Annotated in this window: 57 protein-coding genes (2 of these 57 cut by a window edge); 28 read left to right on the top strand and 29 right to left on the bottom strand. The window is 66.5% G+C overall.

Going from position 1 to position 55,847, the window contains the following annotated elements:
• Both trpS and J7500_RS06600 read left to right on the top strand, forming a co-directional pair.
• Nucleotides 1–536 carry the 3' portion of a tryptophan--tRNA ligase gene (gene trpS, locus J7500_RS06595; RefSeq protein WP_294060821.1) on the top strand. Its footprint begins 463 nt before the window's first position, so only the last 536 of its 999 coding nucleotides appear in the window; its start codon lies beyond the left edge, outside the window; it ends in the stop codon at nt 534–536.
• Between the two features lie 138 nt (nt 537–674).
• Complete coding sequence (locus J7500_RS06600; protein WP_294060823.1) at nt 675–1,715, top strand: CAP domain-containing protein; 1,041 nt, start codon at nt 675–677, stop codon at nt 1,713–1,715.
• Between the two features lie 104 nt (nt 1,716–1,819).
• Here J7500_RS06600 and dnaA read toward each other — a convergent pair whose 3' ends face one another.
• From dnaA to mutM, 3 genes are all read right to left on the bottom strand, one after another.
• The gene (gene dnaA / locus J7500_RS06605) at nt 1,820–3,160 is read right to left on the bottom strand and encodes a chromosomal replication initiator protein DnaA (RefSeq protein WP_294060824.1); all 1,341 of its coding nucleotides are present in this window, start codon (nt 3,158–3,160) and stop codon (nt 1,820–1,822) included.
• A gap of 460 nt (nt 3,161–3,620) precedes the next feature.
• On the bottom strand, nt 3,621–3,884 hold the full coding sequence (gene rpsT, locus J7500_RS06610; protein ID WP_294060825.1) for a 30S ribosomal protein S20: 264 nt from the start codon (nt 3,882–3,884) through the stop codon (nt 3,621–3,623).
• A 97-nt stretch (nt 3,885–3,981) separates the two neighbouring features.
• Nucleotides 3,982–4,791: a bifunctional DNA-formamidopyrimidine glycosylase/DNA-(apurinic or apyrimidinic site) lyase gene (mutM, locus tag J7500_RS06615; protein WP_294060826.1), complete on the bottom strand. Its 810-nt coding sequence runs from the start codon at nt 4,789–4,791 to the stop codon at nt 3,982–3,984.
• Nucleotides 4,792–4,837: 46 nt separating this feature from the next.
• Between mutM and J7500_RS06620 the strand changes: the two genes are divergently transcribed.
• The 3 genes from J7500_RS06620 (at nt 4,838) to J7500_RS06630 (ending at nt 7,727) form a co-directional block, all read left to right on the top strand.
• Nucleotides 4,838–5,569, top strand: coding sequence for a class I SAM-dependent methyltransferase (locus tag J7500_RS06620; RefSeq protein ID WP_294060827.1), 732 nt, complete (start codon nt 4,838–4,840; stop codon nt 5,567–5,569).
• 6 nt (nt 5,570–5,575) lie between these two features.
• Nucleotides 5,576–7,108, top strand: a complete 1,533-nt coding sequence (gene ubiB / locus J7500_RS06625) for a 2-polyprenylphenol 6-hydroxylase (RefSeq protein WP_294060828.1) — start codon at nt 5,576–5,578, stop codon at nt 7,106–7,108.
• Between the two features lie 292 nt (nt 7,109–7,400).
• The gene (locus tag J7500_RS06630) at nt 7,401–7,727 is read left to right on the top strand and encodes a hypothetical protein (RefSeq protein WP_294060829.1); all 327 of its coding nucleotides are present in this window, start codon (nt 7,401–7,403) and stop codon (nt 7,725–7,727) included.
• 43 nt (nt 7,728–7,770) lie between these two features.
• On the opposite strand, the gene J7500_RS06635 is transcribed toward J7500_RS06630, so the two are convergent.
• The 11 genes from J7500_RS06635 to J7500_RS06685 all read right to left on the bottom strand — a co-directional run bounded on the left by J7500_RS06635 (nt 7,771) and on the right by J7500_RS06685 (nt 18,421).
• A complete protein-coding gene (locus tag J7500_RS06635) occupies nt 7,771–8,268 on the bottom strand; it encodes a PH domain-containing protein (RefSeq protein ID WP_294060830.1) in 498 nt (165 codons plus the stop codon).
• 93 nt (nt 8,269–8,361) lie between these two features.
• Nucleotides 8,362–9,357 carry a P-type DNA transfer ATPase VirB11 gene (gene virB11, locus J7500_RS06640; RefSeq protein WP_294060831.1) on the bottom strand — a complete coding sequence of 332 codons (996 nt, stop codon included), beginning with the start codon at nt 9,355–9,357 and terminating at the stop codon, nt 8,362–8,364.
• Complete coding sequence (locus J7500_RS06645; RefSeq protein ID WP_294060832.1) at nt 9,354–10,433, bottom strand: TrbI/VirB10 family protein; 1,080 nt, start codon at nt 10,431–10,433, stop codon at nt 9,354–9,356. The genes virB11 and J7500_RS06645 overlap by 4 nt, the downstream gene beginning before the upstream one ends.
• Nucleotides 10,433–11,119 (bottom strand): TrbG/VirB9 family P-type conjugative transfer protein, encoded by a 687-nt coding sequence (locus J7500_RS06650; RefSeq protein WP_294060834.1) that lies wholly within the window; start codon nt 11,117–11,119, stop codon nt 10,433–10,435. Before J7500_RS06650 ends, J7500_RS06645 begins: the two co-directional genes overlap by 1 nt.
• Nucleotides 11,116–11,937, bottom strand: a complete 822-nt coding sequence (locus J7500_RS06655; RefSeq protein ID WP_294060835.1) for a virB8 family protein — start codon at nt 11,935–11,937, stop codon at nt 11,116–11,118. The genes J7500_RS06650 and J7500_RS06655 overlap by 4 nt, the downstream gene beginning before the upstream one ends.
• Nucleotides 11,934–13,142 carry a type IV secretion system protein gene (locus tag J7500_RS06660; RefSeq protein WP_294060836.1) on the bottom strand — a complete coding sequence of 403 codons (1,209 nt, stop codon included), beginning with the start codon at nt 13,140–13,142 and terminating at the stop codon, nt 11,934–11,936. Before J7500_RS06660 ends, J7500_RS06655 begins: the two co-directional genes overlap by 4 nt.
• Nucleotides 13,142–15,514, bottom strand: coding sequence for a VirB4 family type IV secretion/conjugal transfer ATPase (locus tag J7500_RS06665; protein ID WP_294060837.1), 2,373 nt, complete (start codon nt 15,512–15,514; stop codon nt 13,142–13,144). Before J7500_RS06665 ends, J7500_RS06660 begins: the two co-directional genes overlap by 1 nt.
• The gene (locus J7500_RS06670) at nt 15,493–15,777 is read right to left on the bottom strand and encodes a type IV secretion system protein VirB3 (protein ID WP_294060838.1); all 285 of its coding nucleotides are present in this window, start codon (nt 15,775–15,777) and stop codon (nt 15,493–15,495) included. Before J7500_RS06670 ends, J7500_RS06665 begins: the two co-directional genes overlap by 22 nt.
• Before the next feature lie 3 nt (nt 15,778–15,780).
• On the bottom strand, nt 15,781–16,104 hold the full coding sequence (locus J7500_RS06675; RefSeq protein WP_294060840.1) for a TrbC/VirB2 family protein: 324 nt from the start codon (nt 16,102–16,104) through the stop codon (nt 15,781–15,783).
• Nucleotides 16,105–16,268: 164 nt separating this feature from the next.
• Entirely contained in the window at nt 16,269–18,059 is a 1,791-nt protein-coding gene (locus tag J7500_RS06680) for a tail fiber domain-containing protein (RefSeq protein ID WP_294060841.1), read from the bottom strand.
• A gap of 56 nt (nt 18,060–18,115) precedes the next feature.
• Nucleotides 18,116–18,421 carry a hypothetical protein gene (locus J7500_RS06685; protein ID WP_294060842.1) on the bottom strand — a complete coding sequence of 102 codons (306 nt, stop codon included), beginning with the start codon at nt 18,419–18,421 and terminating at the stop codon, nt 18,116–18,118.
• 558 nt (nt 18,422–18,979) lie between these two features.
• Here J7500_RS06685 and J7500_RS06690 point away from each other — a divergent pair.
• The 8 genes from J7500_RS06690 (at nt 18,980) to J7500_RS06725 (ending at nt 25,937) form a co-directional block, all read left to right on the top strand.
• Nucleotides 18,980–19,957 carry a hypothetical protein gene (locus tag J7500_RS06690; RefSeq protein ID WP_294060843.1) on the top strand — a complete coding sequence of 326 codons (978 nt, stop codon included), beginning with the start codon at nt 18,980–18,982 and terminating at the stop codon, nt 19,955–19,957.
• A 146-nt stretch (nt 19,958–20,103) separates the two neighbouring features.
• Nucleotides 20,104–21,219 carry a hypothetical protein gene (locus J7500_RS06695; protein WP_294060844.1) on the top strand — a complete coding sequence of 372 codons (1,116 nt, stop codon included), beginning with the start codon at nt 20,104–20,106 and terminating at the stop codon, nt 21,217–21,219.
• On the top strand, nt 21,216–22,430 hold the full coding sequence (coaBC, locus tag J7500_RS06700) for a bifunctional phosphopantothenoylcysteine decarboxylase/phosphopantothenate--cysteine ligase CoaBC (protein WP_294060846.1): 1,215 nt from the start codon (nt 21,216–21,218) through the stop codon (nt 22,428–22,430). The genes J7500_RS06695 and coaBC overlap by 4 nt, the downstream gene beginning before the upstream one ends.
• 86 nt (nt 22,431–22,516) lie before the next feature.
• Nucleotides 22,517–23,269, top strand: a complete 753-nt coding sequence (locus J7500_RS06705) for a hypothetical protein (RefSeq protein WP_294060848.1) — start codon at nt 22,517–22,519, stop codon at nt 23,267–23,269.
• Nucleotides 23,269–23,715: a dUTP diphosphatase gene (gene dut, locus J7500_RS06710; protein ID WP_294060849.1), complete on the top strand. Its 447-nt coding sequence runs from the start codon at nt 23,269–23,271 to the stop codon at nt 23,713–23,715. The genes J7500_RS06705 and dut overlap by 1 nt, the downstream gene beginning before the upstream one ends.
• Entirely contained in the window at nt 23,712–24,101 is a 390-nt protein-coding gene (locus tag J7500_RS06715) for a hypothetical protein (protein ID WP_294060850.1), read from the top strand. The genes dut and J7500_RS06715 overlap by 4 nt, the downstream gene beginning before the upstream one ends.
• On the top strand, nt 24,098–24,871 hold the full coding sequence (locus J7500_RS06720; protein WP_294061120.1) for a molybdopterin-synthase adenylyltransferase MoeB: 774 nt from the start codon (nt 24,098–24,100) through the stop codon (nt 24,869–24,871). Before J7500_RS06715 ends, J7500_RS06720 begins: the two co-directional genes overlap by 4 nt.
• Before the next feature lie 55 nt (nt 24,872–24,926).
• On the top strand, nt 24,927–25,937 hold the full coding sequence (locus J7500_RS06725; protein ID WP_294060851.1) for an NAD-dependent epimerase/dehydratase family protein: 1,011 nt from the start codon (nt 24,927–24,929) through the stop codon (nt 25,935–25,937).
• Nucleotides 25,938–25,944: 7 nt separating this feature from the next.
• Here the strand turns inward: J7500_RS06725 and J7500_RS06730 are convergent, their stop codons facing one another.
• Together J7500_RS06730 and galU are read right to left on the bottom strand one after the other, a co-directional pair.
• Nucleotides 25,945–26,100: a hypothetical protein gene (locus tag J7500_RS06730; RefSeq protein WP_294060852.1), complete on the bottom strand. Its 156-nt coding sequence runs from the start codon at nt 26,098–26,100 to the stop codon at nt 25,945–25,947.
• 85 nt (nt 26,101–26,185) lie between these two features.
• Entirely contained in the window at nt 26,186–27,046 is an 861-nt protein-coding gene (galU, locus tag J7500_RS06735) for a UTP--glucose-1-phosphate uridylyltransferase GalU (protein ID WP_294060853.1), read from the bottom strand.
• 136 nt (nt 27,047–27,182) lie between these two features.
• Between galU and J7500_RS06740 the strand changes: the two genes are divergently transcribed.
• Genes J7500_RS06740 through wecC form a run of 3 tightly spaced genes read left to right on the top strand, consistent with a single transcriptional unit; the run spans nt 27,183 to nt 30,622 of the window.
• Entirely contained in the window at nt 27,183–28,175 is a 993-nt protein-coding gene (locus J7500_RS06740; protein ID WP_294060854.1) for a UDP-glucuronic acid decarboxylase family protein, read from the top strand.
• Between the two features lie 37 nt (nt 28,176–28,212).
• Nucleotides 28,213–29,343 carry a non-hydrolyzing UDP-N-acetylglucosamine 2-epimerase gene (gene wecB / locus J7500_RS06745; RefSeq protein WP_294060855.1) on the top strand — a complete coding sequence of 377 codons (1,131 nt, stop codon included), beginning with the start codon at nt 28,213–28,215 and terminating at the stop codon, nt 29,341–29,343.
• Complete coding sequence (wecC, locus tag J7500_RS06750; protein ID WP_294060856.1) at nt 29,327–30,622, top strand: UDP-N-acetyl-D-mannosamine dehydrogenase; 1,296 nt, start codon at nt 29,327–29,329, stop codon at nt 30,620–30,622. Before wecB ends, wecC begins: the two co-directional genes overlap by 17 nt.
• Here wecC and J7500_RS06755 read toward each other — a convergent pair.
• Complete coding sequence (locus J7500_RS06755; RefSeq protein WP_294060857.1) at nt 30,619–31,575, bottom strand: M48 family metallopeptidase; 957 nt, start codon at nt 31,573–31,575, stop codon at nt 30,619–30,621. The two genes, wecC and J7500_RS06755, sit on opposite strands and share 4 nt — an antisense overlap.
• A 433-nt stretch (nt 31,576–32,008) precedes the next feature.
• Between J7500_RS06755 and J7500_RS06760 the strand changes: the two genes are divergently transcribed.
• A complete protein-coding gene (locus tag J7500_RS06760) occupies nt 32,009–32,230 on the top strand; it encodes a hypothetical protein (protein WP_294060859.1) in 222 nt (73 codons plus the stop codon).
• Nucleotides 32,231–32,341: 111 nt separating this feature from the next.
• Nucleotides 32,342–33,106 (top strand): metallophosphoesterase, encoded by a 765-nt coding sequence (locus tag J7500_RS06765; RefSeq protein WP_294060860.1) that lies wholly within the window; start codon nt 32,342–32,344, stop codon nt 33,104–33,106.
• Nucleotides 33,107–33,112: 6 nt separating this feature from the next.
• Here the strand turns inward: J7500_RS06765 and J7500_RS06770 are convergent, their stop codons facing one another.
• Both J7500_RS06770 and rpsU read right to left on the bottom strand, forming a co-directional pair.
• The gene (locus J7500_RS06770) at nt 33,113–33,733 is read right to left on the bottom strand and encodes an FKBP-type peptidyl-prolyl cis-trans isomerase (RefSeq protein WP_294060861.1); all 621 of its coding nucleotides are present in this window, start codon (nt 33,731–33,733) and stop codon (nt 33,113–33,115) included.
• Between the two features lie 89 nt (nt 33,734–33,822).
• The gene (gene rpsU / locus J7500_RS06775; protein ID WP_010545388.1) at nt 33,823–34,029 is read right to left on the bottom strand and encodes a 30S ribosomal protein S21; all 207 of its coding nucleotides are present in this window, start codon (nt 34,027–34,029) and stop codon (nt 33,823–33,825) included.
• Nucleotides 34,030–34,361: 332 nt separating this feature from the next.
• On the opposite strand from rpsU, the gene J7500_RS06780 reads away from it, so the two are divergent.
• From J7500_RS06780 to J7500_RS06800, 5 genes are read left to right on the top strand one after another with little or no spacing between them, the layout of a single operon-like run.
• Nucleotides 34,362–35,771 carry an O-antigen ligase gene (locus J7500_RS06780; RefSeq protein ID WP_294060863.1) on the top strand — a complete coding sequence of 470 codons (1,410 nt, stop codon included), beginning with the start codon at nt 34,362–34,364 and terminating at the stop codon, nt 35,769–35,771.
• Nucleotides 35,772–35,778: 7 nt separating this feature from the next.
• Nucleotides 35,779–36,483 carry a polysaccharide biosynthesis/export family protein gene (locus tag J7500_RS06785; protein WP_294060864.1) on the top strand — a complete coding sequence of 235 codons (705 nt, stop codon included), beginning with the start codon at nt 35,779–35,781 and terminating at the stop codon, nt 36,481–36,483.
• Nucleotides 36,484–36,504: 21 nt separating this feature from the next.
• Nucleotides 36,505–38,742, top strand: a complete 2,238-nt coding sequence (locus J7500_RS06790; protein ID WP_294060866.1) for a GumC family protein — start codon at nt 36,505–36,507, stop codon at nt 38,740–38,742.
• A 4-nt stretch (nt 38,743–38,746) separates the two neighbouring features.
• On the top strand, nt 38,747–39,997 hold the full coding sequence (locus J7500_RS06795; protein WP_294060867.1) for a hypothetical protein: 1,251 nt from the start codon (nt 38,747–38,749) through the stop codon (nt 39,995–39,997).
• Nucleotides 39,998–40,037: 40 nt separating this feature from the next.
• A complete protein-coding gene (locus J7500_RS06800; RefSeq protein ID WP_294060868.1) occupies nt 40,038–40,925 on the top strand; it encodes a hypothetical protein in 888 nt (295 codons plus the stop codon).
• A gap of 18 nt (nt 40,926–40,943) precedes the next feature.
• Here the strand turns inward: J7500_RS06800 and J7500_RS06805 are convergent, their stop codons facing one another.
• The 4 genes from J7500_RS06805 to J7500_RS06820 form a co-directional block, all read right to left on the bottom strand.
• Nucleotides 40,944–42,068, bottom strand: coding sequence for a hypothetical protein (locus J7500_RS06805; RefSeq protein ID WP_294060869.1), 1,125 nt, complete (start codon nt 42,066–42,068; stop codon nt 40,944–40,946).
• Nucleotides 42,068–42,736: a hypothetical protein gene (locus J7500_RS06810; protein ID WP_294060870.1), complete on the bottom strand. Its 669-nt coding sequence runs from the start codon at nt 42,734–42,736 to the stop codon at nt 42,068–42,070. Before J7500_RS06810 ends, J7500_RS06805 begins: the two co-directional genes overlap by 1 nt.
• 276 nt (nt 42,737–43,012) lie before the next feature.
• Nucleotides 43,013–43,696: a class I SAM-dependent methyltransferase gene (locus J7500_RS06815; RefSeq protein ID WP_294060871.1), complete on the bottom strand. Its 684-nt coding sequence runs from the start codon at nt 43,694–43,696 to the stop codon at nt 43,013–43,015.
• On the bottom strand, nt 43,686–45,170 hold the full coding sequence (locus J7500_RS06820) for an oligosaccharide flippase family protein (protein ID WP_294060872.1): 1,485 nt from the start codon (nt 45,168–45,170) through the stop codon (nt 43,686–43,688). Before J7500_RS06820 ends, J7500_RS06815 begins: the two co-directional genes overlap by 11 nt.
• Before the next feature lie 172 nt (nt 45,171–45,342).
• Between J7500_RS06820 and J7500_RS06825 the strand changes: the two genes are divergently transcribed.
• Genes J7500_RS06825 through J7500_RS06845 form a run of 5 tightly spaced genes read left to right on the top strand, consistent with a single transcriptional unit; the run spans nt 45,343 to nt 51,163 of the window.
• Complete coding sequence (locus J7500_RS06825) at nt 45,343–46,404, top strand: EpsG family protein (RefSeq protein ID WP_294060874.1); 1,062 nt, start codon at nt 45,343–45,345, stop codon at nt 46,402–46,404.
• Nucleotides 46,404–47,372, top strand: a complete 969-nt coding sequence (locus J7500_RS06830) for a glycosyltransferase family 2 protein (protein WP_294060876.1) — start codon at nt 46,404–46,406, stop codon at nt 47,370–47,372. Before J7500_RS06825 ends, J7500_RS06830 begins: the two co-directional genes overlap by 1 nt.
• 13 nt (nt 47,373–47,385) lie before the next feature.
• The gene (locus tag J7500_RS06835; RefSeq protein WP_294060877.1) at nt 47,386–48,459 is read left to right on the top strand and encodes a glycosyltransferase family 4 protein; all 1,074 of its coding nucleotides are present in this window, start codon (nt 47,386–47,388) and stop codon (nt 48,457–48,459) included.
• Nucleotides 48,460–48,487: 28 nt separating this feature from the next.
• Nucleotides 48,488–50,497: an asparagine synthase (glutamine-hydrolyzing) gene (gene asnB / locus J7500_RS06840; protein WP_294060878.1), complete on the top strand. Its 2,010-nt coding sequence runs from the start codon at nt 48,488–48,490 to the stop codon at nt 50,495–50,497.
• A gap of 6 nt (nt 50,498–50,503) precedes the next feature.
• Nucleotides 50,504–51,163, top strand: coding sequence for a VTT domain-containing protein (locus J7500_RS06845; RefSeq protein WP_294060880.1), 660 nt, complete (start codon nt 50,504–50,506; stop codon nt 51,161–51,163).
• Here J7500_RS06845 and J7500_RS06850 read toward each other — a convergent pair.
• The 6 genes in view from J7500_RS06850 to J7500_RS06875 are tightly spaced (at most 10 nt apart) and all read right to left on the bottom strand, a layout consistent with a single transcriptional unit that may run on beyond the window.
• Nucleotides 51,160–51,897 (bottom strand): SDR family oxidoreductase, encoded by a 738-nt coding sequence (locus J7500_RS06850; RefSeq protein ID WP_294060881.1) that lies wholly within the window; start codon nt 51,895–51,897, stop codon nt 51,160–51,162. The genes J7500_RS06845 and J7500_RS06850 overlap by 4 nt on opposite strands.
• Entirely contained in the window at nt 51,897–53,243 is a 1,347-nt protein-coding gene (locus J7500_RS06855) for an FAD-binding oxidoreductase (protein ID WP_294060882.1), read from the bottom strand. The genes J7500_RS06850 and J7500_RS06855 overlap by 1 nt, the downstream gene beginning before the upstream one ends.
• Nucleotides 53,240–54,688 (bottom strand): UbiA family prenyltransferase, encoded by a 1,449-nt coding sequence (locus tag J7500_RS06860; RefSeq protein ID WP_294060883.1) that lies wholly within the window; start codon nt 54,686–54,688, stop codon nt 53,240–53,242. Before J7500_RS06860 ends, J7500_RS06855 begins: the two co-directional genes overlap by 4 nt.
• Nucleotides 54,685–55,092: a GtrA family protein gene (locus J7500_RS06865; RefSeq protein ID WP_294060884.1), complete on the bottom strand. Its 408-nt coding sequence runs from the start codon at nt 55,090–55,092 to the stop codon at nt 54,685–54,687. The genes J7500_RS06860 and J7500_RS06865 overlap by 4 nt, the downstream gene beginning before the upstream one ends.
• Nucleotides 55,093–55,100: 8 nt before the next feature.
• Nucleotides 55,101–55,760 (bottom strand): bifunctional 2-polyprenyl-6-hydroxyphenol methylase/3-demethylubiquinol 3-O-methyltransferase UbiG, encoded by a 660-nt coding sequence (locus J7500_RS06870; RefSeq protein WP_294060886.1) that lies wholly within the window; start codon nt 55,758–55,760, stop codon nt 55,101–55,103.
• Nucleotides 55,761–55,770: 10 nt separating this feature from the next.
• Nucleotides 55,771–55,847: the end of an NAD(P)/FAD-dependent oxidoreductase gene (locus J7500_RS06875; protein ID WP_294060887.1), read on the bottom strand. 1,222 nt of this gene lie beyond the right edge of the window; the window shows 77 of its 1,299 coding nt (coding positions 1,223–1,299); its start codon lies beyond the right edge, outside the window; its stop codon occupies nt 55,771–55,773.

Genomic DNA, 55,847 nt, shown 5'->3' on the forward strand with positions numbered 1-55,847 from the left:
TCACGCGCGACGTGGCGACCAAGTTCAACACCGATTTCGGCGTCGAGCTGTTCACCCTGCCCGAGCCGATGATCAGCAAGGAAGCGCCGCGCATCATGTCCTTGCGGGACGGCAGCGCGAAGATGTCCAAGTCCGATCCCTCGGACATGAGCCGCATCAACCTGATCGACGACGACGACACGATCGCCCAGAAGCTGCGCAAGGCCAAGACCGACCCCGAGCCTCTGCCCGATTCGTTCGACGCGCTGGCGGAGCGGCTCGAGGCGAAGAATCTGGTGACGATCTTCGCCGCGCTTTCCGACCGCACGCCGCAGTCGGTGGTCGAGGAGTTCGCGGGCAAGGGCTTCGGCGCGTTCAAGCCGGCACTGGCCGACCTCGCCGTCTCGGTGCTCGGCCCGGTGCGCGAACGGCTGGTGAAGCTGCTCGACGACCGCGCCGCGGTGGGCGAAGCGCTGGCCAAGGGCGCCGAGCGCGCCGACGCCATCGCCGCGCCGACGCTCAAGGCCGCGCAAAAGGCCGTCGGCTTGCAGGTCTGATCGCGGCGGGAAAAACCTTCCACCGCCTTTGGCGCCCCCCTCACCCCGCGCGCGAGGATCGACCGGAAACGGCCGCTGCCCGCAGCGTTACGCCGCCGCCCGGGAGCGCATCCGCGCTCCCCAGTCGAGGGTGCGTCGATGCGTACAAGGCCTTTCCTGCTGTTTCTGCCGCTGCTGGCGCTGGTTGCGTGCGACGGCGGCGGGGGTGGCGGAGGCGGGTCGGTCGTCACGCCGCCGCCGACCGCGGCGCCCAGCCCCGCGCCTGCGCCAGCCCCGAGTCCGACCTCCTTCCCAACCCCGACCCCGACCAGCGGCGACTTCTTCGCCCAGGCGGCGGCGATGTTCGCGGTGCAACCCGATGTCGCGGCCTGCCAACCGGGGCAGCTGACCAGCCAGGTCACCACGCGCACGCTCCAGTCGCTCAACGCGATCCGCGCGCTCCACCGCCTGCCGGGGGTGAGCTATTCGAGCAGCGACGAGCCCGGCGCGCAGCAGGCCGCGCTGATGATGGCCGCCAATGCCCAGCTCAGCCACACCCCGCCGACGAGCTGGCGCTGCTACACCGCGGCGGGCGCGGCCGCGGCCGGCGCGAGCAATCTCTACGGAGGACTCGGATCGGGGCTCACTTTGCTCACCGACGAGCAGGTCCTCGCCGGCTGGCTCACCGAAATCGACAATCTCACTGCCGAGAGCGTCGGCCACCGCCGCTGGCTGCTCGATCCCTTCCTCGGCTCGATCGCCTATGGCCGCGTGGCCGGCCGGCACGAGACCCATACGCGCACCGATGCGGCGGTGATGAAAGTGTTCGATACCGCCGGCCCGGCGGGGTCCACCGGGCCGCTGCCGCCCTATATCGCCTATCCGTTCGAGGATTATCCGGCGCGGCTGTTCGACACCAATGCGCTGCTCTCGTTCGGCGTGATTTCGGACCCGACGAGTCGCTGGGGCAATACCAACGTCAACTTCGCTAATGCGACCGTCACCGTGCGCCAGCGCGGCGGAGGCACGCTGACCGTCTCGCGCCAGCGCTTCGACAATGACGGCTATGGCCTGCCCAACAATCTGCAGTTCTTCGTGACCGGGCTGCAGCCGAACCTGATCTACGACGTCAGCATCAACGGCGTGAGCGTCGGCGGCGCTGCGACCAACTACAGCTACTGGTTCCGGATCGTGCCCTGAAGGGCCAAAACATCGGGGTGGAGGCGTGACCCAGGCGTTGCCCCGCTCTCGGCTCCTCCACCCCGCCCACCACAAGGGTGGGAAGCTCCTCGACTGCCCGGGCCTCAGCCCTCGAGCGTGCGCATCAGCGTGCGCACCGCGCCGTCGATCTCGACGTCCTTGCCGCGCAGCTCCTCGATGCGGCGCACGGCGTGGATCACCGTCGAATGGTCGCGATTGCCGAACTTGCGGCCGATCTCGGGAAGCGAACGCGTGGTGAGCCGCTTGGCGAGATACATGGCGATTTGGCGCGGACGCGCGATCGCGACGGCCCGGCGCTCCGAGATCAGGTCGATCTGCTTGACTTCGAAATGCGCCGAGACGGCGCGCTGGATCTCGTCGATCGTGATGCGGCGCTGGGCGCTGCGCAGCACCTCGCCGAGCGTGGCGACCGCGAAATCGATCGTGATCGGCTCGTTCGAGAGATTGGCATACGCGACCAGCCGGTTGAGCGCGCCTTCGAGCTCGCGCACGTTCGACGTGATTCGCGCCGCGAGCAGGTCGATCACCTCGTCGGGCATCGCCACCGCCGGCATGTCGCCCAGCTTGCGCACCACGATGCGCCGGCGCAGGTCGAGCTCGGCGGGCTTGATGTCGGCGACCAGGCCCGACCCCAGACGGCTCGCGAGGCGCGGCTCGAAGCCCTCGAGCGATTGCGGCGCGCGATCGGCGGCGACCACCAGCCGCTTGCCCGACGACATGAACTCGTTGACGGTGTGGAAGAATTCTTCCTGCGTCGCGTCCTTGCCGCCGATGAACTGGAGGTCGTCGATCATCAGCAGATCGACCGAGCGCAGCCGCGTCTTGAACGAATGCGTATCCTTGTTGCGCAGCGCCTGGACGAACTCGAACATGAAGCGCTCGGCGGTGACGTAGATCGCGGTCGCGTTCGGATTGGCGTCGAGGAACGCCTGGCCGATCGCGTGCATCAGGTGCGTCTTGCCCTGGCCGGTGCCGGCATGGAGGTAGAGCGGGCTGAACTGCGGCACGCCCGGCTGCGCGATCGCCTTGGCGGCGTTGAACGCGACTCGGTTGGTGGAGTCGGTGACGAATCGCTCGAAGGTGAAGCGGGCGTCGAACGCGGGGCGCTCGGCGGCCGGGCGCTCGGCCACGGGCGCGGCGACCGGTTCGGCCTTGAGCACGCGCTGCGGCTCATCGGCCATCGTCTCGATCGTGACGCTGAGAACCTCGGGCAGCACGCCGCGGAATTCGAGCAGCAGCCGCTCCGAATAGTGGTTCTTCACCCACTGGGTCATGAAGGCCGAGGGCAGGCCCAGGCGAATCGCTTCGGGGGTGGAGCCGGGAATAAGCTCGACGGGCTTGAGCCACTGATCGAACAGGCGCTGGCCCGCCGAACGTCGCAGGTTGCCGCGCACATGGCTCCACGCCTTGCTGACAGCATCCATTCCGTTCCGTTCCAAGGCCTGAACCTGTGTCACGACGACGCACCCCTCCTTCGCAGGAGCCGAGCGCTCCAGCGTGCTAAAATCGATTCGACCCAAGGCTCGCCGCTGCCGGAATTTGCCCCCCGAGGGCAGGCGCTTTGAGCTCACAAAGCCCGACATGAACACGGCCGGGAGAGTTGTTGTAGGAAGGCTAGTTCGAGTCGATCAAGTGTCCGACGTGCAAAGAAACTGAAATAGTTTTGTTGACTCGGCACAACCCACGGAATTCCGCCATTTCTGGATTTCATGCCTGTGAAATCAATAACTTAGCTTAGCGACCGCGTCGCAGCGCAATGCGAATCGCAGGATTTCCGCGACTTATCCGCACCTGCTGAACAATGCAGGGCAAACCCTGTTTTGCACACGCGAAAAACCCCGCCGGAGCAGCTCCGACGGGGCCATCGTTACGGAAATGTGACGATTACGCGAGCGCTTGCAGGCGCTTAGTCAGACGCGAGAACTTGCGCGAGGCGGTGTTCTTGTGGAGCACGCCCTTCGCGACGCCGCGCGCCAGCTCCGGCTGGGCAGCGCTGAGCGCAGCGGCAGCGGCGGCCTTGTCGCCCGACTCAAGCGCCGACTCGACCTTCTTGATGAAGGTGCGGATGCGGCTCACGCGCGCACCGTTGATCTCCGCGCGGCGGTCGTTCCGCCGGATACGCTTCTTTGCCTGCGGCGTATTCGCCATGCCGTCTCGTTCCTGCTCGAAAATTGGAAGGGCGCGGAAGCTGGTCCACGCCCGGAAAGACGGGCCCCTTAGCGCTGCGAGCGATTCGGGTCAACCTTCAGCGCTGACATTTCGGGCACCAGAAGGTCGAGCGGCCCGAATCGATTCGGCGCTCGATCGTCCCCCCGCATGCGCACGGCTCGCCCTCGCGGCCATAGGCGCGCCACTGGTTGGCGAAATAGCCGAGCTCGCCCGAGGGCCGCGCATAGTCGCGCAACGTCGATCCGCCGGCCTCGATTGCGGCGCCCAGCACCTCGCGCACCGCCTCGACCAGCCGCGCGAGCTGCGGCCTGGTGATCATGCCCGCCGCGCGGGTTGGCGCGATGTGGGACAAATGGAGCGCCTCGCAGACATAGATGTTGCCCAGCCCCGCGACGATTCGCTGGTCGAGCAGCAATGCCTTCACCGGGGCGATTCGGCCCTTGAAAGCGCGGGCGAGGTGTACGGCGGTGAAGTGCGGCCCCAGCGGCTCAGGGCCCAGCGCGGCGAAGGCGGGCCAGCGATCGAGATCGACGGTCGGCACCAGGTCGAGCGAGCCGAAGCGCCGCGCGTCGTTGAGCGCGAGGCGGTGCGCGGCGGTCTCGATCACGAAATGGTCGTGCGCACCGAGCTCGTCGGGATCGATTCGCCAGCGGCCGGACATGCCGAGGTGGAAGACGAGCGTATCGCCGCGGTCGGTGTCGATCAGTCCGTATTTCGCGCGCCGGCCGAGCCCGGTGACGCGCGCGCCGGTGAGCCGCTGGCCGAGATCGGGCGGGAACGGCCGGCGCAGATCGGCGCGGCGCAGCGTGACGCGTTCGATCCGCTGGCCGGCAAGGACGGGTTCGAGGCCGCGGACGGTCGTCTCGACTTCGGGAAGCTCGGGCATGCGCAACCCCCTAGCCGCGCTCCCCGCCCGTCGCTAGAGCACCCCCATGCCCGACACCGTCTCCTTCGGCTACGAAGACGTCGCCCCCGAGGAAAAGACGCAGCGCGTGCGCGCGGTCTTCTCCAATGTCGCCTCGCGCTACGACCTGATGAACGACGCCATGTCGGGCGGGCTGCACCGGATCTGGAAGGACCTGTTCGTCCGCCGCGTGAAGCCGCGCGCCGGCGAGCACATCCTCGACATGGCCGGCGGCACCGGCGACATCGCCTTCCGCATGGCCCCCTCGGGCGCGGCGATCACCGTCGCCGACATCAACCCCGAGATGCTCGCGGTGGGCGTCGAGCGCGCCGCCAAGCGCGGGCTCGACGGGATGGTGTGGACCGAGGCCAATGCCGAGACGCTGCAGTTCCCAGACCGATTCTTCGACGCCTATACGATCGCCTTCGGCATCCGGAACGTCACCGACATCCCCAAGGCGCTCCGCGAGGCGCACCGCGTGCTGAAGCGCGGCGGGCGTTTCTACTGCCTCGAATTCTCGACCACCCAATGGCCGGGTTTCGCCGAGGTGTACGACGCCTATTCGCACCATCTCGTACCGCGGCTGGGCAAGCTGCTCGCCAACGACGCTGAGAGCTATCGCTATCTGATCGAATCGATCCGCCGCTTCCCCGACATGCCCACTTTCGAGCGGATGATCGGCGAGGCCGGCTTCACCCAGACCAAGGTCGAGCCGCTGCTCGGCGGGCTGGTGGCGATCCATTCGGGCTGGAAGATCTAGAGCCTCGTGACCGCAACCGCCGTCCATCTCTGGCGCCTGCTCAAATGGGGCCGCACGCTTGCGCGCCATGGTGCGCTGCGCGGGATCGAGACCGATCCCAACACGCCGCCCGCGGTGCGCCGCCTCGCCCGCGTCGCCCGTTTCGGCGCGCGCGTGCCGCAGGTGCCCCGCTATGCCGATGCCTTCCAGGCGATCGGCCCCGCTGCGATCAAGCTCGGCCAGACGCTCGCGACGCGCCCCGATCTGGTCGGCGAAGCTGCGGCGAACGACCTGCTCCGCCTGCAGGACGCGCTGCCGCCGCTGCCCTTTCCAGTGATCCGCCAGCGGATCGAGGCGAGCTTCGACCGGCCGCTCGAAGTGCTGTTCGCCGAGTTCGAGCAGGTGCCGGTCGGCGCGGCGTCGATCGCGCAGGTGCACCGCGCGGTCACCCGCGAAGGCGCACAGGTGGCAGTGAAGGTGCTGCGCCCCGGCATCGAAGCCGAGTTCGCCAAGGCGATCGAGACCTATGAATGGGCCGCCGCCCAGGTCGAGGGCATGGGCGGGGAGGCCGCGCGGCTGCGCCCGAGGCTGATCATCGAGACCTTCAAGCGCTGGACCGCGCGCGAGCTGGATCTCCGCCGCGAGGCCGCCTCGGCCTCCGAGCTCGCCGAGGGCATGACTGCCGAGCCCGACTTCTACGTGCCCCAGATCGACTGGCAGCACACCACGGGCAAGGTGCTGACGCTCGAATGGCTCGACGGCATCAAGCTCTCCGACCGCGAGGCGCTGATCGCCGCGGGGCACGACACCAGCGCGCTCGCCGGCAAGCTGATCCGCGCCTTCCTGCGCCAGGCGATCGCCGAGGGCTTCTTCCACGCCGACATGCACCAGGGGAATCTCTTCGCGCTCCCCGACGGCCGCATCGCGGCGATCGACTTCGGCATCATGGGCCGGATCGACCGGCGGGCCCGCGTCTGGCTTGCCGAAATCCTCTACGGGCTGATCACCGGCAACTACAAGCGCGTCGCCGAGATCCATTTCGAGGCGGGCTATGTGCCGCCGCACCACAATGTCGACGAGTTCGCGACGGCGCTGCGCGCGGTGGGCGAACCCATGCGCGGCTTGCCTGTGAAGGACATGAGCGTCGGCGCGATGCTCGACGGACTGTTCAACATCACCCGCGACTTCGACATGCAGACGCAGCCGCACCTGCTGCTGCTCCAGAAGACGATGGTGATGGTCGAGGGCGTTGCGCGCGGGCTCGATCCCGACATCAACCTGTGGGAGACCTCGGCCCCCTTCGTGCGCGAGTGGATCCGCACCGAGCTGGGCCCCGAGGCCGCGATCGCCGACCGGCTGATCACCGACCTGCGCACCTTCGCGCGGCTGCCCCAGCTGATCCGCAACATCGAACTGCGCTACCCCGCCCCCGGCGGCGCGCCCCCTGCCCCGCCGCTCAAGGAAATCGAAGTGGTCCGCGTGGGCGGCGGCTGGCGCTATGCGCTGGTGGCGGTGCTGGCCGCAGTGGCGGGCGGCGGCGCGGTTTGGTTGCTGGGGTAGGCGAAGCGGCTAACTTCGCACTTTTCCCGCGTTTTCGGGAATAACATTACGCCTGCACGAAAGATAATTACGCAAGTAGCAGCGTCGCGCTGCCCAGCCTCGGCTGGAAGTTGACCAGAGCTCATGCCCAGGTGCTCGACGGTTCAAAGAGCGCGTCGACGGAGCCGGCGAAGCGCCAGTCAAGCAAGCGAAATCCTATTTCGCAAGGCGCCAGATCGACATCACCTCCGGAGTCCGCTTTCGGAAGTCGACGGATGTTGACGAGATCGGCATCGAGCGGCACTCAGGCGTCGTGCTCGAACTTGTTTTCCTGCCGGTGTTGATGCTGCTGTCGTTTGCGGCGAGCTTGGCGGCAGGTTCGATATATGCGGCTCTGGTGATGGCTGCCGAACACCTGCTGCACCTCGAATTCAGCCGCGCCAAAATCCTGACGACCCTCGCCTGGCATATAGCGTCGCCCGCAGCATTGTGGGCCGGCGCAAATCATCTATCCACCGGCCAAATAGATGATTTTGGCATCTTCTTCTCTGCGATAATGATCTGGATATTCGTTGTGCTGCCCGCCCCGTTCGCCGGAAACTGGATCATCAGCACGAGACGAAATCGTAAAGAGGCCTGATTCTCTACCTCTTGCGAGAGCTGGAGGCAGAGCGCTCCAGCCGCTAGGCTTTGCTCTGAATCCCCCGCTGGGTCGCCAGGGTAAGGTCGTACACGCGCTGCGCATCGTCGATGTCGTTGAATGCGGGGGACAGGAACTGGTCGGCTCCCGGCCAGCTCGGGGGAACCATGCCGAACGGACCCGCCGAACCGAACTGGACCGTGCCCCGGCGATTGCGGCCGGCCCGAAACCGGATTTCCGAAAGCGCTGCCAGGCTCACTGATCGACTGCTCGTCCTGAACAGACCGCTCTCGATCACCGCGCGTTCGGTCGTGAGCCAATAATGCGTCCGCCTCCGTGCCGCGCGGTCGACAAGGAATCTGCCGAAGAGCATGTGCAAGCCGACCAGCAAAAACACCGGAAGCACAAACCAGAACATAGGCTGTACTTCCTCTGGCTGACCCAGCGTCACTGCACCGAAGATGGCGAGCACGACGAATAGCCAGAACGCAGCGAACGGAATCGCGAAAACATCCTGCGGCGCAAAGCGGATACCCTGCATCGGCTGTCCTTGCCAAAGGACGCGCTCCCCCCCGGCGCAAGTTCGATCGTCATTCCCTCGTCCTGTCTGAAACCTTGATCGCAATGAAGTCCGTCACCGCGCGAGCACCACATCGGTCACCCGCCGCCGCCCGGCCACGCGGTCCAGCTGGACGTACACACCGATGCAGCTGCGGACATAGTGGCGCACGTCCTCGCGGTTGAGCCGCGTGCCGCCCTGGAGGACCAGCAGCACGATCTGCTCGATCGCGCGTTCGGGGCTGTCGGCGTGGACCGTGGTCATCGAGCCGGGGTGGCCGGTGTTGACCGCGCGCAGAAAGGCATAGGCCTCGGGCCCGCGCAGCTCGCCCAGAATGATGCGGTCGGGGCGCATGCGCAGCGACGCGGCGACGAGGTCGTCGGCAGTCACCTGCGCCTCGCCCAGCTCGCTGCGCGCGGCGAGCAGCCCCACGGCATTTTCGTGGCGCAGCTGGAGCTCGGGCGTGTCCTCGATCAGGATCAGCCGCTCCTGCGCCGGGATCTCGCGCATCAGCGCGTTGAGGAAGGTGGTCTTGCCGGTCGAGGTGCCGCCGGAGACGAGGATCGTCTTGCGCGCGCGCACCGCGGCGGCGAGCGTCCCCGCGACATCGCCCGAGCGGAGCAGCGTGGCCAGCGCCTCGTCGGCCGGGTCCTCGGCGAGCGCCTCGCGCGTGCGGACCGCGTCGAAGCCGCCGCGCTCGACATAATCGGCGAGCGTCAGCTCGGGATTGACGTGCTTGCGGATCGCGATCGCCGGAAAGCCGCGGGTGGCGGGCGGCGCGATAACCTGGACGCGCGCGCCGTCGGGCAGGCTGGCCGAAAGCAGCGGATGCTCGCGGCTGACCCCCTGGTTGGCGAAGGCCGCGATCTGCGTCGCGAGGCGCATCAGCCAGGCCTCGCTGAGCCCGGGAATCTCGTGCCGCTCGACCGTGCCCGCGATCGTCTCCGCCCAGAGCTCCTCGGGGCGGTTGACGTAGATGTCGGTGACGTCGGTGCGCGCCAGCACCGGCTCGAACGGCGCCAGGAAGCTGCGGAGATAGACTCCGCCCTGCGCGGCCGGCGGCGCGTTCACTGCCGGCCTTCGACTTCGGTGAAGTCGAGGTCGCGCGCGACGAAGACGCTGATCGACGTGCCCGGCTTGACCGAGAGCGTGCGCGGCACCTGGTTGAACCGGTTCTGGATCGCCGAACTGTCGTTGTTGGGCAGCGGCACGATCACCGGCCCGTTGCTGCCGCGCAGCGCGAGGTTGACCCCGAAATCGAGCGCCGATTGCAGGATGGCGCCCGAGAAGCGCTCGAAGAAGTGCGTATCGACATCGGCACGGATGCCGGTGCGGCCGACTCGGTCGGCGGCGGGCGATCCGATGTTGATCGTCGCGCCGTCAGGCCGGATCAGCCGGGTCCAGTTGATCAGCGCGCGGTTCTGCCCCGGTCCGGCGTCCGACCGATATTCGCCGATCAGCCTGCTGCCGCGCGGGATGAGAACGCGCGTGCCGTCGAAGCCGATCACGTTGCGCGAGACGATCGCGCGCGCGAAGCCCGCGCGGTTCGAATCGAAACCCGTCTCGAGCACGGCGGGGATCAGCGTTCCCTGCAACACCGTCGTCGCGCGGTTGGCGAACATGCCCGCGCGCGCGCGATCGGTATCGTTGCGTGCCTGGAACCCCGCGGGGCCGGGCGGAACCGGTGTAGCCACGGGCGGACGGGCGCCTTCCGAATTGTCGATGACGAGCGAAGTGCCGTTCGATGCGCGCGGCGGAATGGGCTCCGGCGCCGGCTGATACTGTGGCGGCGGCGCGAGCGGGACATAGGTGCGCGGCGCAGGCTGCGGCGCCGGTTGACGCTCGGCCACGGCAGGCGCCTGCGTGACGATCACCGTCGGCGCGGGCGCCGGGGCGGGCGGAGTCGGTTCCGGCGGAATTATGAGCTGCGGCACCGTCGAGGGCCGGCCCGACTCTGCCATCCGACTCGATGTACTCGGCGCCATCGCGGCCTGACGTCGCGCGTTGAGCACGGCGAACAGGAGGACGAAGCCGATCAGGGCAAAGCCGACGATCGCGAGCGTGGAAAGGCCGGTGCGCGGCCGCGCCACCGTCGGAAGCACCGAACCGCTCTCCTCGGCGGGAGGCGAAGGCGGTTGGGTCGCCATCAGCGCTTCTCCGCCCGTGGCTCGCGTACCTGCCGCTTGGCGCGCGCGACATTGCCGTCGAGCCGGAAGACGAACTGCTTGGCGATCGAATCGATCACCAGCCGGTCGTCGCGCATCATTCCGTTGACAAGCGTCTCCTTGCCTTGCGTATCGACCGCGAAGACCGCCGGCAGGTCGACGTTCTTGGGCCATTCGACGAAGGTACGCTCGCCGTCGTCCGCCATCCGCGACGGCCACAGCGAACGCTTGCCGCTGAGCTTGTAGCGATTGGTGAGGCCCACCGGCAGCGACGCGATGGTGGGCGGCGGCGGCGGATAGCGGAAGCGCAGCGAATAGATGGTCGGCGCATAGCTGGGCGCGAGATCGAAGTGATAGGCGCGCACGCTGGTGATCACGGTCAGGTTGGTCGAGACGCCGCCCTGCACCGCCTTGACGATCAAGTGGCTGCCGGCGCGATTGGCGGTGACCTGCCACGCGCTGCTGTCGCCCAGCGCGACGCTGACGATCTGCTCGTCGGGCGCCAGCTCGATGACGAGCTGGTATCCGGGAGCCCCTTCGATCCGCACGACCTGGTCGGGCTGAAAGTCGACGATGCGCACGCGCGCGTCGGCCGGGAGCTCCTGCGCGGCAGCGGGTGCCGCGGGAACCGCCAGCGCGATCAGCAGGAGCGCGCCGCGCAGCCTCATAGCTCGACCGCCGGCTGCGCAGCGCGGCGCGGCGGGATGACGACGCCGCCGGGCGCGGTCGACGGGGCGACGCCCGGCACCGTCGCCGGTGCGGCCTGGGGCACGAGCGTCGGGCTCGGTGCAGGCGTCGGCTCGGGCGGAAGCGCCTCGGCGTTGCGGCGATAGCTGCGCACCTGGAAGCCGAGCGGATTGACGTAGCGGTCCTCCACCGACATCGGCGCATTGGCGTAATCGTAGCGGATCACTGCCACCCAGGGCTGCGGCGCGGCGGGCTGCCGGCCGACGTCCTGGCGGACGGTATCGAAGCGGACCAGCGCGCTCTTGGGGCCGAGCGCCGACACGCTCTTCACCCGCGCCGAGACGACCGTCGAGCGCGGATAGGTGGCGAGCGGGCTCGCCGGGTTGGTGGCCGGCATCAGCGAGAGATAGTCGGCGCGCGCCTGGCCGGTCGACCAGAGCCCGACCTTGCGATAGTCGGCCTGGAGCGAATTGATGTCGAAACCCTCGCGCGCGATGACATATTGCACGAGGAAGGATTGCGTGAGCGCGGCGTCGCTCGACACCATCTGCGGATCGAGCGGCTTGAGCAGTTGGACGAAGCCGGTCTGCCGATCGACGAGCAACGTATAGGGCTCGACGCGTTTGAGCGGCATCAGCAGCATCAGCGCGACGGCGAGGCAGAGCGCGACCGCGATCGCCACCGCCGCGACGATCCAGGCGACCCGGCGCGAGGCGCGGAGCGATTCCTGCCGGTCCTGCGCCCAGCTCTGCGCTCCCTTGAGATAGGCGTCGAGCGCTTCGGTGCTCATCTTCTTCATGCGTTGAAATCCCGGCGGCGCGCGCTGGCCGACACGCGTACGGAGGCTCGCCGGCGCGACGGCGCTCCCTGCGGGCTGACGGGCCCGGCGGTGCTGTTGATGGACTGTCGAATGGTGACGGAGCCGGGCGAGGCGCTCGCCGCCCCGGAGCCGACGCCGGCGGCGCCAGCGGTCGCTTCGCGCCGCTGGGCGGCGGTGACGGCGTCGACGATCACCGACGCGCGCGAGCGGCCGTCGATCGCGGCGGGCATGGTGCGGCGATCGGTGCTCGATCGCTCAGCGCTGTCACTCCGCTCGAACCGCTCGCGCAGGCTCGTACGCGCGCCCTCGGGCAGCCGCAGCGCCCAGGCGACGCGCGCGACCCCGCCGATCATCGCGAGCAGCACCAGGCCGAACACGATCGTCACGGCCAGCAGTTGCGCGGGCGCGCCGGGGATCGGCACCTGCGCAACGCGGCGCGCGAGCAGGTCGCTCAGCCAGGGCTCGAGCAGCGCCAATTCGACGCCGAGCGCGACGCTGGTCGCCACCACGCCGAGCACGGTGCCCGCAAGCGCCCGCAGCCACCCCACGAACAGCCCGCGCGTCGCATCGAACAGCAGGAAGCCGACGAACAGCGGCCCGAGCGCCAGCAGCAGCCCGCCGAGCAGGCGGAGGCCGGCGAAAGACCCCAGCGCGCCGACCAGGAAGGTGGTGCGCGACGCGCCGATCGCGAAGGTATCGAAGCCGCCGAACATCGGCGGGGCGACCTGCTGGACGGTCGGATCGGGCGCCGGCCCGGGGCCTTCGATGGCGAGCGCTTCGAAGCCGCGGTCGAGGCCGTCCATCCGCGCGACCAGCCCGCCTGTCGAGCCCGGCACGCCCGCCGGGCCGCCGATCGCCGCGGCGAGCTCGGCCGGCGCATCGAGCGCGACGTCGTAGATCAGCGTGCGATAGGCCGGCCACCCGCTCGCCAGCGCCAGCACCGCGCCGATCTTGACCAGCGCCATCACGCCGTCGCGCATCCCCGGGATCTCGCCCAGCAGCATGCGATAGCCGATCAGCGCGACGAACAGCGTCAGCAGCGAGGTGAGCGCCAGCGACGCGACCGATCCGGGCGCGGCGAGCGCCAGATAGCCCTGCTCGCCGATCGTGCGCGCCTGGCAGTCGACGAAGCCGAGCACGCTCTGCAACGTACCGTTATCGGGCGGATAATAGACGCAGGCCATCAGGCGCGCTCCAGCAGCGGCTGGAGCCAGTCGGCGGGATCGTCGCCCCTCTCCGCGCGGATCTCGTCCAGCAGGCGGACGGTGCGTTCGCGCCCCGAGAGGATGGTGAGCAGTTCGTGTTCGCCGGTCAGGTTGAGCCGCGCGACCACGCTCTCGGCGCCGTGCTTGATCAGGAAGCAATGCGCATTGTCGGGCAGCGAGCGGATCAGCTCGAACTCGTGCCGCGACAGGCCGAAGCCGTCGACATAATCCTCGGGCCGCGCGCGCGGATTGGCCATGAAGATCTGAGTCGCCGCCTGCTCGATGATCGCGCTGGCGATGCGGCTCTCGAGCGCGTCCTGCGCGCTCTGCGTCGCGAAGCCGACGATGCCGTTGCGCTTGCGGATCGTCTTTTCCCAATCCTTGATGCGCCGCACGAAGACGTCGTCGTCGAGCGCCTTCCAGCCCTCGTCCACCACGATGATCGCCGCAGTGCCGTCCAGCCGCTCCTCGACGCGGTGGAACAGGTACATCATCGCCGGCGTGCGCAGCGCCGCGTCGTCGAGCACCTGGGTCATGTCGAAGCCGACCGATTCCGCGGTCAGGTCGGTCCGGTCCTCCTCATTGTCGAACAGCCAGGCGCGCTCGCCGGTGCCGAACCACGGCGCGATTCGCGCCCACAGATCGCCGGCGGCGGCGCGGTGGCTGCCGCGGAACAGCTCGGCGAGATAGCGCAGCCGGCGATGCTCGGGCGGCTGGAGAAAGTTGGCGTCGACCGCGTCCTTGATCCGCGCCAGCTCCTCGACGTCGGCGCCACCGGCTAGCTGGGTCAGCCAGTCGATCAGGAACTGCCGGTTGGCCGGCGTGTCGGGCAGCCGCAGCGGATTGAGCCCCGAGGGCTCGCCCGGGCGCAGCACGTCGTAGCGCCCGCCGATCGCGCGGATGAACAGCTCGGCGCCGCGATCCTTGTCGAAGAAGATGATCCGCGGCGCATATTTGCGCGCCTGGGCGAGCAGGAAGTTGAGCACCACGGTCTTGCCCGAGCCCGAGGGGCCGATCACCGTGAAATTGCCCAGGTCGCCCTGGTGGAAGTTGAAGAAATAGGGGCCGGCGGCCGTCGTCTCGAGCAAGGTCACCGCCTCGCCCCAATGGTTGCCGTGCTGCTGGCCCACCGGGAAATTGTGCCCGCTCGCGAGCCCCGCGAAATTTCCGGTCGAGACCAGCCCGCGGCGCGCGATGAACTTGAAGTTGCCAGGGAACTGCGCCCAATAGGCGGGCTCGAGCGCGATTTCCTCGCGCACCGCGATCACCCCCAGCTCGGCCAGCGTCGCCTGGACTTCCGCCACGCCCGCATCGACCTCGGCCGGCGTCGCGCCGTGCACCGCCACGGTCATGTGGTGCTCGCCGAAGCCCGCGCGGCCGGCGGCGACTTCGTCCTTGGCCTGCGACAGGTCCGCACGCAGGCTCACCGCTTCATCCTCGGCCGAGCGCATCCGGCGCAGCGCAAGGTTCATCCGGCCCAGCGCCGCCTGACGGTCGACGAAGCCGAACGACTGCGACATCGTGAGCTCGAAGGGCAACCGCAGCAGCTCGTCGAACATCCCCGGGCTGGTCTGGCCGGGATAATCCTTGATCGAGACGATCGCGCTGAAATCGCGCGGCAGCGTCCCTGACGCGCCCAGCTCCACCGTCTCCTGCCCAAAGCTCACGCGCCGATAGGGGAGATAGGAGGCGATGTCCTGGAACGGCAGCAGCACCGGCCGCCGCTCGCGGTTGAACAGCTCGGACAGGAATTCGAGCGGCTCGGAACACGGCCCCTGCGGGCCGTCGTAGATCTGGAGGAGGCGCGGCTCGTAATTGCCGAGCGCGGCCATCAGCGCCTCGCGCGCGGTGTCGAGCTGGCGCAGGTCGCCCGCCTGCGCGACCGCGGTGTCGGGGCTGCCACGGCTCAGCATCTCGCGCGCGCGATCGAGCAGGCCGACGCGGCCCTGCAGCGGGCGGCGCACCAGCGTGAGATAGAGGTCGTTGACGTAGAGCCGCCGCGCCGCGAGCCGGTCGCGCCAGGCCTGATCGAGCCGGCGCGAGAAATCGTCGCGGTGGTCGCCACCGATCTCGACCGCGGCCTCGCGGCGGATGACGTGGTGATAGATGGCGAAGCGCGAGGAGCCGATCGCCTGCAGCATCGCGTCGCGCAGCCGCTTGCGGTAGTTGATCTCCTCGGTGTCAGCGGTCTCGAACAGGAAGCCGCGGAGCCGGATGACCTGCATCAGCAGGCCGTCGTGCGTCTCGATCGTCGCACGGTCGACATGGCGGGCGTACGGCAGCTGGCGGCCCGCCGGCGCTTCGCGGGCGATGACCTTGGGGTCGCGCGTCAGGGCCGGTAGGAGTTGCATCGCCAGATCGCATGGTTCTTGACGCGCGGGCAGCGTGCGATCCGCGCGATCCAGAGGTCGAAGAAGCGCGGCTCGCGCACGCAGAGCACCATGCCGGCGAGGTGCAGCACCACCGCCGCGATCAGCACCCAGGCCGAACGGAACACGAGGAACAGCTCGGTCGCGATGATCGCGTTGGCGACGAAATAGCTATAGGTGACGCCGGCGAACATCTGCGGGCGCGTGAGCGCCACGAACAAGGGGTCGCGGTCGATCCCTTCCACCGGCTATTGCCCGAGGCTGGCCGTCGACTGAATCCCTGCGACGATGCTCGCTGCCCCGAAGAGGATGAAGCAGCCGAGGATCACGGTGACGCCGTAGCGCCAGTTGATCCGGCCGGTCAGCATCAGGAAGCCCACCGTCGCCACTGCGATCACCGCGACGGCGGTGGCGATGGTGCCGAGCAATGTCCCCTCGAGCCAGCGCACCGCGCTGACGATCGGGCCCGACCCGGCCGGATCTCCCAGTGAATCCTGTGCCGAGGCCGCTGCCGACCAGACGAAGCCGAGCGGCGCCCCGAGCCACCGCGCCAGACGATAAATACGCGTCATTGCTGTAGAATCCTGCCCCCTTTAAGGGTCAATAATAGCGCGATCCGGAAGCAATTGCCACTGACATTGCCAAGTATTGGTGCCCGGCTGAGGCCGCCATCGCGATCGGGAGCGCCGACTGTCCGGCGCGTCCCGACGGGCGATGGCGGCCACCCCTCCCCGGGTTACTGCTTCGGCGTCGCCTTCAGGCTCGCCTCGATCGCCTCTAGCCGCTTCTCGAGCGCTTCATTGGCGCTGCGCATGGCGCCGAGCTCGGTCCGGAGCGTCTCGACTTCGACCGACTTGGCCTGCAGTTCCGCGGTACGCTCCTCCAGCGCCTTGACCGCAGCCAGGCTCACGCCCGCCAGGTCCTGAATGCCGATCGAGGTGTTGCCCACGCCCAGGCCGAAGGCCTGGAAGAAGTCCTCGGCGACCGGGCCGAGGTGGCGCACCTGCGCACCTTCGCTGGTGTAGTTCCAGGTCGTGATCGGCATCGCGCGCACCTTGGCGAGCAGTTCCTCGCCGTTGACGGTCGCGAAGTTCTGCTTGGTCGTGCGGCTGGACGTGCAGTTCCACACGCCCGAGCCCGCCGGCAGGTTGCACCCGGTGGTCCCAGCCAGGTTGGTGCGGAAGCGGAAGCCGCCCGTCGCGCGCGCCGCGAACTCATTGTTCGCGGTGTTGTTGAAGGTGTCCGCCGAAGCCGTCGCCGAGCCGTCGGACCAGACGAAGGTGCCGCTGAAATTGTTGTTCGAAGCGAACTTGCCCATCGCAGTCGTGTGATCCTGGTTCGCGGTCACATTGTAGCCGATCGCGACCGCGGCCAAGCCGTGGATGTTGAAGCTGTCCGGATCGCACTTGCCGTTGATCAGCGGCCCGCCCGACTTGGCGTTGTTGCCCAGCGCGACACCATAGGTGTCGCACACGCGGTTGCCCGCACCCGCCGAAAAGCCCGCGGCGCCCTTCACCTGGTTGCCGCTGCCGAACACGATCGACGAGGTGCTCTCGGCCGAGTTGGTGTCGCCGAACGCCAGCGCATAGAGGCCGATCGCCGTCGAGTTGCTGCCGCCCGCCCAGGAGAAGAAGCCGACATTGGCGTCATCCCATTCGGCGTCGGCATAGCCCGAGCGGAACGCGCCCTTGTAGCTGTCCCACGAGGTCCGGTAGCCCTTGCCCTGCATGGGCGAGACGCCGATGCCCAGGTTGCCCGTGGCGACGAAGCTGCCATTCTGAAACACCTTAAACCATGCCGGCGTGTGGCCGCCCGGGCCCGAGCAGCAGGTCGATCCGCCGCGCAGGTTGATCATCGGCGCAGTGCCGTTGGCGTCACCGACCGAGAGCTGCTCGGCGCCGGGCACGAACTTGACGAAGTTCGCGTCGGCATAGGCCTTGTTCACTGCGTCCGTGGCGCTGACCGGGTTGCCGACGTTGGTGATGGCGACGCCGTTGGACGACAGGCCGTTCACGAAGGTGTTCTGACCGGTCCAGGCGTTCTGGCCGCTGAGATTCCCCCAGGTGCCGGTCGCGCTTCCCAGAAACGAGCCGTCGGGGAAATAAACGCCGTTGCCCGTGCCGCTCAGCTTCATGCTGCCCGCGACTTCCAGCTTCTTCGTCGGAAAGGGCGTGCCGATGCCGACATTGCCGGCCGGATTGATCCGCATCCGTTCCGTGATGGTGCCGCCTGTGCCTGCGGTGCGGAAGAAGATACCGCCGAGGTTATGGGCACCGGAGTCGATGTAGATCGCGCCCGGAAGCGTCGAGGCGTTGCCGAACACCTGGATGACAGCCGTGTCGGGCGTCGTGGTCAACGTAGGCGACGCATAAATGCGCAGGCCGCTGGTGTTGTGGTCGGCGTGAATGTCGTGCCCCTGGGCACCCACCAGCACCACCTCTTCGGCAGCGGCGACCTGCGCATGAGCGGCCGGGCTGAGCGCCGTGGCCAAGGCGATAAACGATAGGTTGAGAATGGCGTTCTTCATGTGACCCCCTCCCCGAGGAATGTTCGTGATCTGGCCGCGCGGTATCGCGCCAGTCGTCAGTTGACGCTTTCGACGATCGTAACACTGCCGTTGGCGGCAGACAGCACAGGATACCATCGACCCTTGATCTGGGTCATCAGCGCTCCTTCCTTCACCTCAATCTTCGCGAGGTTGCTCGGAACGGAGATCCGGTTGACCTTGAAATAGGGGAACTGCGGCCCGTCGTTGTTGTCCGAGCGCGTGCACCCGGCCAGCAACGGATTGATTACACCGTTGCACCCCAGGGCGTTCGCAGCCGACGGAAATGCAATGGCCACGGCAAGCGCACATGCGGCAGCCGCGCGCAAAGACTTGGCTTTCATCTGTCGATCCTTCGATTTGCTTGGACTGGCGGCGCCCCGCACACCAGATTCTGCCCCTTTTGGAGCTTGAGCGCGGCGCATTTGGATCGCTCCGAACGCCGTGTCAATCACATGCAGGCGCCGGACTGTCCCAAAAACGCCAAATCGCGGAAACCGGTAGCACTTGAATGATCTCACACTTACAATGATTTAGCGTCGACTCGCTTGTCCGCCGCCACATTCTTCATTCCTTAAGTGAATGCCTCACCGCTGCCTTGATATGATCCGACCGATAGTTGCGGGCAGCTCCGATGACTGTGCGCACACTGAATAAAACCAATTCACCCTGTTGCGCCGCGGGATTCGGCATGTTTCGGTGGATTGTCCGGCCAAAAGATGCGAAGCTCCCGCCGCTGGAACAAAGTATGTTCCGGGCTCGGGGCGGACATCAGGGTCGCGGAAGCAGGGCGTGGGGCGGATCTACAGCCGACGGCCCCGATTTTCCGAATAATCCTCACCGGGATAGCCAGCGTACAAACCACGGTCGATCATTCCGACCGACCAAATGGGGGAATAACCATGATCAATAAATCTGCCCTGCATCTGGGCATTGCAGCTTTTGCGTTCGCCTGTGGTTTCGCCCAGCCTGCCTATGCGCAGGCGACGCGAACTTGGGTTTCGGGCGTCGGCGACGACGTCAACCCCTGCAGCCGCACGGCGCCCTGCAAGACCTTCGCCGGTGCCATCTCCAAAACGGCTGCGGGCGGCGAAATCGACTGCCTCGATCCCGGCGGCTTCGGGACGGTCACGGTGACCAAGTCGATTACGATCGATTGTACCGGAACGATGGGCAGCATCCTCAATTCGGGCGGTATCAACGGGGTCGTCGTCAACGACAGCGCGACGGGCACACCGGGAACCATCAATGTGGTGCTGCGCGGAATCTCGATCAACGGCGCGGGGACGACCCCCGGACTGAATGGCGTGCGCCTGGTTTCCGGGAAGTCGCTGGTGCTCGAGGACGTGTTCATCATGAACCAGAGCGGCCGCGCCGTCTCGGTCAATCCCTCGACCACCACCCGCACTACAATCCACAATACCACGATGACCAACACCGGCGGCGGGGTCCTGGTCCAGCCCACCGGCACTGCGACCGCTGCGGTGGATATCCAGCAGAGCGTGATCACGGCGGGCGCCAGCGAGGCCCTGCGCGTCGATACATCGAGCACCACGGGTGCAGCCGGGCTGCGCGTGGTCGTGAACGATACGGTGCTGAGCGAGAACCCCGGCAGTGCCGTGATCGTGAACTCGCCGGCAGGAACGCCCACCGCTCTCGTGCTGATCTCTGGATCGAACGTGACGAACAACGGCGGCAACGGACTGACCGCGCAGGGTTCGGCGAATGCCTTCATCGCAGTCAGCGACACGGCCATCCAAGGCAATGTCAGCGGTCTCGTCCGTACTGCAGGCGGACAGATCCGCAGCTATGGCGACAATCTGCTGAATCTGAACGTCGTTACGGACGGCACCTTCAGCGCAACGCTGGCCAAGAACTGATCGGGTGGGAGCGGCACCGGTCTCCCGGTGCCGCTTCTCTTCTCGCTCAAAACGACGGCCTCAGCGCGCTCGTCCCACCCGGTGCCAGCCTTCGAGCGAGGCGCCTCTCGACACTGGCCGCGTAGCCCGTGTAGTCCCTCGCCCGCATGGCCCGTTCCGCCACCCTCTGGCTAACCCAGCCCAGCCGTTATGCAGCCATTCCGCGCAATCGGGCGCGGCTGGTGCTCGCGCTGCTCGCGGCGCTGTTGCTGGCTTCGATGACGGCGCCGTGGAGCAGCGCGCCGCCGGCTTCGACTCCCGAGGCGAGCCGCAGCGGCGACGATCGCCGCGACGTTCTCCTCTATGAATCGATCGTCGCCGGCATTCGCCACGGCGGCCAATATTATGCCGTCGCGGCGCAGGAGCTGCGGCAGGGCAACTACCCGCTCCGCCCCTTCATCACCTTCCGCCTGCCCACGCTGGCGGTGGTGCAGGCGCAATTGCCGCCGATCGCACTGCCGATCAGCCTCTATCTGCTTGCCGCCTCAACCGCGCTGGCGTGGTTCGCGCGGTTCGCCGAGCTGCTCCGCGGCTGGCGCGCGCGCGTCATCGGGCTCGCGCTGCTCGCGGGAGGGCTGGCGGTGTTCGTGCAGGGCGATCTCTGGCCGTTCCACGAGGTCTGGGCGGGACTGCTCGTCGCGCTCTCGCTCGCGCGGCGCAAGCCCGGCCGCTGGATCGACGCCGCAGCGATCGGACTGGTCGCCGCGCTCGTCCGCGAGACCGCGGCGATCTACCTGATCCTGATGGCCGCCTGGGCATGGCGCGACGGCGCGAGGCGCGAGGCGCTCGGCTGGGTGCTCGCGCTGGCGCTGTTCGGCGTCGCGCTCGGCTTCCACGCGGCTGCCGTCGCCAGAGTCGTGACGCCGCTCGACACGGTCTCGCCGGGCTGGTCGGGGCTGCTCGGCTTCGGCTTCTTCGTCAATTCGATCGCCGCCACGACCGCGCTGATGATCATGCCCGGCTGGCTCCAGGCGGTCCTGGTGGCGCTGGCGCTGTTCGGCTGGACGGCGCTTCGCGATCCGCTCGGCGCGCGCGCGGCGTCGCTGTTCTTCGCCTTCGCGCTGCTGCTCGCCCTGTTCGCGCGCGCGGACACTTTCTATTGGGCAATGGTGGTCGCGCCGCCCTTCCTGGTCGGCCTCGCCTTCGTGCCCGACGCGGCGCGCGAGCTGGTGGCCTCCGCCCTCGACAGGCGGCGGCTGCGCGTCCAGATTGTGTCGCGATGAAGCGCATCCTGCTGATCGTCGGCGGCGGCATCGCGGCCTACAAGGCGTGCGAGCTCGTCCGCCTGTGCCGCAAGGCCGGGATCCACGTCACTTGCGTGCTGACCGAGGGCGGCACGCATTTCGTCACGCCGATGACGCTCGCCGCCCTGTCCGAGAACCAGGTCTACACCACGCTGTGGGACCTGAAGGACGAGGCCGAGATGGGCCATATCCAGCTCAGCCGCCAGGCCGACCTGATCGTCGTCGCGCCGGCCACTGCCGACCTGCTCGCGAAGATGGCGGCGGGCATCGCCGACGACCTTGCCACCACGCTGCTGCTCGCCACCGACAAGCCAGTGCTCGCCGCGCCGGCGATGAACGTGCGGATGTGGCAGCATGCGGCGACGCGGCGCAACGTGGCGCAGCTCCGCGCCGACGGCGTCACCGTGCTCGAGCCCGACGAAGGGCCGATGGCGTGCGGCGAATATGGCCCCGGCCGCCTCCCCGAGCCCGAGGCGATCCTGGCCGCGATCCAACAAGCTCTCGCTTCGACGGCCCCTTCCCTGCCCCCTCCCGCGAGCGGAAGGGGAACTCGCCTTGCCGGCAAGCACGTCCTCGTGACGGCAGGCCCGACGCACGAGCCGATCGACCCGGTGCGCTACATCGCCAACCGCTCCTCGGGGCGCCAGGGCTATGCGATCGCCGAGGCGCTGGCGCGGCTCGGCGCACGGGTCACGCTCGTCTCGGGCCCCGTCGCCCTGCCGACTCCGGCGGGCGTGACGCGCGTCGACGTCGAGACCGCGCGCGAGATGGCACAGGCGGTCGAGGCGGCGCTTCCCGCCGATGCCGCGGTGATGGTCGCGGCGGTCGGCGACTGGCGCGCCGAGGCGGCGGACCAGAAGATCAAGAAGGGCGACGCGCCGCCTGTGCTCAGCCTCAGCGAGAACCCCGACATCCTCGCCGCGGTCGCCTCCGGCCCGCGCCGTCCCAGGCTCGTCGTCGGCTTCGCGGCCGAGACCGAGAAGGTGATCGAACACGCTACCGCAAAAAGGACTCGCAAGGGCGCAGACTGGATTGTGGCGAACGACGTATCGGGGGATGTTATGGGCGGCGCGAGCAATGCCATCCACATCGTCACGGCCGCGGGGGTCGAGAGCTGGGAGCGCCTCCCCAAGGCCGATGTGGCGACGCGACTGGCGGAGCGGATCGCCGACGCGCTCCAGGTCGATTGAGGACCTGGACGCGGGGGCTTCCAAAATAGGATTTCATCTGCTTGCCTGTGGCCATGACTCGCCTTCGCCCTATCCGGCACCGCGCCGTGGCAGCGTTCGCGCTGCCGCTGCTGCTGGCGGCGTGCGCCACGGGCTCGCCCCGGCCCAAGACGGCCGCACCTGCGGGCGACGTGTTCGGGCCAGCCAGCGGCGCCGGCATCCAGACAGTCGTGGCGGTGCTGACCGACGGGGACTCTGCCGCCACGCCCGATATTAATCGCCGCTTCGCCGCCGCCGTGGCGCGCGCGATCCCGGCAAGCGCCGCAGTGGCGCTCCCGCCACTCAGCGGCGACGGACTCGATCCGACGCTCGAAGGCTATGGCACCCGCGCAGTGACCGTGGCGGGCGACTCGATCGCCGCGCTTCGCCACCGCTATCCGCGCGCGCGGATCGTCGTGGTCGGCGACGCCGGCGGTGCCGCGCTCGCCGCCAATCTGGCGGGGGTGCAGCCGCATCTGATCGACGGCATCGTGCTGGTCGCCTGCCCCTGCGCGCTGCCGGAGTGGCGCGCGCATATCCAGTCGCAGGCGGGCGCGCTTCCCGCCGCCACTTCGGCCGGGCTCGATCCGCTCAAGACTGCGGGCGGCATTTCGCCCGAGCTCCGCGCCGCAGTGCTGGTCGGCGCCGACGACCTGGTGACTCCGGTCAAATTCTCCCGCGCCTATGCCGAGGCGCTGACGCTGCGCGGAATCGCGACCGACTATCGGATCGTGCCGGGCAAGGGCCACCAGCTGCTCGAGGACCCGGAGGTGCTCGCAGCCACCGAACGCCTGGCGGCCGCACTGACAAGGAAGATTTGATGCTCGCTCCGATCCGGATCGCGGTCCGCCGCCTCGCGCACGGCGAGGGCCTGCCGCTTCCCGCCTATGCCACTGCGGGCGCCGCGGGCATGGACGTGGTCTCGGCCGAGGACCTGATCCTGGCGCCCGGCGCGCGCCATGCCGTCGCCACGGGCTTCGCCATGGCGATTCCCGAGGGCTTCGAAGTGCAGGTGCGCCCGCGCTCGGGGCTGGCGCTCAAGTATGGCATCACCTGCCTCAACACGCCGGGTACGATCGACAGCGACTATCGCGGCGAAGTGAAGGTGATCCTCGCCAATCTGGGCGACGCGGCCTTTCCGATCGCGCGGGGGGACCGGATCGCCCAGCTGGTGCCGGCGCCGGTGCAGCGGGCGGCGCTGGAAGAGGCGGAGGCGCTCGACGATACGATCCGCGGAATCGGGGGATTCGGCTCGACGGGCACATGATCACGGCCGCCCTCGCCATCATGGCCGCGCTCCAGGCGCGCGCGATCGACTGGGCCGCCTTGCCGCCGCTGCCCTATCGTGTTCCGCCCGTAGTGACTCCGGACATGCACGGCTTCGTCGCGCGCGAAGTCAAGGCGCGCAAATGCCCGGTCCCCGCGCCCGCTGCCCCGGGAGCGCGGCTCCAGACATTGGTGGTGGGAGTCGCGGTGCTGGTCGACGAGGCCGGCGGCATCCGCACGGTGGTGCCTCGCGCGATCGACTGCCCGACGGTGGAGCAATTCGCCGCCGCGCTCGCGGCGGGCTTCGCGCGGAACAACCTGCTGCCGCGCAACGCCAGCGCGCCGCAATGGTATCGCGCCGACCTCAGCTTCAGCTGGCCGCGGTGATGCTCAGCGACGCGGAACTCGAGCGCTACGCCCGGCACATCGTGCTGCGCGAGGTCGGCGGTGCCGGCCAGGCCCGGCTGCGCGCGGCCCATGTCGTGCTGATCGGTGCCGGAGGCATCGGCTCGCCGGCGATCCAGTATCTCGCGGCGGCGGGAGTCGGGCGGATCACGGCGATCGACGACGACACCGTGTCGCTGTCCAACCTCCAGCGCCAGACGCTCTACGGGACGGACCAGATCGACCAGGCCAAGGTGGAGGCCGCGGCCGAGGCAGTGCAGCGGCTCAACCCGCACGTGGTCTTCGAGGGCATCCGCACGCGCATCGGCGCGGACGATGTCGAAGCACTGCTCGAGCGGCTCGCGCCGCAGGCGATCCTCGACGGATCGGACAATTTCTCGACTCGGCTCGCCGTGGCCGACGCGGCGCTGCGCCTGCACATCCCGTTGGTCTCGGCCGCCGTGGGAGAGTTCGAGGGCCAGCTCGGCGTCTTCCGCGGCTGGGAGGCGGGCAAGCCCTGCTATCGCTGCTTCGTCGGCGCCGATCCGGACCGGCCGGAGATGACCTGCGCCGAACAGGGCGTGCTCGGCGCGCTGACGGGCGTGATGGGCAGCCTGGCCGCGCTCGAGGCGATCCGCGCCTGCGCGCCCTTCGGCGAGGATAGCGCGGGCAAGCTGCTGCTGGTCGACGCGCTGGCGCTGCGCTTCCGCACGCTCAACCTGCCGAAGGACCCCGGCTGCCCGGCATGCGGCCAAATCGCCAACTGGACTTGACGGGCGCGATCTTGCAGACGGCGCGGCAAATGTCGCGCCAGCAGCGGGAGACTTCATGACCAACGGCACAAAGCGGGTACTTGTTACGGGATCGGCGGGTTTCATCGGTTTCCACACCTGCAGCCGGCTGCTCCAGGAAGGCGCGACGGTGCTGGGTGTCGATAATTTCACGCCCTATTACGACGTGTCGCTCAAGGAGCGCCGCACCGAGATGCTGGAGAACAATCCGAGGTTTTCGGTCGCACGTGTCTCGATCGAGGATCGCGAAGCATTCGGCACCGCCTGGGCCGACTTCCGCCCCGACATGGTGATCCACCTCGCCGCCCAGGCGGGGGTTCGCTACAGCATCGACGCGCCCGACAGCTACATCAGCACCAACCTTATCGGTACCTTCAACGTGCTCGAGCTTGCCCGGCACCATCCGGTGCGACACCTGCTCGCGGCCGCGACCAGCTCGGTCTACGGCGCCAATACCGAAATGCCGTTCTACGAGACCCAGCGCACCGCCACCCCGCTCAGCCTCTATGCGGCAACAAAGGGCGCGACCGAGCTGATGGGGCACAGCTACAGCCATCTGTTCCGCACGCCGATGACCTTCTTCCGCTTCTTCACGGTCTATGGTCCGTGGGGACGCCCCGATATGGCGTTATTCAAATTCACCAAAGCCATTCTCGCGGGGGACGCCATCGACGTTTACAACAACGGACAGATGGTGCGCGATTTCACCTATATCGACGATCTCGTCGAAGCAATCGTGCGCCTCACCGACGCCGTGCCCGGTTCCCACCCAGTCGACGGAGACAGCCTGTCGCCCGTCGCACCGTTCAGGATCGTGAACATTGGCGGCGGGACGCCCACCCCGCTGATGGAATATATCGGGGAGCTCGAGAAGGCGCTCGGCCAACCGGCCAAGAAGAACTTCATGCCGATGCAGCAAGGCGATGTTCCTGCAACGAAAGCTTCATCGGAGCTGCTCGAACAGCTGACCGGTTTCGTGCCGGCCATTCCGCCTAGCGTGGGCGTGCCGCAGTTCGTCCGCTGGTACCGCGAGCATTACGGCCAATAAGCCGCGCTCAGGCGTCCGCCAGGTCCAGCGGCACCAACCCCCATCCGTCGAAAGAATAGGCGCGCACCGGAGGCTTGTCTTCCGGGCCTTGATCGGTTCGCGGGGGTGCCACCTGCGCCGAAGCCGCCGCGGTTTCGAGCTCCTTCTCCCTTGCCTCGTTCATGGCATGTCCCTTTTGCTCGAGTCGGGCGGCACTTTAGGCCAATTGTCGCGGGTTCGGGAGTCGTGCCCCAAGCGAGGTGGACCGCCTACAAACGGGCGATGAACTCCCGGACCGAGGGCCCGATGTCCGTGCGGGCCAGCGCCACCGCGATATTGGCCTGGATGAAGCCCGCCTTGTCGCCGCAATCGTATCGCGTGCCCTGGAAGGTGACGCCGTGGAACGGCTGGTCGCCGATCATCCGCGCCATCGCATCGGTGAGCTGGATCTCGCCGCCCGCGCCGGTCCCCTGCCCTTCGAGCACGCGCATCACCTCGGGCTGGAGGATGTAGCGGCCGATCACCGACAGGTTCGAAGGCGCAGTGCCGGGCGCCGGCTTCTCGACCAGCCCTTGCACCTCAGTGAGCGCCCCGTCGCGCGCGCCCGGCGTGATGATTCCATAGCGGTGCGTCTGGTCGTCGGGCACTTCCTCGGCGCAGATCAAATTGCCGCCGACCTTGTTGTAGGCGTCGACCATCTGCTTGAGGCAGCCGGGCGTGCCGACCATGAAGTCGTCGGCGAGGAGCACCGCGAAGGGCTCGTCGCCCACGATGTCGCGCGCGCACCACACCGCATGGCCGAGCCCCATCGGCTCCTGCTGGCGGACATAGGCGACCGCGCCGGGCTTGAGCCGCGTCGCATCGAGGATGTCGAGCGACTTGCCGCGCTCGTGCATCGTCGTCTCGAGCTCGAAGGCGATATCGAAATGGTCCTCGATCGCGCTTTTGCCGCGCCCGGTGACGAAGATCATCTGCTCGATCCCCGCCTCCATCGCCTCCTCGACGGCGTACTGGATCAGCGGCCGGTCGACGACCGGGAGCATCTCCTTGGGCATCGCCTTGGTCGCGGGGAGGAAGCGGGTGCCGAGTCCGCCGACGGGGAAGACTGCCTTGCGTAGCGGCTTGATCATTCAACTCTCCTGAGCGCGGCCGGGCAAACCGCGGAGGCCGCAATGCCCGTTGCACGGCGGGCAATCAAGCCGGGGAGCAAAGCCGCAGACGGTTCGTTGGGCCCGCATCGCTACATAGAGGAAGAGGGATGCGCCGATGAGCCTGATCGAGCCGAATCGCATTCTCGTGACCGGCGGCGCCGGGTTCATCGGGTCCCATCTCTGCAGCCGGCTGCTGATGCGCGGGTGCGAAGTCCTGTGCGTCGACAATTTCTACACGGGCCGACGCCAGAACATCGAGCATCTGCTCGGCAGCCCCAAGTTCGAGCTGCTGCGCCATGACGTCAATTTCCCGCTTTATGTGGAAGTCGACAAGATCTTCAATCTCGCCTGCCCCGCCTCCCCCATCCACTACCAGGCCGATCCGGTCCAGACGACCAAGACCAGCGTGATGGGCGCGATCAACATGCTGGGGCTCGCCAAGCGCACCAAGGCGACGATCCTCCAGGCCTCGACCAGCGAAGTCTATGGCGACCCGTCGGTTCACCCCCAGCCCGAGAGCTATTGGGGCAATGTGAACCCGGTAGGGCCGCGCTCCTGCTACGACGAAGGCAAGCGCTGCGCCGAGACGCTGTTCTTCGACTATAACCGCCAGCACGGTCTGCACACCAAGGTGGTGCGCATCTTCAACACCTATGGCCCCCGGATGCATCCGGGCGACGGGCGCGTCGTCTCCAACTTCATCGTCCAGGCGCTCACCGGCGAGCCGATCACCATCTATGGCGACGGCAGCCAGACGCGCAGCTTCTGCTATGTCGACGACCTCGTCGACGGGCTGATCGCGATGATGAACAGCCCCGCGCAGGTGATCGGCCCGATGAACCTGGGCAATCCCGGCGAGTTCACGATGCTCGAGCTCGCCGAGATGGTCCGCGACCTGGTCGGCACCGACGTGCAGATCGTCCACAGGCCGCTCCCGGCCGACGACCCCCGCCAGCGCCGGCCCGACATCGGCCAGGCCAAGCAGGTGCTGGGCTGGGAGCCCAAGATCCAGCTGCGCGAAGGGCTGACGCGGACGATCGAATATTTCGACGGCTCGCTCCAGACGCGCTCGCTCGATTTCGCGCGAACGATGCGGATGGCCAGCTGAGAAGCTTGTCTTAAGCCTCTGCCGCTAGAAGGGCGCCATGCGCGCGCCCAGGATATTGATCGTCTTCGGAACCCGGCCAGAGGCCATCAAGCTCTTCCCCGTCATCGGCGCGCTGCGCGCGCACGGCGGGCTGGAGGTGCGCAGCTGCGTGACCGCGCAGCACCGCGGCCTGCTCGATCAGGTGCTGGCGATCGCCGGCATCACGCCCGACATCGACCTCGACCTGATGACGCCCGGCCAGTCGCTCGACGCGCTCACCGCGCGGCTGCTCACCGGCCTCGGCCAGGCGATGGACGCCGAGAAGCCCGACCGCGTGATCGTGCAGGGCGACACTGCCACGGCGATGGTCGGCGCGCTCGCCGCCTATTATCGCAAGATACCGGTGAGCCATGTCGAGGCCGGGCTGCGCTCGGGCGACATCTACCAGCCCTGGCCCGAGGAAGTGAATCGCCGCATCGTCGCGCCGATCGCCGACCAGCATTTCGCCCCGACCGACACCGCCGCCGAGGCGCTTCGCCGCGAGAATGTCGATCCCGAGACCATCCACGTCACCGGCAACACCGTGATCGATGCGCTCCACGCCACGCGCGCGCGGATCGAGGCCGATCCAGTGCTCGCCGCCGATCTGGACGGCGTCGCCGATCGCTTCGCCGGCAAGCGGATCGTGCTCGTCACCACTCACCGGCGCGAGAATTTCGGCGACGGCATGGGCGGCATCGCGCACGCGATCGCGCGCATCGCCGATCGCGCGGACACGGCGATCCTTTTCCCGATGCACCCCAATCCCAATGTCGTGTCGGTGATGGACGCGCTGCTCGGCGACCGGCCCAACATCGCGCGCATCGCCCCGCTCGACTATCCGCACTTCATCCGCGCGCTCGGCATGGCCGAAGTCGTGCTCACCGATTCGGGCGGGGTGCAGGAGGAAGCCCCCGCGCTCGGCAAGCCGGTGCTGGTGATGCGCGAAACCACCGAGCGGCCCGAAGGCGTCGCCGCGGGCACTGCCAAGCTCGTCGGCACCGATCCCGATCGGATCGTTTCCGAAATCTCAACCCTGCTCGACGTACCCCCGGCCTATTCGGCCATGGCCCGCGCCCATAATCCCTTTGGCGACGGACAGGCCGCACAGCGCATTGCGGGGATCGTCGCGCATGGTTTCGGACTCTGAGCTCAAGGTAGTCGTACTCGGCCTAGGCTATATCGGCCTGCCCACCGCCGCTGTGATCGCACGTACCGGCGCGAAGGTGCTGGGCGTCGACGTCCATCCGCACGTTGTCGAGACGGTGAACTCGGGCAAGGTCCATATCGAGGAGATCGACCTCGACGGCCTCGTCTCGGGCGTGGTCGCGCGCGGAAACCTGCGCGCCTCGCTCCAGATCGAGCCCGCAGACGTGTTCGTCATCGCCGTCCCCACCCCCTTCGGCGAGAACCACGCGCCCGATATCGGCTATGTGCTCAAGGCGGCGACCAATGTCGCGGTGGTGCTCAAGGCCGGCGACGTGGTCATCCTCGAATCGACTTCGCCGGTGGGCACGACCGAGAAGGTCGCCGAGCTGCTCGCGCAGCTTCGCCCCGACCTCAGGATCCCCGGCCATTGCACCGGCAGCGCCGATGTGGCGATCGCCTATTGCCCCGAGCGCGTGCTGCCGGGCCGCATCCTCGTCGAGCTGATCGACAATGACCGCGTGATCGGCGGCGTCACGCCGCGCTGCGCGCGCAAGGCACTCCAATTCTATCGCCGCTTCGTCCGCGGTGCCTGCGTCACCACCTCGGCGAAGGCCGCGGAGATGACCAAGCTCGCCGAAAACGCCTTCCGCGACGTCAACATCGCCTTTGCCAACGAGCTGTCGCTGGTCGCGGACCGCATGGGCGTCGACGTGTGGGAAGTCATCCGCCTCGCCAACCGCCATCCGCGCGTCAACATCCTGTCGCCGGGTCCTGGCGTCGGCGGCCACTGCATCGCGGTCGATCCCTGGTTCCTGGTCAACGCCGCGCCCGATCGGACGCCGCTGATCCGCACCGCGCGCGAAGTGAACGACGGCAAGGTCGAGCATGTCATCGCGGAGGCCGCGGCGCTGGTCGAAAGCCGCCCGCACGGCCGCGTCGCCTGCCTCGGCCTCGCCTTCAAGGCGAACATCGACGATTTCCGCGAGAGCCCCGCGCTCAAGGTCGCCGAGGCGCTGGCCCGCCGCTTCGGCGAGCGGATCACGATCGTCGAGCCCTATGCTGCCGCCCTGCCCGCGGCGTTCGACGGCACCGGCGCGACGCTGATCGACGTCGATGCGGCGCTCGAGGATTGCGAAACGCTGGTCGTGCTCGTCGACCATGACGTGTTCCGCTCGATCCCGCTCGACGAGCGCGTGGGCAAGCAGGTCTATGACACGCGCGGCATCTGGCCCGACCAGCCCCGCCCCGCCGCCGCCGAGCCGCTGCGCCTGGTCGGCTAGCGGCTGCGGATCAGCAGCGACTGCCAGTCGCCGCTCAGCGGCTGGCTGCGCTCGGCGATCAGCGCCGGGATCGCCGGCCGCGCCGAGATCGTCTCGAGCTTCGCGACTTCCGCCTCCAGCGTCGCGATGCGGTCGCGCCACTGCGGATGCGAGCGGCTGCGGAAGATCGAGGGCCCGCCGCTCGGCCCGAACTTGCGCCAGAAGGCGATCGGCGCACGCGGCGAATAGCCGGCATTGGCGAGCAGATAGACCGACAGCAGGTCCGCCTGGATCTCGGTCTGACGGAAATATTTGACGTTGGCGCCGAAGCCCGAGAGCAGCCCCCAGGTCACACCGCGCGCTTCGAGCCGGTCGCGATGGTGCAGGATGTTGTGCGAGAATTCGTGCGCGACCGCAGCGGCGAACTGCTCCTCCGGATAGTCGTCGAGGAAGCGCGCGCTGATCTGGACCATCGTGCCGTCGGCCGAGGCGTTGAAGTCGTCGGCGAGCCGAAGCTCGAAGCGCGACTTGCAGACCGGCACGGGCTGGACGGTGACGTGCACCGGCGCGCCCGCGCGGATCGCCTCCACTTCGATCGGAGCGTCCAGCGGCAGCGCGGCGATCGCGAGCTGGGCGGCGACCAGCCGCTGGGTGGTGCCCGGCTTTCCGTCGAGCGCGGCCATGTCCACCGTCCCGACGCGGACGAGCGAATCGTCGGCGCGCAGCCCCGCCTGAGCAGCCGGGCTACTCGGGACCACGCCCTCGATCGCGACGGGTGTAGCGAAGCCGAAGTGCGCCTGGGCCGCGGGACGGTTCGTCGAATCGAACTGATCGAGCGTATGGATCTGGAGCCCGGTGCCAGGCTCCTGCCGGTCGCAGAGCCGCGCGTTCGTGGACGCCAGCCGCCAACCGATCGTCGCCAGGCGGAGATCCGCCGTGCGTACCGATTCGAACAGCTCGCTCGATTCGTTCACGCTGCGCTGCGCCAGCGATTCTGACGCAAATGCGAAGAACAGCAGCACGGCGATTGCAGCGATGCCTGATTTATGGCGGATCGTAGTGGAGGTGTTTCGGCGACTGGAATTGCGCATACCCCTGTATACCCCGATCTTTGCCTTGAAGGGCAACCGCATAGCTTCATAGGGAGCGCCGCGCCAATTGTCTCAACATCTTTCCTTAACCCACTTGGCTGCAATGGTGCGCTGCGCTATGACCACTCATGTGCTCGCAGCACGGGTCGGGGTTGTGGGCTAAGAAGTTCGGAGTTCAACCGAACCTGTGTTGCGTTCAGGCAACGGCTGGGCGTTCTTGTCCGGAGCCTGGATTTTGAGGTGTTGCCGTTTGGGGGCTCCTGTGCCATAGGACCTCCTGACGAGAGCACCGGAGCTTGAAGAGGGAGTAATAAGAATGTTGTCAAAGCTTCTGACGGCAGCTGCCGTCGTGACCATGGCGGCGACGCCGGTTGTGGCGGCTCCGGCCTCCAAGCTGTCGCTGTCGCGCGCTGCGACCGCCAGCGAGAAGGACAGCGACCTTCGGCCGGCCGTGATCATCGGCGTGCTCGCCACTGCCGCGATCATCGGTGGCGCGATTGCGCTCGCCGACAACGACGACGATCCCGACAGCCCCTAGTAGCTGCTCGGTATCACGAGTTACGAGTGGCGGCCTGAAAAGGCCGCCACTTTTGTTTTGGGCTGATATGAGTATTTGCGTGCTCATTCTTTGTTCCGGCGTTCCACAGCCATGATCGCGCGTCTCTTTCGAGGGCGGACCGCAGCCCGACAACCTGTCGCCTCCATACCGGCCGGCAGAAGGATTTACGCGATTGGCGACATTCACGGTCGCCTAGACTTGCTGGATGCACTTCTCGTCCAGATCGCGCGAGACGATGCGCAGCGAAGCGCAGGCGAGAGCGAAATTTTTCTCCTCGGAGACCTAATCGACCGCGGTCCGCAATCGGCGCAAGTGGTCGAACGCGCCCTAGAACTCAGCCGCGGTAGCCGCAAAACCCGCTTCCTGCTCGGCAACCACGAGGAAGTCTTCCTCAAGGCGCTCGCGGGCGATCTGAAGATGCTCGCCTTCTTCACTCGGATCGGCGGTCGGGAGACCATCCTGAGTTATGGCGTCACCGAGCGTGAATATCGCGACTGTGATTATCCTGAGCTGCTTGAGTTGCTCCGCGCGCGGGTACCGCAGGAGCATATCGCCTTTCTCAAGGGCTTCGAGGACCTGATCGTGGTCGGCGACTATGCCTTTGTACACGCCGGCGTACGGCCGGACAGGAGCCTGGGCGATCAGGAGATCAGCGATCTACGATGGATCCGGTCCGAGTTCCTCGATCACCGAGGGCCGCTTGAGAAGGTTATCGTCCACGGGCACACCGTGACGAAAGAGGCCGAACTGACGCCGCACCGGATCGGCCTGGACACAGGTGCCTATGCCAGCGGCAAGCTCACTGCGATGGGGTTCGAGGGGAACCAGCGCTGGGTGTTGGACACCGCAGCCTGAGCGAAATCAGCGCTGCGGCGCTTCGCCCGGGGCGCCTTCGGGCGCACCGCCCTGGCCCGGAGCCTGGCCCTGTTGCTGCTGCATCATCTGCTGCTGGATCATCATCTGCTGGATGACCGAGGCGGGGACGAGTTCCTTCATCTCGACGTCGAAGATGAGGACCTCCTTGGCGAGCTCGTTCTGGCTGCCAGGCTCGGCGCCGTAACCGAGGTTCGGCGGGAGCCAGAAGCGGTACTTCGAGCCCTTGTTCATCAGCTTCACGCCTTCGGTGAAGCCGGGGATCATCGGCTGACCAACCTGGAAGCGCATCGGCGTCTTGGGCTGGAACTCGGTGCCGTTGCGAAGCGTGCCGACGATCTCGAGCACCACGCCGTCCTGCTCGGCGGCCGTGGGGCCCTCGCCTGCCTGGAGCACCTGGTACTGCAGGCCCGAGGCGGTCGTCTGGACGCCGGGCTGGCCCTTGTTCCAGGCGAGGAATTCCTCGGGCGAGTAGCGCGCGACGACCGCGGTGCGAGTGCCCGCCCAGGCAAGCGCGAAGGCGAGCAGGATCGCGGCGACGACGCCGATCCACAGCCAGACCTTGTAGGCGCGCTTGACGGGCTGGAGCGGAACGGCGGTCACGGACATCGAGTCATTTCCCCACACGGCGTTCCGCCGCTTAACTTCGCACTTTTCACGCGAATCGTGAAAGAAAACTGCACCGAAGCGCAGGATTCTTACCGGGCGCTGTCGCGCTCCATGCGCTTGCGCTCGAGCTTGCGGGCACGACGGACCGCAGCGGCACGCTCACGGGCGCGCTTCTCGCTGGGCTTCTCATAGTGACGGCGGAGCTTCATCTCGCGATAGACGCCCTCACGCTGCAGCTTCTTCTTGAGCGCCCGCAGCGCCTGGTCGACATTGTTGTCGCGAACGATGATTTGCATAAGGCCGTACAGCTCCGATCAAATTCAATAGAATAGGGTTCGCCGGAACATGGGTTGCGGCGTCGTTGAGGCCACCTATCAGCGGAAATCCCATTTTTCAAGCGCGGAGTGCTCGGCTCGCCCCATCATGCGGCCGATTGCGGCACTCTGCCTATTGGCTGGCACTGCACGCTGGTCTAGGGCTCCGGGGCCCACCCTTTTTCGGGCTGGTCGTTACGGACGACGAAGCCTAACCTCGGCAGCCGCCCCGCCTCTTGGCGAGCGGCACCCAGCAACCATCGGAGCAAGCGCGCGTGGACAAGGCAGCGGGTCGTTTCAGGAGCACCCCAGGCATGCCCGCGCCCGTTGTCGATCTGGGCTTGATGCTTGCCCTTCTGCTGCTGTGCTTCCTCGGCGGCGGCGGATCGCGCAACGACGTGACGTCGCTGCTCTATCTCCAACCCGCGGCAGCGGTGCTCCTCGTGGTCGCGGCGGCTCGTGCTCGCGTCGAGGATATGCGCACGCTGCGAACCCCATTGCTGTTGCTGGCGCTGTTCGCAGCGATTCACGTCGCCCAGTTGATCCCACTGCCTCCCGCGATTTGGGAACAATTGCCGGGACGCGCGATGTTCGCCGAAACCGCGGCCGCCATCGGCCAGCCCGCGACCTGGCGTCCGATCAGCATTGCGCCCGACCTGACGCTTGCGAGCCTGATCGGACTCATCGTTCCTGCCGCCGCGATGCTGCTGGCCGCGCGCCTGCGCACCAGCCAGCACGAACTCCTGCTCTGGGTGCTCGCTGCGGGCGTGCTGGTGAGCGTGCTGCTGGGGGCCCTGCAACTCACTGCGGGCGAGGAAAGCCCGTATCACCTCTATGAAATCACCAACAACGGCATCGCAGTCGGGCTCTTCGCCAACCGCAACCATCAGGCAGCCCTGCTGGCCGCAGCCATGCCGCTACTGGCGGTTCTCCTCTCCTCGACCAGCACCCAGCGGCTAGGCTCGGTATGGCGACTCGCGATCACGATCGGCGGCTGCCTGCTGCTGATGATCATGATCCTGGTCACCGGTTCGCGCGCCGGTCTGGCGCTTGCCATAGTCGGGATCGCGTCCGCCGGGGCGCTATTCCGCCCGGGCCGGCTGGGCGGACCCAAAGGGCGTCGCTACGCGCTGCTCTTGATCATCGTATCGGTAGTTGCGGTCTCCGCGCTGTATGGATTGCTGAACTATCAGCGCGCCTCGACGCTCACCCGACTCACGGGCCGGGAATATGCGAGCGAGAGCCGCATCGCGAATTTCGGGCTCTATGTGCAGATGGTGAAGGATCACTTCCTGCTCGGCTCGGGCCTGGGAACGTTCGACCCTCTGTTCCGAATCTACGAGCCGTTCCAGGACCTCAAGCCGACCTATCTAAACCATGCGCACAACGACCTTATGGAGCTGCTGATGACCGGCGGCCTGGCCGCAGCCGCATTGCTTGTCGGCTTTTTGGCATGGTTCGCACGCCGCAGCATGGAGGCTTTCCGCGCAAGGGACCGGCTGGCGTTGCTCGGAGCAGTATTCGTGCTGATACTTTTGCTTGCGAGTACAGCCGATTACCCGCTTCGCACGCCATTGCTCGGCTGCCTGTTCGGCGTGTGCGTGACATGGTTGAGCACCACGCGGCAAGCTGATAAGTCCCCGGCGAACTCGGTAGCTTCCGGGCCCCGACATCACTCCTATTCGTCTGCGCGTGCAGCTGCTCGCGACCATGTCCACAAATGAGGTCCCGATGAAACTCTACCTTGCACTGGCGGCTACGTTAGTCACGGCCGCCTGTGCCTCTTCGCAGGAACTTCGTTCGACTGAAACGCTGAGCGTCGTTAACGCCGATACTCTGCCGCCGCCGACGCGAGAAGACGTTTCCAATCTCACGCGCGCCTATGTGCTGGGGCCCTACGACAAGGTTTCCGTAGACGTCTTCGGGCTGCCAGAGCTTTCGCGGGTAGTGCAGATCGACGCCAGCGGCCGGATTTCGTTGCCCCTGATCGGTTCGATGGAAGTGTCGGGCGTGTCGGCTAACGAGCTCGAAACGCAGGTCGGCACGCTGCTCAAGCAGAACCATGTCCGCAATCCGCAGGTGTCGGTGAACGTGGTCGAAGCGGTCAGCCAGGTCGTCACCGTCGACGGCGAGGTCAAGAGCCCCGGCGCGATTCCCGCGGCCGGCAAACTCACGCTCATGCGCGCGATCGCCCGCGCCGGCGGTGTGACCGAATTCGCCAACATGAAGCATGTGGTGGTGCTGCGCTCGGTGGAGGGAAAGCGCTATGCCGCCCTCTATGACGTGCGCGCCATCCGCCAGGGCCTCTATTCGGACCCGGAAGTGTTCGCCAACGACGTGGTGCTGGTCGGAACCTCCCAGGCTCGCCGGATCTTCCGGGATATCATCAACAGCGCGCCGATTCTTTCGGCTCCTCTCATTGCGTTGCTGCAGTAAAGCGTGGAAAGCCCAGCTCCGATGAACGAAATCTCCTTCCGGCGCAACGAAGCGCACTCCGCGGCCGAAACTCCGCGATCGGCGGACCAGCCCGAGGGTGCCACGCGCCTGCCATCGAAGATTTCGCTGGTGACGCAGTATCGCGACCTGCTCTGGCGCCGCAAATGGCTCATCGCGGCCTCGACGGCGTCGTGCTTCATCATCGGGGTAATCATCACCCTGTCGATGACGCCACAATATACGTCGAAGAGCACGCTGGAGATCCAGCGCGACGGTTTCAACATCGTGAGCGTCGAAGGCGTCGAGCCCAAGACCACGCCGGTCGACCTGGAATTTTACCAGACCCAGTACAGCCTGCTGCAATCGCAGGCGCTCGCCGAACGCGTAGCAGTGTCGTTGCGCCTGCCTGAAGACCCCAAGTTCTTCGAACGCGCCGGTTTCCGCTCGGCAAGCGAGTGGTTCGACAACGGCCGACTGAAGCCGGGAGCGCCGTCGCGCGAACGGCGTGCCGAGATTGCCGGCGGGCTGCTGCTCAAGCGGCTTGAAGTGAACCCGATCCGCCTCTCGCGATTGGTGACGATTTCCTACACGAGCCCGGATCCGGCTTTTTCGGCGACCGTCGTCCAATCGTGGGCGCAGAACTTCATCGAGACGACGCTGCGCCGCAAATATGATGCGACCGCCTATGCGCGCAGCTTCCTCGAGAGCCGGCTGGGGCAGCTGCGCGTCAAGCTGGATGAATCGGAGCGCAAGCTCGTCGCCTATGCGTCGCAGCAGCAGATCATCAACCTTCCCGCCAACTCGGGGCAGGCGGGCGACAGCAGCACCGGGGAACGCTCGATCGTGGCTGATGACCTCGTCGCGCTGAACCGTGAACTCGCCCAGGCGACCGCGGACCGCGTCCAGGCGCAGAGCCGTCTGGGTAACTCGGGAGCGACGGTTTCCGAAACGCTGCAGAACCAGGCTATCGCCGGGATGCGCGAGAAGCGCGCCGAGCTTGCGGCGGAATACAGCCGTTTGCTGACCCAGTTCGAACCCGGTTATCCGGCGGCGCGTGCGCTGCAGCAGCAGATCGGCGCGCTCGACAGCGCGATCGGGCGCGAGGAAGCCCGGGTGAGCGGCACGCTGCAGAGCACCTATCGCGCCGCCGTCGATCGTGAAAAGCGCCTGCAGGAGCGCGTCAACCAGCTCAAGAGCGGGTTGCTCGATCTCCGCCGTCGCGGCATCGAGTACAATATCTACCAGCGCGACGTGGACACGAACCGCGAGCTCTATAACGCGCTGCTGCAGCGCTATAAAGAGATCGGCGTCGCCGGCGGCGTGGGCGTCAACAACATCTCGGTCGTCGATCCTGCGCAAATTTCGCAACGCCCGAGCAGCCCTCGCTTCCTGATCAACCTGGCAGTCGCCCTGCTCATCGGTCTCGGCCTCGGCGGCGCGCTCGCGGTTCTCCTGGAGCATCTCAACGATGCGATCGACGATCCGTCCGAGGTCAAACGGGTGCTCCAGCTCCCGCTGCTCGGCCTGGTCCCCGATACCAAGACCGACGACGCGGTGGCGGCGCTGGAAGACAGGAAGTCGGATCTCTCCGAAGCCTATCTGGCGATCTTCACCAGCCTCACGTTCGCGACCGATCACGGCCTGCCTCGCAGCCTGCTGGTCACCAGCACCCAGCCGGCGGAAGGCAAGTCGACCACTGCCTACGCGCTCGCACGGGTGCTGCGCCGGACCGGCAAGTCGGTGCTGCTCGTCGATGGCGACATGCGCTCGCCGTCGGTTCACCATCTTGCCGGGCTGCCGAACGACGGGGGTCTCAGCAATCTGCTCGCCGGCAGCGACGACATCGAAAAGTTCGTTCTCACGCCGGAACAAGGGTTCGGCATTCTCCCGGCCGGTCCGCAGCCGCCGAGTGCGGCCGAACTGCTCAGCAGCGGGCGCCTCGATACGCTCCTGGCGCGCTTCGGAGAGTTGTACGACCATGTCGTAATCGACTCTCCGCCCGTCATGGGCCTCGCCGATGCGCCTCTCCTTGCCAGCCGCGTCGAGGGTTCCGTGTTCGTGCTTCGCGCCCATATGAGCCGCGCCAATGCCGTAAAGGTGGCGCTCGGACGGCTTGAGGCCGGCGGCGCGCACCTGCTGGGCGCGGTGCTGACGCGCTACAATCCGAAGCGTGTCGGCTATGGCTATGGCTATGGCTATGGCTATGGCTACGGCTATGGCTACGGCTATGGCCGCACCGAATCGTCCAAGCTGAGCTGAGGTCATGCCAGGGGCCAGGCAATCTGCGCGCCTCGCCGCGCTGTCGGTGCTCGGCCTCGGAGCAGCGCTGGCTACGGCGTCCGTCACCGCCGCGGGGGTGTTCGGGACGAGGAACCCCGAGACGGCGCTTCGCTATGCCCCCTACGACGCGACGGCGAAGGCGAAGCTGGCGGAGCGGCTCGTCCTAGGGCCGCTTGCGACCGGGGGCCTCCCCTCCGCGGCCGCGCAGGAACAGGCGCGCGACCTGGCTCATGCCGCGCTCCGGCGCGATCCGACCGAAGTGACGGCGCTGGCGGCGCTCGCGCTGATCGAGTCCGTAAACCAACGGAACGACCGCGCCGCGACGATGCTCGAGCGCAGCGAGAAGCTTTCGCGGCGCGATCTGCAGGCCCAGCTCTGGCTTCTGGAACGCAGCGTCGAACGCGGCGACGTGCCTGGCGCGCTTCGCCACTACGACATCGCCATGCGCACCTCGCGCGACAGCCGCGAAAAGCTGATGAGCGTACTCATGAGCGCCAGCGAAGACCCTGCGATCGCTGCCGAGCTTACCCGGATCCTGCGCGCCGCCCCGGATTGGCGCGCCGAATTCCTGACGAAAGTGGCCTGGGAAGCGCCCTCCGCCGTGACGCTGAACCAAGTTGCGGCACGTAACCTGAATGCGGGTGACCCACAGGAGCGGCAGTTGCTCTCGCGTGCGCTGTCCCGGATGGCGGCTATGGGCCGACCTGATCTGGCCTGGCAGTCCTTCACGCGGGCCGGCGGCTCCGCAGCACGCGTGCAGGACCCCAATTTCTGCTCCGACACTCCCCTGCCGCCGTTCGGCTGGCAATATACGGACAATGCGGCGCTGCGACCCGAGCCTTGCCAACGGGTTCCGGGGACCGAAGCGACGGTGCTACTGATGCCGGCAGCGCCCGATGCCGCCGGGGATGCGGCCACCCAGTTGCTGCACCTTGGCGGCGGACAGTTTCGGCTCCAGGCGCTTACAGGCGGAATAACGGCTGCAGGCAGCACGGGGCCGAGCGTCACGGTGCGCTGCGCGGTTGGGAATGCGGAACTGCTCCGCTATCGACTGCCCGCCGCTCCCGAGGAAGGCCGGCGCATCGAAGTCGATTTCGCGGTTCCCGCGACCTGCGGTTTCCAGTGGTTGTCGATACAGGCGGTGCCGGGAGAGCCTGGCGAGGCGGGCGCCGCAGCGCCGTGGATCTCCGATGTGAAGATCGCGCCGATCGCGCCTGCGGCCGCAAAGCCGTGATTGCGCCGTCTCCTCGACGCCACGGCCCGCCGTCGCTCCCATGAACGCGGATTCGTCGTTCGCTGCAGGCCTGCGGCGCGCGCCTCCATCCGAGCTCTGCCGCGACTGGAGCTTCGTCCCGTCGAGCCCCACACTGTTGTCGCGGCTCAGCCGTGCGAAGTCGTTCCTGATGGGGTTCCGCCCTGCCCCGCCGTATCGTGCGCTCCTGCCGGTAACGCGGCGATCGCGCTGGAACTGCTATTTCCTCTATTTGCCGGACGGGCAGCTAACGCCCGCGCATCGCTTCACCCTGAAACAGCTGCGCGCGCTGCCGGGCGGGCTGCTCGCTATCGCGGCGGCTCCCCGAGCAGAAGACCTTGCCGTCCTCGAAGGCAGCGCCGACGCCTTGTACTGGAAGGGCTTGCGAGGGTTCGATTTCTCGGCCTATTCGCTCGCGCTGGCGGAAGTCGCCGGTCGCTCACCCGGTGCAGATCTTTTGGTCATGAATGACTCTGTCCTGGGGCCGTTCGGCGACATCGAGGCCGCCATCGCGCGCTCGCCCTGGGACCTCACCGGCTTCACTGCGAGCTGGCTGTTCGAGAACCACCTCCAGTCCTATGCCTTTCATCTGCGCGAGGTCACTCCCGAGCGCATCCGAGCATTCGGCTCCGCCATCCCGCAGCGCGTCTCGCTCGACAGCTATCGCAACGTCATCAACGTGCAGGAGACGCGCTTCGCCCGGCTCGCGGCGCGGCGGATGCGTGTCGGTGCGATGTGGTATGCCAAGGGTCCCGCGTTGCACGACCCTTCGCTTCAATGCGCTCTCGACTTGGCCGAGGCCGGCTTCCCGTTCGTGAAACGCTCGCTGCTCGGGCGATACAGCCACTTTCAGGACCGGGAGGCCATCGAGGCGCTGCTCGCCTCGCATGGCCACCCTGTCCCGCGCTGAGCGCGAGGCCGACTACGTCTAGACGGTCACCGTGGCGGAAGTTCCCGCCGATCCCATCGCGTCTACGCTACGGTAGCTGATCTCCCCCACCCCCTGGAGCGGATAATCCGTGGAATAGCAGCTGTTCCACGTCGCACCGCCGTCGGTGCTGCGCTCGAAGCCGACCTGGTCGGGCCAGTTGCCGACGAGACGGACCTCGACGGTGGTGCCATATGCGCGAACGCCGGCGAAGCCGCAGCCGAGCTGGGGAAGGATCTGCTCGGCCGTTCCCGGCACGTCCCAATAGTCCGACTGGCTCGGCAGATCGCCGAACCGGTAGGGCTCACGGGCCGTGGAACCGCCCGCCCAGTGTGGCGCCGTATGGACAGTCATGAACGACATGCCGGCCGGCAGGCGGTCTCCGGAGAAATAGGTTCCGTCGAGATAGTCGGCACCGGGGAGCTTGATTCCGACGATCTCGTCAGCTCGACCGGCCAAGCTCAGCGTGACCAGCTCTAGCGGATCCAGCAGCTCGCCGTCGAGCGTCTGCACTTCGCCGAACGTCGGATCGATATAGATCCAGCGGGCCTCCTCGGCGATATACACGATCATGGGGTCGTGGCTCACCGTAGAGATGTCCTGGCTGGGAATGCCCTGCACCGCCAGCAGAGGCTGCGCCATTTTGCACTGGAGCGTGCACTGGACTGCCCGGAAATCCTGAAAGTTGCGGATCCGCCAGTGCTGCGTGTCGTCACGGACCAGCATGCCGTCGTCGGCGACATTGCCCTGTGAATCGACCGTGCCGATCAGCTTTTCGAGCATCGTGATGCCGTCGGGAAACAGCGCGTACCAATAATCGAGGTCGCGCTGGATGTTGGTCGCATTGTCGAACTCCGCGTTGAACGTCGCCCAGGTTTCGCCGACCGGCAGCACGTCGGTGTGCGCCGTCGAGCTCGCGGGGTGTAGCCGGGAATCGGGATGCACGGCGTGCGCCGCTACCCACCCGACGATCGCGCGTGCGCGCTCGAGACTGGGTGCCGAGGAATCGATGCCGGCCCAAGCCAACACATCCTCACTGAACAGCCGAAGCCGCTCGGCGAGCGCGACATTGGGCGCATCGTACACGTTGGAACGGATGCGCGTCTGACTGACAATCTGTACCATTAAAGTGCCTCCCGCCCCAGAAGTCGGAAATTATCGGCCGAACCCGTGCCGGCCATCCGCACGCCGTAGCGCGTCTGGCCGATCCAGTGATCGTCCTCCACGGTGAGGAGAAGATCTTCGACGCCGTCAAAGACGCGGAAGAGCCGGATGGTCGGGCCCAGGAAGCGGACCTTCACTCGTTCCCCCGCCACGAACGGAATGAAGATCGTCGGCGCGAGGGCCGTAGTCACGTCGTTGACCTGGCGCGAGAGTCCGAGCCCATCTGGAATACGAGCGAGGAACAGATAGTTCACCGCGTCTTTGTAGCGGAAATAGAGCCCCGCATTCGAATTTCCCGGGTTGAGATCGGCCTCGATCTGGCCGTCGGAGATGCCTCCGTTGATCACGGCTCCGCGCGTGCCACCGTCCGGGCTGACGCATTTGCCGTCGGTGTGATAGGGAAGATTGGGCGCCAGCCAAGGCGTCCAGGTCTGCCCCGTCTCGGTCGTCGTGAGCGGCCCCGACGCTCCGCTGAACTGGTCGCGCGCGACGACGCTCCAAATTCCGACAGTGCTCTCCAGAGTCGAAATACGATTGCGAAGATCGGCCAAGTCATGTGCTTGCGGATCCTGGTTATGCGAAGTCAGCTGGTGCTGAATCTCCGCAATTATCTGCGGGTCAATTGCCATGATTCTCCTCTTTCTCCTTCGCGCGTCGCGCGGCGAACTGCTCGACCCACGGTTTTTCGCCCGGGCAACGACCACAGAGCAGCCGAAATCCTACATTGCAAGGGTCCGCCGCTAGATTTCAACCATTTGCGCATCATAAGGGCGCGCGGGCCCGCGCCGCCAGAACGGCGGCGTCCAGTCGGCCGGGCATCGCGCCCAGGAGAGCGCTTTCCTGCTTCGGGCCTGCTTTGTGGCTACCGCTGCTGCCGATCCGGTTGGGTCCGGTTCACGGCTCGATCACCGGCCGCCAGCGCGCTTTCCGCGAATTTCAATCTGGTACCAGGTGAGGTGGCCCAGCCCCTTGCCCAGCAAGCCGAACAGCGCCTTCTTCCATCCGGGAAGGGTTGCGTGACGAGACACGTCGACAACTTCAACCCCAGCGGCCTCGAACAGGGCGCGGTAGCTGGCTGGCGTGAACCAGCGCAGGTGCGTGCGGTCCATCACACCGAAATCCTCATATTCGAATTTCCCGCGCACCAGCCCGAGGATGATTCGCCAATGAGCGATGTTGGGCGAACTCGCGAACACGAGCCCCCCCGGCTTGAGTAGAGCGACAAGCTTGCGCAGCACCGGTTCAGGATCCACGAGATGCTCGAGCACTTCACTGCATATCAACGCGTCGAAGGTACCGGGAGCATAGGGAATCTCCATCGTCTCGACGTTGCCCACATGCACGGCGGTGAGCACGCGCATGGCTTCCTGTGCCATTGGCTCGAACATCTCGATGCCGACATAGGTGCCGCATTTGCCCTGCTCGAGTGCGAGCGCGCCGGTCGCGCCGTTGCCGCAGCCGAGTTCGAGGATTGCCGCATTCGGGTTGTGCGGAAGGTCAGCCACGAAATCGCGGCGCGCGCTCGTGTAATAGTCGTCCCGTTTTACCGAGTAGGCATCGTTCAAATAGCTGGATACTTCACGGGACATCGGATTCCTCTACCATTGGATTGCCGCCCGGATGGCCCAGGCGTAGCCGGACCAAGGCGATCACGCGCAGGATCTCGTCGCGCCAGGGGTGCCTTAGCAGGAAAACCAACGCGCCCCACACGCACATACCGGCTACAACGCTGCCCAGCACATGGGCAATGGGCACCGAGGCCGACCAATCGTTGCCAATCATCAACAGCAGCGACGGCAGGATTGCACCGAGCGAGATCAGCAGGCTGGTCGCGAACGCGCGGAAGAGCTCTCCGGCAGTCGCGCCTGACAGGCGAAGTATGTGCGGACTATAGAGTGCGAAGCCGATGACGCAGTCGACGATACGGCCGGCGGCGGCCGCAGTGATGCCGAACATGCATCCAGCGGTAAAGGCGCCGAGGCTTCCCACCGCGCGCAGGATTTCGAGACGCGTCTGCCGCGCCATCTCGTCCTTGAGCACGAACAACTCCCAGTTCATGCCGAATCCGACGGCAACGAAAAGCGCGATCATCAGCAGTGAAAGCGCGGGCGCCGCCGCGAGCCACTGGCTGCCGAAGAGGATGAGCACGGCGGGCTTGGAAAGAACCGAGAGGCCCAGTGCGGCCGGCCAGATGAGTGCGGTGAGCATCTCCATGCCACGGATGTAGGTGGTCTTGATGTCGCCGCGCTCGCGGTAATCCTTTGAGAGCTGCGAGAAGATCACGCGCGTGACCGACCCGTAGAGGTTGAAATAGATCAGGTCCCAAATCTGTGTCGCCCGGGTGAAGATACCCAGCGCAGGAAGGCCGAGAAGCCGGCCCATGATGATCTCGGACATGCGATGCACGAGGGCAGCGATGCCGCTGATCGTCAGCAGACGCAGCCCGAATGCCGTGAGCGTACGCCAGTGCGACAGCGAGAACCGTAACCGGACGTGGCGCGCACCGGCGATGCAATAGCCCAGAGCGCTCACGGCACCTGCGGCCAATGTACCATAGGCCATGCTCATGTAGCTCGCGCCGCTGACGGCTGAACCGACGGTCACCAGCAAGTTGGTGGCGGCGGAAGCCACCAGGATCAGCGCAATCGGGCGGAATTTCATCTCGCGCTGGAGCAGGGCACCGGGGCGGAACTCGACGATCAGCAACAATGGCCTGAGCGCGAGGAAGCGGAGAACCGCGCCAACGCCCGGCTCGTGGACCATCGCAGCAGCTGCAAAGCTCGCTGCGAAAATCACGAGGCTCAATCCGCAATACAGGATCGCACTGACTGTAAACGCTGTATCTATTTGCCCGGACGAGAGCTCCGCCTCGCGCACGACATAGGCGGAGGTGCCTACCGCGGCGAGAATGTTGATGAGGCCGGCCGTTGCGAACCCCAGAGCGAAGACCCCCATCTCGGCCGGCGTGAGCAAGCGCGCTACTGCCATCGCCATAAGGAAGAGCAGCGCCGAGGATACGATCTGACCAGCGAAAGACCAGGTTACGGAACGGCGGACGGACATTGAAGGCCCCAGCTAGCGAGCAAAAGCAGAGGCGCGGGAGACGCCGGTAAGTCCAATCATGGAAAGCGCGGCCCGGCTTTGATGCAGCGGCCCACTTATCAGCGCCCATGCGACCGGTCCAGCGCCGCAGCGTAGTTGCCTATGCGACACCCTTGTGCGAATGCGTCGACCAATGACCCCTGCGAACACGCCCCGCTTTTCGCTCCGGCCTCTGCAGTTCGGCGAACGCAATGTCGCGCCGCTGGCGCCGCTGCGTGCGGGCCGCTCGCTGGATCTTTCCGCCTTCGTGCTGATCGGAACCTGGGCGCTGCTGACGCCGATGGCGGCATTCAGCTGGCTCGGCGAATCCCGCGACTATATCGAATACCTGCGATATTACGCGACGATTCCGAGCGACCTGTCGTTTTACGATACCAGGTTCGAACCCGGCTTCCATTTGGTCGCATGGTTTTTTCAGAGCGTTCTACACCTGCCTTTCGAATATCTTGTGCTGACGCTGGTAGGCACGGCGCTGGGTATCAAATTCTACCTGTTCCATCGCCATCTCTCGCACCCACTGCTGGCGATGGTCGCCTATGTCATCACTTTCTATCCGACACAGGAATACACGCAGATCCGTGCCGCGGTCGGCCTTGCGTTCGGCTACTTCGCGATTCACCTGTTCCTGCAGCTGAAATATCTGCGCGGCGCCGCCCTGATCCTCCTGGGATTCGCTTTTCACTCGAGCACAGCGCTGCTGCTGCTGGCCTATGTGGGCGCGCGCACGGTGAAGGGGAACGTGATGACCGTCACGATCGGCATCACGCTGGCGATCGTCTATGGCTTCTCGAGTTCGCTCAGAACATTCATCGTCGATACGTTTTCGGGCTACAACCCGCTTCTGCGGTCGTATCTCGAGAACACCATCGCGATCGAAAATCTGAGCATTCTGTCCATCAACAACCTCGTCCTTGCCATGGCCTGCGCCGCCGCAGTTGCGATGGGTTGGTATAGGATGGGCCGGTACCACGCGACATTGCTGACGATGCTGATATCGTCGCTAGTGCTTCTCGTCATCTTCGCAGACGCCCCAATGGTCGGCCAGCGAAGCAAGGAAGTCTTGTTCGTTAGCGGCGTGTTCCTAATGCACAGGGCGCCTATTTCGGAGAAGACGTGGCTTCCGGTGCTGATATTCTGGGCGGACGCGATTCTGTTGTTCTATCTGAGCTTGCGCGAAGGGCTGATCCTGTCCTGATGCCCGTCGCCGACATCATCATCGTCAATTGGAACTCCGGCAACTGGCTGCGTCGCTGCCTGCGCTCGGTCGCGGCGGAGGGCGGCCCGCATGTCGGCAAGGTCATTGTCGTCGACAATGGTTCAACCGACGGATCGCTCGACTTGGGCGCGGAACAGGGAACCCCCCAGATAATCCGGTCCGAGCGCAACCTCGGCTTCGCGGCAGCCTGCAATTTGGGGGCCACCGCCGCCACCGCTCCCTATCTGCTGTTCCTGAACCCCGATGCGAGCTTCGGGGCCGAAACTTTGGGGACCGCCCTGAAATTTATGGAGAGCGAGACGGGCAGGGATGTGGGCGTGTGCGGCGTACGCCTGATCGAGGAATCGGGAGAGACGCAGCGCGGCTGCGCGCATTTCCCCTCCTGGCGCACTTTCGTGGGCGCGGCGCTCGGTCTCGGCAGCGTCGCCCCCCGTCTGTTCCCGCCTCTGCAAATGACCCACTTCGATCATCTCCAGAGCCGCGACGTCGACCATGTGATCGGTGCCTTCTATCTGATACGACGGCCGCTCTTCGAATCGCTGGGCGGCTTCGACGAGCGGTTCTTCGTCTATCTGGAAGATCTGGACCTTTCGCTGCGGGTGCATCGCGCTGGCTTCCGTGTCCATTACCTTGCGAGCGCTGAAGCGTTTCACAAGGGTGGGGGATCGTCCGAACGCGTAAAGGCGACGCGGCTTTTCTATGCACTCCGTAGCCGCCTCCTCTACGCGGACAAGCATTTCTCACGGGGGGCGAGCGCCGTGGTGGCGGCGACGACGTTGCTGATCGAGCCACTGCCGCGCTTCGCTCGCGCGCTGCTTCGCTTGTCGGCCGAGGAATTCGCCGACACATGTCGCGGCTTCGTGCTTCTGTTTCGCGACCTCGGAAACATCTTCAGCAGGCCGGCCGTCAAGGGACGCGCCGAGCCGATCACCACGCGCCCCTCCTAAGCGAGAGTCGCTCATGCCGCGCATCCTCGCCCTGACCAAATATGGCCGTCGCGCCGCGAGCACCCGGCAGCGGCTGGAGCAATATCTGCCTTTGCTCGCCGAACAGCGTATCGAGTTCGACATACGGCCGCTGCTCGACGACGATTATCTTGCTCGACTGGCCGAAGGGCGCCCGGCAAGCCGGCCCGCCGTGGCCGCTGCTTATGCCCGCCGCCTGAAGGATCTGCTCGCCGCGCGCAGCTATGACGCGCTCTGGATACAATATGAACTCTTCCCGTATCTACCCGGCCCGTTCGAGAGACTGGCAGGGATGGTAGGCGTTCCGCTGCTCGTCGATTATGACGACGCGATCTTCCACACCTATGACCACAATAGGCGCGCGCTGGTGCGTAGGCTGCTCGGCAACAAGCTGGCACCACTGCTCCGCCACACGACGGTGGCGATGTGCGGTAACGCGTACCTGCGCGACTATGCGGCGCGCTATTGCCCAGACACGGTGATCATTCCCACCGTGGTAGATACCGCAATCTATCGCCCGGCAGAGCGCGCGCGAGGCGGCGCCGTCATAGGATGGATCGGGTCACCTTCGACGTGGAGCTATGTGGTTCCGCTCCTTCCCACCCTGCTGCCGCTGCTCGTCCAAAAGGGCGCGCGACTACGCGTGGTTGGCGCGGGGCCGGCGGCGCGCGGGATCGAAGGCGTCGATTCGGTCGACTGGAACGAAGCACGAGAAATCGCCGACATCCAATCCATGGACGTCGGCATCATGCCGCTGACCGACGACCTATGGTCACGAGGGAAGTGCGGTTACAAGCTTATACAGTACATGGCATGCGGGCTGCCGGTCGTCGCATCGCCGGTCGGCGTCAACCGCGACATCGTGGCGCAGGGCGAGAACGGCTTTCTCGCGAGCGATCCGGCGGAATGGGTTGCGGCGCTCACCGACCTGCTCGAAAGGCCGGACCTGGGACGCACGATGGGCGCAAGCGGGCGCGAACGCGTGGTGGAGCGCTATTCGGTCGCTTCGCAGCGCGAGCCGCTGCTCGAAGCGATCACGCGCGCGCTGGAGCACAAGCGGGCTAGGTAAAGGCCACGCGATCGGCTAGGGCTGCGGCATGTGCGGTTTGACGGGCTTTTGGACCAGCGACCGGCGTTCCGACGCCAGCGCGATTTTGGCGGCAATGACCGCGAGCATTGCTCATCGCGGCCCCGACGACAGCGGCGTCTGGCTCGACGCCGAAGCCGGCATCGCGCTTGGGCACCGGCGGCTCGCGATCATTGACGTGTCGGCGGCGGGCCACCAGCCGATGCACTCCGCCTCGGGCCGCTACATCATCGTCTACAACGGCGAGATCTATAACCACCACGACCTGCGACGCGAGCTCGAAGCGGTCGGCGCCGCCCCCAGCTGGCGCGGCCACTCGGACACCGAGGTCCTGCTCGCCGCGATCGATCACTGGGGCTTCGAACAGACGCTGGAGCGTGCCAACGGCATGTTCGCGCTCGCGCTGTGGGACCGGCAGCGGCGGGTGCTGACGCTTGCCCGCGACCGGCTGGGCGAAAAACCCCTATATTATGGACGCGCGGGCGAAGACTTCGTCTTCGGTTCCGAGCTCAAGGCCTTGGCGCGGCACCCGAAATTCGAACGGCAAATCGACCGGGCAGCGCTTACCGAATATTTCCGCTATGCCTATGTCCCTGCCCCACGCAGCATCTGGCAACGCATAGGAAAGCTGCCGCCGGCGCATTTCGTCGAGATTCGGGACAACGGCCGGACCATCGGGCAGCCCACGGCTTATTGGGATTTCGCCGCGGCAGCTGCGCATGGTGCGGCCAATCCGGTGGCCGGAGGCACTGAGGCGCTGGAGACGCTCGACGGGCTGCTCAAGGACGCCGTGCTGCGGCGGATGGAAGCCGATGTGCCGCTGGGCTCGCTGCTTTCGGGCGGGATCGATTCCTCGCTGATCGCGGCGCTGATGCAGGCCCAGTCGGCGCGACCGGTGCGGACCTTCACGATCGGCTTCGACGACCCCCGCTTCAATGAGGCCCGTCATGCCAAAGCAGTGGCGGAGCATCTCGGCACCGACCATACCGAGCTCTATGTGACTGCGCAGGACGCGCTCGACCTCCTGCCGCGCCTGCCGTCGATCTGGGACGAGCCCTTCGCCGATTCGTCGCAGATGCCGACCTATCTGGTCAGCGCCCTCACCCGGCGCCACGTAACGGTCTGCCTGTCGGGCGACGGCGGCGACGAACTGTTCGGCGGCTACAACCGCTATGCCGCGGGAATGCGGCTCTGGACCGCAGCCAAGGGCCTGCCGGGCCCGGTGCGCGGGGCAGTGGCGCGCGCGTTGCAGCGCCCCGGGGCGGCAGGTGCCGCCGACGCACTGATGCGGCTGGCGCCCAGCCGACACCGCCAGCTCGGGCTGGCCGACAGGCTACCGCGGCTCGGCCAGGCAATCGGCGAGACATCGCCCGACGGCATGTACCGCCGACTCGTTTCGCAGACGATGGACCCCGAAGCGCTGGTTCTAAACTCCGCCGGCGACTCCCGTTCGGGGAGCGCCGGTGGGCCGCAGTTCGACGATTTCCGCCAGCGAATGATGTACCTCGACACGCTCACCTATCTGCCTGACGACATATTGGTGAAGGTCGACCGGGCGGGAATGGCGGTGAGCTTGGAAGGGCGTATCCCATTTCTCGACCACCGCGTCGTCGAATATGCATGGCAGCTGCCGATGTCCGAGAAGGTGCGCGAGGGCACTGGCAAGCACATCCTGCGCGAACTGCTGTACCGATATGTGCCGAAGGCGTTGGTCGAGCGTCCGAAAATGGGGTTCGCCGTACCCGTCGAGACGTGGTTGCGCACCGATTTGCGCGATTGGGCCGAGGAGTTGCTCGCCTTCTCGCGCGTGGCGAGCGAGGGCTTCCTCAACCCGCACCATGTGCAGGCGCTCTGGTCCGACTTCATCGCGGGGCGCCGGAGGACACACGTCCAGCTCTGGACGATCCTGATGTTCCAGGCCTGGCTCGAGGCGAGCCGCAGCGACACCGACTCGGTGGAGCGCCTATCGGGCATGGGCGCGGACGCGGCGCGCGACCAGCGGGCCGTGGCGGCGGGCTGACGCGCAGTGGACCAGCTCCTGCACTGGATGGATAGCGCGGTAACCACGCATGCAGGATTGGTTGCGCTCGCCTTCGTGCTCGTTGCCCTTGCCGAATCGACAGCTTTCGTGGGTGTTGTCCTGCCCGCCACGCCGATCCTGCTGCTGATGGGCGGATTGCTGGGCGCCGGCCGGATCAGCCCTTGGGCGATCATTCCCGGCGCCATCGCAGGCGCGATCGCCGGCTATGGCCTCTCCTATATGGCGGGTCGCCGGCTTCGCGGCCGGCTAGGCAGGATCGTCTGGCTGCGCCGCCAGCGCCGCTCGATGGCGCGCGTCCGGCTATTCCTGCGCGCCTATGGCCCCCATGCGGTGATCCTCGGCCGCTACGCGCTCGGCCCGCTGCACTCGCTGCTGCCGCTCGTCGCCGGATCGATCGGCATGGACAGGCGCCGCTTCTGGTCGTTGAATACGCTCTCCGGAATGATCTGGGTGCCCGTCACGCTGGCGCCCGGCTATGTCGCCGCGCGGGCCGCGGATGCCGCGCTCGTGCCCGCGGCCTGGCGCGAGAATGCGATGGCTATCCTCGCGCTGATCAGCATTGTGGCGACGACAGGCTTGCTGCTGTTCGTCCTCAGCCAGAGCCTCGTCCGCACCCTGCGCCGGCGGCAGGCACGAACCCGCTAGAGCTTCATACGCTTGAATAGCGGCTCCGGGATCTCCCTGATGATCCGCATAATCGGACGCCAGACAGGCTTGACGTAAATCTCGTTGCGGCCACGGCGATGGGCGGCGAGCACACGCCGGGCGACTTCCTCTGGCTGGGCAGTGAGCGGCTTGGGAAGGTCCATCCCGGCCGTCATGCGCGTTGCCACGAAGCCGGGCTTGACCGTCATCACATGGATTCCGCGCGTCGCCAGCTGATTGCGAAGCCCTGAAAGAAGAGCAGTGAACCCAGCCTTGGCTGAGCCATAGACCAGGTTGGAGCCCCGGCCGCGATCGCCCGCGACGGAGCTGATCCCGATTATCGCCGCGCCCTCCCGGCGCATCACGCGTGCTGCTGCGAGCAGGAAGCGCGCGGGCCCCACGTAATTGCTCGCCATGATCGCTTCCGCCAGGGCATCGTCCTGGACCGCCGCGGCCTGGTCGCCGAGCAGGCCGACGACCATCACCACGGTTCCGGGTTCAGCGCCGAGATCGCGGAAGAAGTCATCCGCGTCGTCTGCGACGACATCGAGCTCCACCGCGCGCGCCGCGACTCCATGGCGGATTGAGATATCGCTGCAGTCGTCCTGCAACTCCGCGGATCGGCGTGCGGCGAGGATGATCTCGCATCCGGCCGCCGCATAAGCTCGCGCCAGCGCGCGTGCCATGTCGGAACGGCCGCCCACGATCAGGACGGGAGAAAGCGGCTGTGTCATCAAATTCCCAAACGCTCGGATTGAAGGGAACGGAACCGCTGGTCGAGGTTCCAGCGGCGCCGAGTGTCCCGGAACTCCTGGAGCCGCGGGTAGCCGGCAGCGAAGCGCTCCGCACAGATCCGGGCATCCTTTGCGAGATAAACGCGCCCACCATGCGCCACGGTGATAGCGTCGAGCCGATCGAGCAGCGCCAGCGTCCCCGCCGCCAGCGGAAAGTCGAGCGCGAGGGTATAGCCCGGCCGGGGGAAGGACAGCATGCCCGAAGATTGGCCCCCCATTCGCTTGAGCACAGCGAGGAAGGACCCCTGCCCCGCGCCAGAAATCGCCTCAAGCAGGCTGATCAACCCCTGCCGGCTGTTCTCAAGCGGCAACACGCATTGATATTGGACGAAGCCGCGGCGGCCATAGATGCGGTTCCAATCTCCGACCGCGTCCAGCGGATAGAAATAAGGATCGAGGTCGACGACCGCCTCGCCCGCCTTTTGGCGGAAGTAGTAGAGCTCGTTGAATAGACGGACGGACAAGGGGCCGAGCACGAAGGACGGGAGGTCCAGCGGGACCGACTTCCGCCGGCGCGCGCGCCGCGCCAGGGGATCGCTGCGATGGGCAGCCGGTAGTTCGTCCACCCGGGCATGCTCGCCGAGGAAAAGCACTGACCGGCCCAGCGAACGCCCCTTTGCTAGACAGTCGACCCAGGCCACCGAATAGGTCCAGTCAAGCGACTCCTCGGCAAGCGTAAGAAGAGCATCCAGGTCGCGCGCGCGCGCGGTTCGTTGCCGGATCGAGGCGGTGGGCACACGCAAGAGGCGGAAGCAGGCCCGCACGATCGCCCCAGTGAGCCCCATGCCACCACACGTCGCCTCGAACAGGTCGCGGTGCTCGTCCCGCGAGCAACGGACCAAGCCGCGTTCGGGCAGCAGCAACTCGATCCACTCGACATGGTCGCAGAAGCTTCCATCGCGATGGTGGTTCTTGCCATGGACGTCGCTGGCGATCATTCCACCGACCGTAACGAACTTGGTGCCCGGAGTGACTGGCGCGAACCAGCCCCGCGGTAAGAAGAGATCGATGAGGGCGTCCAGGCTGAGTCCAGCCTCGCAGACGGTCCGCCCGGTGTCCGCGTCGAAGGCAAGCACCCGGTCCATTCCCGTGAACCGAAGCGTCCGATCCGGGTTCAAGCTCGAATCGCCATAGGACCTGCCGAGACCCCGGCCGATCAGCTGCGGGCTGACCGCGAGGGTTCGGCGGACGTCCTCAACGGTCGACGCATCGGCCACGCTGCACGTTGCCACCGGATAGCGGCCCCAGCCGGACAGGCGCTCGGAGCGGCTCGCCATTGCGGTCATACGGCGAAGGCTACCACCGCGCCGGTGCAAAGCCCGACGATCCAGCTCGCCCTGTCCTTGAGTGCGAATACGACGGGATCGTCGTGCAGTTCGTCGCGGTAGGACAAGAGCAGCACGCGACTGATCCAGTAGAGAATTAGCGGGCAGATCAGCCACAACCTCTCGGGGTGGCGATAAAGCATCTGGACTTCGGGACTGGCGATATAGAGCGCGATCACGAGCACCGAGGTATATCCCGATGCGGCCCCCAGCCCCACCAGCACCGCAAGATCCTCCGTCCGGTACCCGCGGCCGATCGTGGCGGTCTTGCCGGCATTGCGCTGGACCACGAGTTCCGAGCAGCGCTTCACGACCGCGAGGCTGAGGAACAGGAACAGGCTGAACATCATCAGCCAAGGCGATTCCTCGGTGCCAGCTGCGGCGACGCCGCCCAGAACCCGGATCGTGTACAGAGCCCCCAGCGCGATCACGTCGATGAGCACGCGGCGCTTGAGGTAGAGCGAATAGAGCAGCGTCAAGGCGACGTAGAGGGCGAGCACCGCCGAGAACCACGGCGGCAGGAAGAGCGATCCACCGAGCGCCCCGAGGAGCAGGACGAGCGCAATCGGGGGACCGTGGCTGACTGGTATTGCTCCCGATGCGAGCGGCCGCAGCCGCTTCCGGCGGTGGGCGCGATCACCCGGCAGATCGAGCAGGTCGTTGATGATGTAGGCGCTGGATGCAGCCATGCAGAAGCACAGAAACGCAATGGCAGCACGCAGGATCGACGCCGCGTCGAAGCTGTGCCCCGCCACGAGTGGCAGAAACAGCAGCAGGTTCTTCGCCCATTGATGCGGGCGCAAGAGCCGAAGATAGGATCGAAGGGCCACGGGATTGTGCGCGACCGGCTGCGCGTGCGGAAAGGTGCGGGTAACCCGGTCCCGAAAGCGTCGGGTGGTGGACACCAGCATGGGCGTGCGCGACGAATGCCAGACGGCGAAATCGACGGCTGCGTTGCCGATATAGTCATATCCAAAGACCCCGAACGCCTGGTTCAGGCATTCGGCCTTGCGTGCCCCGCTGAGGTTGCGACTTTCGTCGGTCGCAAAGATCCCTGCGATCCCGCCGATCCGCTCGGCGATCTGCTCGACATATCGGGCATGTGAGGCCGATGCGAGATAGACCGGACGACCCTCCCCCTGGGCCTGACGGATGGCCGCCACGACTTGTTCGTCGAGCGGCACTTCGTTGCCGCGGTGATCGACGCGCTCGGCGAGCGCAGCCTTGAGCCGGACCTTTCCGGCAAGCGTCCACTGGAACAGCCGCCACGTCTCTAGTGGATGGCGCGAAACGAACTGCAGTGCTGCTTCATGCAACAAATCGGTGCGCGCAAGCGTGCCATCGACGTCGACGACCAGAGGGACGAGCCCGCCCGCATCCTCCTTTGAACCCATGAGATCGGTCATGACGCATCCGGAGCCGCGCGCGCGGGCGAGAAGGAAAAATGCTTGTGCGCCCAGTAGCTGGTGAGGATCGGACTCACCAAGCCGACCGCGTGCGCCACCGTGTCGGGATACCACAAGAAGCCGATCGCCGGGAAAACGAACCGCGCAAGACCGACGCTGATAGCGAACACTTGCACCAGGGCGACGAGGTTCACGAGCAGGAAACGCCAATATTGACGGTACCACGGCCCGCCGGCGCCCTGGAAGACGAATGCGCGGTTGAGCAGGAAGGCAGTGGTCAGCGCGATGGGGAAGGCGAGCACGATGGCGACTTCGAACGACGTCACATAATCGATGGCCATGCGCGCGAGGAGATTGACCAGGGACGCACCTCCCCCGATCAAAATGAACAACGCCAAGCGCATGCGCCCGTTCATGCCGGCTTTCGGGCGATCACCAAGAACTGCTTGCCGAAGAAGCGCCAGGCAAAGGGCATGGCGAGATATGCCCGTACCAGCAGATCGCCTGTCGGCAGGCGCCCCTGCATCGTGTAGGGCAGGAAGCGATCGATCACCCGCTCCGGCTCCAACCCGGCGAGCATCAGCCCCTCCGTCAGGGACAGGTGCGAGAGCGGGAGATAATGGTCGTAGAAGTCCCAATATTCGCGATAGGCATAGCGGATGTTGGGCCCGACGACGACGAACCGGCCGCCCGGCTTCAGCAACGTGACGACTTGGCGAAACAGCAGGTCCAGATCAGACTTGCTGTGGAAGTGCTCGAGGAAATTGGACGTGAAGACGACATCCATCGCGCCCTTGGGAAGCGCCGAGAGATCGAGAGCCGAGGTCTGCACGAACTTCACGTCGGGATTGAGGTTGCGCGCGGCGTCCTCGTTCAGGTCGACGGCATATTTCTCCCGCGCCGGAATCGCGTTGATGAACTCGCCATAACCGCAGGCGAGGTCCAACACGGTGGCGTCAGCCGGCACGATCTTGGAGAAAAAGCTCTCGCAGAGCACGCGCCAAACGGCGCGGCGCTTTTCGAGGCCGGTCTGGTGAAACCGAATGTCATAGAGTTGCTTCAGGTCTACCAAGGCGGCCATCCTATGCTGGGCGTGCGTCAGTTGAAATACGTTCGGCCATCTCCTTGGCGAGCCGGACGCTTTCGGAAATACCCCGGT

The organism is Sphingomonas sp. (assembly GCF_017744835.1).
Classification (GTDB): Bacteria; Pseudomonadota; Alphaproteobacteria; order Sphingomonadales; family Sphingomonadaceae; genus Sphingomonas.

Coding starts and splice junctions, on each gene's coding strand:
- J7500_RS06600 (WP_294060823.1), top strand. CDS start 675: ATGCGTACAAGGCCTTTCCTGCTGTTTCTGCCGCTGCTGGCGCTGGTT.
- dnaA (WP_294060824.1), bottom strand. CDS start 3,160: ATGGATGCTGTCAGCAAGGCGTGGAGCCATGTGCGCGGCAACCTGCGA.
- rpsT (WP_294060825.1), bottom strand. CDS start 3,884: ATGGCGAATACGCCGCAGGCAAAGAAGCGTATCCGGCGGAACGACCGC.
- mutM (WP_294060826.1), bottom strand. CDS start 4,791: ATGCCCGAGCTTCCCGAAGTCGAGACGACCGTCCGCGGCCTCGAACCC.
- J7500_RS06620 (WP_294060827.1), top strand. CDS start 4,838: ATGCCCGACACCGTCTCCTTCGGCTACGAAGACGTCGCCCCCGAGGAA.
- J7500_RS06635 (WP_294060830.1), bottom strand. CDS start 8,268: ATGCAGGGTATCCGCTTTGCGCCGCAGGATGTTTTCGCGATTCCGTTC.
- J7500_RS06645 (WP_294060832.1), bottom strand. CDS start 10,433: ATGGCGACCCAACCGCCTTCGCCTCCCGCCGAGGAGAGCGGTTCGGTG.
- J7500_RS06650 (WP_294060834.1), bottom strand. CDS start 11,119: ATGAGGCTGCGCGGCGCGCTCCTGCTGATCGCGCTGGCGGTTCCCGCG.
- J7500_RS06655 (WP_294060835.1), bottom strand. CDS start 11,937: ATGAAGAAGATGAGCACCGAAGCGCTCGACGCCTATCTCAAGGGAGCG.
- J7500_RS06660 (WP_294060836.1), bottom strand. CDS start 13,142: ATGGCCTGCGTCTATTATCCGCCCGATAACGGTACGTTGCAGAGCGTG.
- J7500_RS06665 (WP_294060837.1), bottom strand. CDS start 15,514: ATGCAACTCCTACCGGCCCTGACGCGCGACCCCAAGGTCATCGCCCGC.
- J7500_RS06675 (WP_294060840.1), bottom strand. CDS start 16,104: ATGACGCGTATTTATCGTCTGGCGCGGTGGCTCGGGGCGCCGCTCGGC.
- J7500_RS06680 (WP_294060841.1), bottom strand. CDS start 18,059: ATGAAGAACGCCATTCTCAACCTATCGTTTATCGCCTTGGCCACGGCG.
- J7500_RS06685 (WP_294060842.1), bottom strand. CDS start 18,421: ATGAAAGCCAAGTCTTTGCGCGCGGCTGCCGCATGTGCGCTTGCCGTG.
- J7500_RS06690 (WP_294060843.1), top strand. CDS start 18,980: ATGATCAATAAATCTGCCCTGCATCTGGGCATTGCAGCTTTTGCGTTC.
- J7500_RS06695 (WP_294060844.1), top strand. CDS start 20,104: ATGGCCCGTTCCGCCACCCTCTGGCTAACCCAGCCCAGCCGTTATGCA.
- coaBC (WP_294060846.1), top strand. CDS start 21,216: ATGAAGCGCATCCTGCTGATCGTCGGCGGCGGCATCGCGGCCTACAAG.
- dut (WP_294060849.1), top strand. CDS start 23,269: ATGCTCGCTCCGATCCGGATCGCGGTCCGCCGCCTCGCGCACGGCGAG.
- J7500_RS06715 (WP_294060850.1), top strand. CDS start 23,712: ATGATCACGGCCGCCCTCGCCATCATGGCCGCGCTCCAGGCGCGCGCG.
- J7500_RS06725 (WP_294060851.1), top strand. CDS start 24,927: ATGACCAACGGCACAAAGCGGGTACTTGTTACGGGATCGGCGGGTTTC.
- J7500_RS06730 (WP_294060852.1), bottom strand. CDS start 26,100: ATGAACGAGGCAAGGGAGAAGGAGCTCGAAACCGCGGCGGCTTCGGCG.
- galU (WP_294060853.1), bottom strand. CDS start 27,046: ATGATCAAGCCGCTACGCAAGGCAGTCTTCCCCGTCGGCGGACTCGGC.
- J7500_RS06740 (WP_294060854.1), top strand. CDS start 27,183: ATGAGCCTGATCGAGCCGAATCGCATTCTCGTGACCGGCGGCGCCGGG.
- wecB (WP_294060855.1), top strand. CDS start 28,213: ATGCGCGCGCCCAGGATATTGATCGTCTTCGGAACCCGGCCAGAGGCC.
- wecC (WP_294060856.1), top strand. CDS start 29,327: ATGGTTTCGGACTCTGAGCTCAAGGTAGTCGTACTCGGCCTAGGCTAT.
- J7500_RS06760 (WP_294060859.1), top strand. CDS start 32,009: ATGTTGTCAAAGCTTCTGACGGCAGCTGCCGTCGTGACCATGGCGGCG.
- J7500_RS06765 (WP_294060860.1), top strand. CDS start 32,342: ATGATCGCGCGTCTCTTTCGAGGGCGGACCGCAGCCCGACAACCTGTC.
- J7500_RS06770 (WP_294060861.1), bottom strand. CDS start 33,733: ATGTCCGTGACCGCCGTTCCGCTCCAGCCCGTCAAGCGCGCCTACAAG.
- rpsU (WP_010545388.1), bottom strand. CDS start 34,029: ATGCAAATCATCGTTCGCGACAACAATGTCGACCAGGCGCTGCGGGCG.
- J7500_RS06780 (WP_294060863.1), top strand. CDS start 34,362: ATGCCCGCGCCCGTTGTCGATCTGGGCTTGATGCTTGCCCTTCTGCTG.
- J7500_RS06785 (WP_294060864.1), top strand. CDS start 35,779: ATGAAACTCTACCTTGCACTGGCGGCTACGTTAGTCACGGCCGCCTGT.
- J7500_RS06790 (WP_294060866.1), top strand. CDS start 36,505: ATGAACGAAATCTCCTTCCGGCGCAACGAAGCGCACTCCGCGGCCGAA.
- J7500_RS06795 (WP_294060867.1), top strand. CDS start 38,747: ATGCCAGGGGCCAGGCAATCTGCGCGCCTCGCCGCGCTGTCGGTGCTC.
- J7500_RS06800 (WP_294060868.1), top strand. CDS start 40,038: ATGAACGCGGATTCGTCGTTCGCTGCAGGCCTGCGGCGCGCGCCTCCA.
- J7500_RS06805 (WP_294060869.1), bottom strand. CDS start 42,068: ATGGTACAGATTGTCAGTCAGACGCGCATCCGTTCCAACGTGTACGAT.
- J7500_RS06810 (WP_294060870.1), bottom strand. CDS start 42,736: ATGGCAATTGACCCGCAGATAATTGCGGAGATTCAGCACCAGCTGACT.
- J7500_RS06815 (WP_294060871.1), bottom strand. CDS start 43,696: ATGTCCCGTGAAGTATCCAGCTATTTGAACGATGCCTACTCGGTAAAA.
- J7500_RS06820 (WP_294060872.1), bottom strand. CDS start 45,170: ATGTCCGTCCGCCGTTCCGTAACCTGGTCTTTCGCTGGTCAGATCGTA.
- J7500_RS06825 (WP_294060874.1), top strand. CDS start 45,343: ATGACCCCTGCGAACACGCCCCGCTTTTCGCTCCGGCCTCTGCAGTTC.
- J7500_RS06830 (WP_294060876.1), top strand. CDS start 46,404: ATGCCCGTCGCCGACATCATCATCGTCAATTGGAACTCCGGCAACTGG.
- J7500_RS06835 (WP_294060877.1), top strand. CDS start 47,386: ATGCCGCGCATCCTCGCCCTGACCAAATATGGCCGTCGCGCCGCGAGC.
- asnB (WP_294060878.1), top strand. CDS start 48,488: ATGTGCGGTTTGACGGGCTTTTGGACCAGCGACCGGCGTTCCGACGCC.
- J7500_RS06850 (WP_294060881.1), bottom strand. CDS start 51,897: ATGACACAGCCGCTTTCTCCCGTCCTGATCGTGGGCGGCCGTTCCGAC.
- J7500_RS06855 (WP_294060882.1), bottom strand. CDS start 53,243: ATGACCGCAATGGCGAGCCGCTCCGAGCGCCTGTCCGGCTGGGGCCGC.
- J7500_RS06860 (WP_294060883.1), bottom strand. CDS start 54,688: ATGACCGATCTCATGGGTTCAAAGGAGGATGCGGGCGGGCTCGTCCCT.
- J7500_RS06865 (WP_294060884.1), bottom strand. CDS start 55,092: ATGCGCTTGGCGTTGTTCATTTTGATCGGGGGAGGTGCGTCCCTGGTC.